This window comes from Pseudomonas sp. MM213, assembly GCF_020423045.1.
Taxonomy (GTDB): domain Bacteria; phylum Pseudomonadota; class Gammaproteobacteria; order Pseudomonadales; family Pseudomonadaceae; genus Aquipseudomonas; species Aquipseudomonas migulae.
Genome location: NZ_CP081943.1, coordinates 5,730,252 through 5,786,637, shown reverse-complemented (window position 1 = coordinate 5,786,637; position 56,386 = coordinate 5,730,252). Strand labels below are relative to the sequence as shown.

The 56,386-nt window shown below is 59.4% G+C and carries 57 protein-coding genes (2 of these 57 only partly in view); 23 read left to right on the top strand and 34 right to left on the bottom strand.

Annotated features, from left to right (window positions below; translation table 11 throughout):
- Both fdhF and K5R88_RS26255 read left to right on the top strand, forming a co-directional pair.
- Positions 1–105 carry the 3' portion of a formate dehydrogenase subunit alpha gene (gene fdhF / locus K5R88_RS26260; protein ID WP_008036617.1) on the top strand. It extends 2,772 nt beyond the left edge of the window, so 105 of the gene's 2,877 nt are visible here — the last part of the coding sequence; its start codon lies off the left edge, out of view; it ends in the stop codon at positions 103–105.
- Complete coding sequence (locus K5R88_RS26255) at positions 102–323, top strand: formate dehydrogenase subunit delta (RefSeq protein WP_008025460.1); 222 nt, start codon at positions 102–104, stop codon at positions 321–323. Before fdhF ends, K5R88_RS26255 begins: the two co-directional genes overlap by 4 nt.
- 149 nt (positions 324–472) lie before the next feature.
- Here K5R88_RS26255 and K5R88_RS26250 read toward each other — a convergent pair whose 3' ends face one another.
- From K5R88_RS26250 to K5R88_RS26235, 4 genes are all read right to left on the bottom strand, one after another.
- Positions 473–814 carry a potassium channel family protein gene (locus K5R88_RS26250; protein WP_226298655.1) on the bottom strand — a complete coding sequence of 114 codons (342 nt, stop codon included), beginning with the start codon at positions 812–814 and terminating at the stop codon, positions 473–475.
- 91 nt (positions 815–905) lie between these two features.
- Complete coding sequence (locus K5R88_RS26245; protein WP_192227809.1) at positions 906–1,358, bottom strand: hypothetical protein; 453 nt, start codon at positions 1,356–1,358, stop codon at positions 906–908.
- A gap of 55 nt (positions 1,359–1,413) precedes the next feature.
- Positions 1,414–2,772 (bottom strand): ATP-binding protein, encoded by a 1,359-nt coding sequence (locus K5R88_RS26240; protein WP_226298654.1) that lies wholly within the window; start codon positions 2,770–2,772, stop codon positions 1,414–1,416.
- Positions 2,769–3,479 (bottom strand): response regulator, encoded by a 711-nt coding sequence (locus K5R88_RS26235; protein WP_226298653.1) that lies wholly within the window; start codon positions 3,477–3,479, stop codon positions 2,769–2,771. Before K5R88_RS26235 ends, K5R88_RS26240 begins: the two co-directional genes overlap by 4 nt.
- A gap of 166 nt (positions 3,480–3,645) precedes the next feature.
- Between K5R88_RS26235 and K5R88_RS26230 the strand changes: the two genes are divergently transcribed.
- Positions 3,646–4,437 carry an MlaA family lipoprotein gene (locus K5R88_RS26230; protein WP_226298652.1) on the top strand — a complete coding sequence of 264 codons (792 nt, stop codon included), beginning with the start codon at positions 3,646–3,648 and terminating at the stop codon, positions 4,435–4,437.
- Positions 4,438–4,652: 215 nt separating this feature from the next.
- Here K5R88_RS26230 and K5R88_RS26220 read toward each other — a convergent pair whose 3' ends face one another.
- A complete protein-coding gene (locus tag K5R88_RS26220; RefSeq protein ID WP_226298651.1) occupies positions 4,653–5,552 on the bottom strand; it encodes a LysR family transcriptional regulator in 900 nt (299 codons plus the stop codon).
- Positions 5,553–5,644: 92 nt separating this feature from the next.
- On the opposite strand from K5R88_RS26220, the gene K5R88_RS26215 reads away from it, so the two are divergent.
- The 4 genes from K5R88_RS26215 (at position 5,645) to K5R88_RS26200 (ending at position 9,219) form a co-directional block, all read left to right on the top strand.
- Positions 5,645–6,214: an NAD(P)H-dependent oxidoreductase gene (locus tag K5R88_RS26215; RefSeq protein ID WP_226298650.1), complete on the top strand. Its 570-nt coding sequence runs from the start codon at positions 5,645–5,647 to the stop codon at positions 6,212–6,214.
- A 35-nt stretch (positions 6,215–6,249) separates the two neighbouring features.
- Positions 6,250–6,633 carry a hypothetical protein gene (locus tag K5R88_RS26210; protein WP_226298649.1) on the top strand — a complete coding sequence of 128 codons (384 nt, stop codon included), beginning with the start codon at positions 6,250–6,252 and terminating at the stop codon, positions 6,631–6,633.
- A gap of 83 nt (positions 6,634–6,716) precedes the next feature.
- Entirely contained in the window at positions 6,717–8,639 is a 1,923-nt protein-coding gene (locus K5R88_RS26205) for an alkaline phosphatase D family protein (protein WP_226298648.1), read from the top strand.
- A 64-nt stretch (positions 8,640–8,703) separates the two neighbouring features.
- The gene (locus tag K5R88_RS26200) at positions 8,704–9,219 is read left to right on the top strand and encodes an adenylate kinase (RefSeq protein WP_226298647.1); all 516 of its coding nucleotides are present in this window, start codon (positions 8,704–8,706) and stop codon (positions 9,217–9,219) included.
- A gap of 87 nt (positions 9,220–9,306) precedes the next feature.
- Here the strand turns inward: K5R88_RS26200 and K5R88_RS26195 are convergent, their stop codons facing one another.
- Entirely contained in the window at positions 9,307–10,482 is a 1,176-nt protein-coding gene (locus K5R88_RS26195; protein WP_226298646.1) for an aspartate aminotransferase family protein, read from the bottom strand.
- Between the two features lie 102 nt (positions 10,483–10,584).
- Between K5R88_RS26195 and K5R88_RS26190 the strand changes: the two genes are divergently transcribed.
- Together K5R88_RS26190 and K5R88_RS26185 are read left to right on the top strand one after the other, a co-directional pair.
- Positions 10,585–11,490 carry a LysR family transcriptional regulator gene (locus tag K5R88_RS26190; RefSeq protein ID WP_223554792.1) on the top strand — a complete coding sequence of 302 codons (906 nt, stop codon included), beginning with the start codon at positions 10,585–10,587 and terminating at the stop codon, positions 11,488–11,490.
- A 65-nt stretch (positions 11,491–11,555) separates the two neighbouring features.
- Complete coding sequence (locus K5R88_RS26185) at positions 11,556–12,569, top strand: sensor domain-containing diguanylate cyclase (RefSeq protein ID WP_008025438.1); 1,014 nt, start codon at positions 11,556–11,558, stop codon at positions 12,567–12,569.
- A 16-nt stretch (positions 12,570–12,585) separates the two neighbouring features.
- Here K5R88_RS26185 and msrA read toward each other — a convergent pair whose 3' ends face one another.
- Genes msrA through msrB form a run of 3 tightly spaced genes read right to left on the bottom strand, consistent with a single transcriptional unit; the run spans position 12,586 to position 15,653 of the window.
- A complete protein-coding gene (msrA, locus tag K5R88_RS26180) occupies positions 12,586–13,293 on the bottom strand; it encodes a peptide-methionine (S)-S-oxide reductase MsrA (protein ID WP_226298645.1) in 708 nt (235 codons plus the stop codon).
- A 31-nt stretch (positions 13,294–13,324) separates the two neighbouring features.
- Positions 13,325–15,100 (bottom strand): cytochrome c biogenesis protein DipZ, encoded by a 1,776-nt coding sequence (locus K5R88_RS26175; RefSeq protein ID WP_226298644.1) that lies wholly within the window; start codon positions 15,098–15,100, stop codon positions 13,325–13,327.
- Between the two features lie 34 nt (positions 15,101–15,134).
- Complete coding sequence (msrB, locus tag K5R88_RS26170) at positions 15,135–15,653, bottom strand: peptide-methionine (R)-S-oxide reductase MsrB (protein ID WP_226298643.1); 519 nt, start codon at positions 15,651–15,653, stop codon at positions 15,135–15,137.
- A gap of 150 nt (positions 15,654–15,803) precedes the next feature.
- Here msrB and K5R88_RS26165 point away from each other — a divergent pair, with 150 nt between their 5' ends.
- The 3 genes from K5R88_RS26165 to K5R88_RS26155 are packed head-to-tail and all read left to right on the top strand — an operon-like array spanning position 15,804 to position 18,587.
- A complete protein-coding gene (locus K5R88_RS26165; RefSeq protein ID WP_226298642.1) occupies positions 15,804–16,520 on the top strand; it encodes a response regulator transcription factor in 717 nt (238 codons plus the stop codon).
- Complete coding sequence (locus K5R88_RS26160) at positions 16,517–18,034, top strand: sensor histidine kinase (protein ID WP_226298641.1); 1,518 nt, start codon at positions 16,517–16,519, stop codon at positions 18,032–18,034. The genes K5R88_RS26165 and K5R88_RS26160 overlap by 4 nt, the downstream gene beginning before the upstream one ends.
- Before the next feature lie 52 nt (positions 18,035–18,086).
- On the top strand, positions 18,087–18,587 hold the full coding sequence (locus tag K5R88_RS26155) for a hypothetical protein (RefSeq protein WP_226298640.1): 501 nt from the start codon (positions 18,087–18,089) through the stop codon (positions 18,585–18,587).
- A 28-nt stretch (positions 18,588–18,615) separates the two neighbouring features.
- Here K5R88_RS26155 and K5R88_RS26150 read toward each other — a convergent pair whose 3' ends face one another.
- On the bottom strand, positions 18,616–18,810 hold the full coding sequence (locus tag K5R88_RS26150) for a hypothetical protein (protein ID WP_157214346.1): 195 nt from the start codon (positions 18,808–18,810) through the stop codon (positions 18,616–18,618).
- On the opposite strand from K5R88_RS26150, the gene K5R88_RS26145 reads away from it, so the two are divergent.
- Positions 18,810–19,514, top strand: coding sequence for a hypothetical protein (locus K5R88_RS26145; RefSeq protein ID WP_008025424.1), 705 nt, complete (start codon positions 18,810–18,812; stop codon positions 19,512–19,514). The genes K5R88_RS26150 and K5R88_RS26145 overlap by 1 nt on opposite strands.
- 221 nt (positions 19,515–19,735) lie before the next feature.
- A complete protein-coding gene (locus tag K5R88_RS26140; RefSeq protein WP_226298639.1) occupies positions 19,736–21,166 on the top strand; it encodes an aminotransferase-like domain-containing protein in 1,431 nt (476 codons plus the stop codon).
- A 110-nt stretch (positions 21,167–21,276) separates the two neighbouring features.
- Here K5R88_RS26140 and K5R88_RS26135 read toward each other — a convergent pair whose 3' ends face one another.
- The 10 genes from K5R88_RS26135 to K5R88_RS26090 all read right to left on the bottom strand — a co-directional run bounded on the left by K5R88_RS26135 (position 21,277) and on the right by K5R88_RS26090 (position 30,539).
- Positions 21,277–22,077 (bottom strand): N-acyl homoserine lactonase family protein, encoded by an 801-nt coding sequence (locus tag K5R88_RS26135; RefSeq protein WP_226298638.1) that lies wholly within the window; start codon positions 22,075–22,077, stop codon positions 21,277–21,279.
- Between the two features lie 13 nt (positions 22,078–22,090).
- Complete coding sequence (locus K5R88_RS26130; RefSeq protein ID WP_192420442.1) at positions 22,091–23,050, bottom strand: diiron oxygenase; 960 nt, start codon at positions 23,048–23,050, stop codon at positions 22,091–22,093.
- Between the two features lie 67 nt (positions 23,051–23,117).
- A complete protein-coding gene (locus K5R88_RS26125) occupies positions 23,118–23,876 on the bottom strand; it encodes a TauD/TfdA family dioxygenase (protein ID WP_008025417.1) in 759 nt (252 codons plus the stop codon).
- A 21-nt stretch (positions 23,877–23,897) separates the two neighbouring features.
- Positions 23,898–24,770, bottom strand: coding sequence for a branched-chain amino acid aminotransferase (locus K5R88_RS26120; RefSeq protein ID WP_226298637.1), 873 nt, complete (start codon positions 24,768–24,770; stop codon positions 23,898–23,900).
- A 24-nt stretch (positions 24,771–24,794) separates the two neighbouring features.
- Positions 24,795–26,135, bottom strand: coding sequence for a KamA family radical SAM protein (locus K5R88_RS26115; RefSeq protein WP_226298636.1), 1,341 nt, complete (start codon positions 26,133–26,135; stop codon positions 24,795–24,797).
- Positions 26,136–26,166: 31 nt separating this feature from the next.
- Positions 26,167–26,811 carry a glutathione transferase gene (gene yfcF, locus K5R88_RS26110; RefSeq protein ID WP_223554796.1) on the bottom strand — a complete coding sequence of 215 codons (645 nt, stop codon included), beginning with the start codon at positions 26,809–26,811 and terminating at the stop codon, positions 26,167–26,169.
- Positions 26,812–27,018: 207 nt separating this feature from the next.
- Positions 27,019–27,486: a cupin domain-containing protein gene (locus tag K5R88_RS26105; RefSeq protein ID WP_226298635.1), complete on the bottom strand. Its 468-nt coding sequence runs from the start codon at positions 27,484–27,486 to the stop codon at positions 27,019–27,021.
- 82 nt (positions 27,487–27,568) lie between these two features.
- A complete protein-coding gene (locus tag K5R88_RS26100) occupies positions 27,569–28,066 on the bottom strand; it encodes a RidA family protein (RefSeq protein WP_008025407.1) in 498 nt (165 codons plus the stop codon).
- Positions 28,067–28,115: 49 nt separating this feature from the next.
- Entirely contained in the window at positions 28,116–29,396 is a 1,281-nt protein-coding gene (locus K5R88_RS26095) for a biotin carboxylase (RefSeq protein WP_223450797.1), read from the bottom strand.
- Between the two features lie 42 nt (positions 29,397–29,438).
- Positions 29,439–30,539, bottom strand: a complete 1,101-nt coding sequence (locus tag K5R88_RS26090; RefSeq protein ID WP_008043746.1) for a hypothetical protein — start codon at positions 30,537–30,539, stop codon at positions 29,439–29,441.
- A gap of 148 nt (positions 30,540–30,687) precedes the next feature.
- Here K5R88_RS26090 and K5R88_RS26085 point away from each other — a divergent pair, with 148 nt between their 5' ends.
- Positions 30,688–32,106, top strand: coding sequence for an aminotransferase-like domain-containing protein (locus K5R88_RS26085; RefSeq protein WP_226298634.1), 1,419 nt, complete (start codon positions 30,688–30,690; stop codon positions 32,104–32,106).
- 106 nt (positions 32,107–32,212) lie between these two features.
- Here K5R88_RS26085 and K5R88_RS26080 read toward each other — a convergent pair whose 3' ends face one another.
- From K5R88_RS26080 to K5R88_RS26015, 14 genes are all read right to left on the bottom strand, one after another.
- Positions 32,213–32,665, bottom strand: a complete 453-nt coding sequence (locus K5R88_RS26080; protein WP_226298633.1) for a hypothetical protein — start codon at positions 32,663–32,665, stop codon at positions 32,213–32,215.
- Positions 32,649–33,287 carry a DUF6036 family nucleotidyltransferase gene (locus K5R88_RS26075; RefSeq protein ID WP_226298632.1) on the bottom strand — a complete coding sequence of 213 codons (639 nt, stop codon included), beginning with the start codon at positions 33,285–33,287 and terminating at the stop codon, positions 32,649–32,651. The genes K5R88_RS26080 and K5R88_RS26075 overlap by 17 nt, the downstream gene beginning before the upstream one ends.
- 346 nt (positions 33,288–33,633) lie before the next feature.
- On the bottom strand, positions 33,634–34,521 hold the full coding sequence (gene cyoE, locus K5R88_RS26070) for a heme o synthase (RefSeq protein ID WP_008025400.1): 888 nt from the start codon (positions 34,519–34,521) through the stop codon (positions 33,634–33,636).
- Positions 34,522–34,532: 11 nt separating this feature from the next.
- On the bottom strand, positions 34,533–34,868 hold the full coding sequence (cyoD, locus tag K5R88_RS26065) for a cytochrome o ubiquinol oxidase subunit IV (protein ID WP_008025399.1): 336 nt from the start codon (positions 34,866–34,868) through the stop codon (positions 34,533–34,535).
- Positions 34,869–35,495, bottom strand: a complete 627-nt coding sequence (locus K5R88_RS26060; RefSeq protein ID WP_008044529.1) for a cytochrome o ubiquinol oxidase subunit III — start codon at positions 35,493–35,495, stop codon at positions 34,869–34,871.
- 3 nt (positions 35,496–35,498) lie between these two features.
- A complete protein-coding gene (gene cyoB, locus K5R88_RS26055) occupies positions 35,499–37,529 on the bottom strand; it encodes a cytochrome o ubiquinol oxidase subunit I (protein ID WP_008025397.1) in 2,031 nt (676 codons plus the stop codon).
- Positions 37,530–37,532: 3 nt separating this feature from the next.
- A complete protein-coding gene (gene cyoA, locus K5R88_RS26050; RefSeq protein ID WP_008025394.1) occupies positions 37,533–38,477 on the bottom strand; it encodes a ubiquinol oxidase subunit II in 945 nt (314 codons plus the stop codon).
- A gap of 828 nt (positions 38,478–39,305) precedes the next feature.
- Positions 39,306–39,815 carry a disulfide bond formation protein B gene (locus K5R88_RS26045; protein WP_032828589.1) on the bottom strand — a complete coding sequence of 170 codons (510 nt, stop codon included), beginning with the start codon at positions 39,813–39,815 and terminating at the stop codon, positions 39,306–39,308.
- Between the two features lie 235 nt (positions 39,816–40,050).
- Positions 40,051–40,827, bottom strand: a complete 777-nt coding sequence (locus K5R88_RS26040; protein ID WP_008044528.1) for an ABC transporter substrate-binding protein — start codon at positions 40,825–40,827, stop codon at positions 40,051–40,053.
- A gap of 311 nt (positions 40,828–41,138) precedes the next feature.
- Positions 41,139–41,591, bottom strand: coding sequence for a molybdopterin synthase catalytic subunit MoaE (gene moaE, locus K5R88_RS26035; RefSeq protein WP_226298631.1), 453 nt, complete (start codon positions 41,589–41,591; stop codon positions 41,139–41,141).
- Positions 41,592–41,594: 3 nt separating this feature from the next.
- Positions 41,595–41,837, bottom strand: a complete 243-nt coding sequence (gene moaD, locus K5R88_RS26030) for a molybdopterin converting factor subunit 1 (protein ID WP_008025385.1) — start codon at positions 41,835–41,837, stop codon at positions 41,595–41,597.
- Entirely contained in the window at positions 41,834–42,307 is a 474-nt protein-coding gene (gene moaC / locus K5R88_RS26025) for a cyclic pyranopterin monophosphate synthase MoaC (protein WP_008044525.1), read from the bottom strand. Before moaC ends, moaD begins: the two co-directional genes overlap by 4 nt.
- Positions 42,308–42,576: 269 nt before the next feature.
- Positions 42,577–43,971, bottom strand: a complete 1,395-nt coding sequence (locus tag K5R88_RS26020) for a PhoH family protein (protein ID WP_008025381.1) — start codon at positions 43,969–43,971, stop codon at positions 42,577–42,579.
- Positions 43,972–44,307: 336 nt separating this feature from the next.
- On the bottom strand, positions 44,308–45,432 hold the full coding sequence (locus tag K5R88_RS26015; protein WP_226298630.1) for a polysaccharide deacetylase family protein: 1,125 nt from the start codon (positions 45,430–45,432) through the stop codon (positions 44,308–44,310).
- Between the two features lie 265 nt (positions 45,433–45,697).
- Between K5R88_RS26015 and yaaA the strand changes: the two genes are divergently transcribed.
- The 8 genes from yaaA to K5R88_RS25975 form a co-directional block, all read left to right on the top strand.
- Positions 45,698–46,477: a peroxide stress protein YaaA gene (gene yaaA / locus K5R88_RS26010; protein WP_008025377.1), complete on the top strand. Its 780-nt coding sequence runs from the start codon at positions 45,698–45,700 to the stop codon at positions 46,475–46,477.
- Between the two features lie 823 nt (positions 46,478–47,300).
- Complete coding sequence (locus K5R88_RS26005; protein ID WP_008044520.1) at positions 47,301–48,617, top strand: nucleotide sugar dehydrogenase; 1,317 nt, start codon at positions 47,301–47,303, stop codon at positions 48,615–48,617.
- A 152-nt stretch (positions 48,618–48,769) separates the two neighbouring features.
- Positions 48,770–50,251 carry a mannuronan synthase gene (alg8, locus tag K5R88_RS26000; protein ID WP_412548042.1) on the top strand — a complete coding sequence of 494 codons (1,482 nt, stop codon included), beginning with the start codon at positions 48,770–48,772 and terminating at the stop codon, positions 50,249–50,251.
- A 36-nt stretch (positions 50,252–50,287) separates the two neighbouring features.
- Positions 50,288–51,457 carry an alginate biosynthesis protein Alg44 gene (locus K5R88_RS25995; RefSeq protein ID WP_226298629.1) on the top strand — a complete coding sequence of 390 codons (1,170 nt, stop codon included), beginning with the start codon at positions 50,288–50,290 and terminating at the stop codon, positions 51,455–51,457.
- 9 nt (positions 51,458–51,466) lie between these two features.
- Positions 51,467–52,972 carry an alginate biosynthesis TPR repeat lipoprotein AlgK gene (gene algK, locus K5R88_RS25990; protein ID WP_226298628.1) on the top strand — a complete coding sequence of 502 codons (1,506 nt, stop codon included), beginning with the start codon at positions 51,467–51,469 and terminating at the stop codon, positions 52,970–52,972.
- The gene (locus K5R88_RS25985) at positions 52,969–54,453 is read left to right on the top strand and encodes an alginate export family protein (RefSeq protein ID WP_192227784.1); all 1,485 of its coding nucleotides are present in this window, start codon (positions 52,969–52,971) and stop codon (positions 54,451–54,453) included. Before algK ends, K5R88_RS25985 begins: the two co-directional genes overlap by 4 nt.
- Positions 54,454–54,479: 26 nt before the next feature.
- Positions 54,480–56,066, top strand: coding sequence for a mannuronan 5-epimerase AlgG (gene algG, locus K5R88_RS25980; RefSeq protein ID WP_223554763.1), 1,587 nt, complete (start codon positions 54,480–54,482; stop codon positions 56,064–56,066).
- A 10-nt stretch (positions 56,067–56,076) separates the two neighbouring features.
- Positions 56,077–56,386: the 5' end (the start) of an alginate O-acetyltransferase gene (locus K5R88_RS25975; RefSeq protein WP_192227782.1), read on the top strand. The gene runs 1,139 nt beyond the window's last position; only the first 310 of its 1,449 coding nucleotides appear in the window; the start codon lies at positions 56,077–56,079; its stop codon lies off the right edge, out of view.

Below are 56,386 nucleotides of genomic sequence, written 5' to 3'. Positions count from 1 at the left end.
TACCACCCTTCGGAATGGCAAAAACGCTTCCAGGAATTCACTGACGAACAGCACCGTTTGCTCAAGGAACGCCGTCAAGGCGCTAAAGCGGAGGTGCGCCGATGAGCACTGCCAACCTGATCAAGATGGTCAACCAGATCGCCCAGTACTTCGCCACCGAACCGGACCGGAAACAGGCCGTGCTCGGTGTGCGTAATCATCTGCAGATGTACTGGACGCCGGGCATGCGCAAGGAGTTGCTGGCCTGGCAGACAGAGCATCAGGGGGCGGATTTGCATCCGTTGGCGCAAGAGGCGGTCAGCGGGGCGGGTTGGGAGGCGTAGATCTAGAAAACGACGAAAAAACCTGTGGGAGCGAGCCTGCTCGCGATGGACGTCAACGATAACGCGCGAGTCCTGGATAAGCGCGGCGTCCATGAGTCCATCGCGAGCAGGCTCGCTCCCACAGGGGTTGTGTGCAATGTTTGCCCGCCTTATTTATCGTCATCGGTCACCCGCACCGCGATCTCAATCGCCCGCACGCTGATCGCCGCAAAGATCGCCGTGAGCAGCACGCCGTTGAACCCGAGCAATATTGCCAATATCCGCGAAACCGGCAACTTCGGCACCAGCTCGCCATAGCCGATGGTCAAGCCGGTCACGAAGCCGAAATAGATGCCGTCGAAAGGATCCCAACCTTCCAGGTAGCTGATGATCAGGCCGCACGTGACGATGACGATCAGCATGGTGGAAAGGATGGGCCAGACAACTCGAAGGTAATAGCCGACAGCTTTGTAGAACTCTCGACGGATGTTCGACGTATTTGCAGGCTTCATGTCGTGGGTTTCCTGAGGGCGGCAGGCGGATTGACACTCATCAGCTTGGCACAAGTATTGGAAATCGATGCCGCGTCCCAGGATGTAAGGGCTACTCGATCTGAATCGGCCCCTTGGTCCCGGCATCGCTGTCGGTCCAGTAATCCTCATTCTGCAACCGCCGATCGCCCTGAATCGTGAAGGTGAGTTTGCCCTGGTGAAACTGCAGCGTGCCATCGGTGCGCTTGGCGTTTACCCGCTTGCCGTTGACCCAGACTTGCTCCTTGGCATCGATACGAATCGTGGCAACGGTCGCGCCGGCATCGCTCTTGGCGACCCACTGTCCGGCGTAGGGCGTCTGGGTATTTGTGCTGTCCGCCGCGGGGTTGGTGAATCCGGCCTTGGCGTTTTCCGCTTTGCTCTTGTGGATATCGCAGCCCTGAGTCTCGCTGACCTGGGTGCAACCGGATTGCTCAAGTTGTTTGCGGTACTTGTCGTTGATGGCATAGGCCGGGAGTTGCACCAACATCATGGCGGCCAGTGCCGGCAAGATGATCCGTTTCATAAGTCCTCTCCTCTGATCAGCGCCTTCCCCAGCGCCCGCGAACTGCATGGATCTTTCACTGTAGTCCGAATCCTGTCCCCGGATGCACCGGCAAAACCACCAACGCCGCCAACCCGCCCTTCGACCGATTGCGCAGCGTCAGCTCGCCGCCGTGCTCCAACACAATCGCCCGTGCCGCCGATAATCCCAACCCTACCCCGCCCGTGCTTTTATTCCGCGAGCCTTCCAGGCGAAAGAACGGCACAAACACTTGTTCAAGACTGGCCTGCGGAATTCCCGGGCCACGGTCCAGCACGTTGATCCGCACTTCCCCCGCATCAGGCATCAGCTCAATCGCGGGCTCGCTACCGTACTTGATCGCGTTATCCAGCAGATTGGTCATCACCCGCTTAAGCCCCAACGGCCGCCCGAAATACACCAGCCGTTGCGGCCCGCTGAAGGCGATCTCGACACCCTGATCCCGGTAATCATCCCGCAAGGTTTGCAGCAGTTCCGCCAGATCAAACTGGGTCGCCGGTTCAAGCCTCGCATCGTCCCGAAAGAACTCCAGCGCCGAATTGATCATCGCCTGCATTTCATCCACGTCACGAAACAACCGCTGCTGTTGCTCGGCATCCTCGATGAATTCGCCGCGCAAACGCATGCGCGTCAACGGTGCGCGCAGGTCGTGGGAGATGGCCGCGAGCATTTGCGTGCGGTCGCGGATGAAGTGTTGCAACTGGGCCTGCATGGCGTTGAAGGCGAGGATCGCCTGGCGGATTTCCTGCGGGCCGAGGGGTTCGATGGGCGGTGCGCGAAAATCGATGCCGAAGCGTCGGGCACCTTCAGCGAAACGTTGCAAGGGTGTGGCGAGACGGCGGGTGGCGATCAGGGCGACCAGCGCAGTGGAGATCAGCACCAGCAGGATGACGATCAGGTAACGCGGCGTTTCGTCGAGGCCCCAACTGCGTGAGGGCGCGGAGAACATCAGCCAGGACGAGTCGGGCAGCTCGATCAGCAGCGCGTAATGCGCGTCCGACGAGGGCTCCGTCCAGTCAGCCGGCTCGTAGGTCTGGATTCGACCTGCGAATTTAAGCAGCGGCTGCAAGAGGGTCGAGCCGATTTCGGAATCCAGATCCTCCACCGGCGGCAGGTTGAGCTCACGTCGATCAAGGTGCCAACTGACGGTAAAGCCTTCATCACTGACAGCTTGTGCCAACTGGCTGCGCAGGGGCACCGGGGCAGCCTTGATGACGCGGGTGATGGCGGCCATTTTTTCCAGCAGCCCGGTTTCAGTCAGCGGCGGCCGCGCCCAGACGCCGGCGAGCTGGATGAACAACCCGTTGAGCGCCAGCGAAATGAGCATGGCGAGGATGATGGTCAGGGCGATCCAGCGCGCCACCGTGTCCCGGCGAATCCGCTTCAGCCAGTTCATCGCCGCGTCACACTTGGAGTGAACAGGTAACCGCCGTTGCGCACGGTGCGAATCATCGCCGGGCGCTTGGTGTCGGATTCGAGTTTGCGTCGCAAGCGGCTGACTTGCACGTCGATGCTGCGGTCGAACGCGTCGTGGCAATGCCCACGTGCCAGGTCCAGCAACTGCTCGCGGGTGAGGATACGTTGCGGGTGTTCGACGAAGACCAGCAACAAATCAAACTCACCGGCCGATAGCGGGATCATCACGTTGTCCGGCGAGCGCAGTTCCCGGCGGGTGACGTCGAGGTGCCAGTCGGCGAAGTCGATCAGCGGCCGTGGACGTTCCTGCGCCAGCGGTCGACGGTCCTCCACGCGGCGCAACACGGCACGCACTCGGGCCAGCAATTCACGGGCATCGAAGGGTTTGGTCAGGTAATCGTCGGCGCCGAGTTCGAGGCCGACCACCCGATCACTGAGTTCACCCATGGCGGTGAGCATGATCACCGGGATCGCGTGGCGGATGCGCAGCTGCTGGCACAGGATCAGCCCGCTGTCGCCGGGCAACATCACGTCGAGAATGATCAGGTCTGGCGCCTGGCGCTCGATGGCCGACCACAACGACGCGCCGTCGGTGGCGACCTCGACGCTGTAGCCGTGCTGGACGAAGAATTTTTTCAGCAGATCGAGGACTTCAAGGTCGTCGTCGACAATTAAAAGGCTGTTCACCGAAGGTCACTTAAGGGTCGGATGGAACCGTCATCTAAAACCATTCACGGCAGCGCGTCATATATTTCAATCCTGCAATAAAACGACAGCGGCGCAATAAACCGGACATCTTTGCGCAAGGCTCGGGGCCCAGCATCGCCGCCAATTCCTCCCGAGACTCGCGTCCATGTTGCCTTTCAAATGTGCTCCCTGGCTGGCCCGCAACACCTCGATTGCCGTGCTGGCCGCAGGGTTGGCGGGCTGCAGCAGCCAGCCGTCGTCCAGCGCCGAAGTGAGCTGTGCCGACATCGCCTATTCGGTGTACGACCCGGCGGAACCGATCAATCGCGGGGTCTTCGCGTTTAACCGGGTGGTGGATGACTACGCCCTGGCGCCGGTCGCTCGCGGCTATCGCCACACGCCGGACTTTTTCCAGACGGGTGTGCATAACTTCGTGGCGAACTTCGGCGAGCCCGAGGTGTTTATCAACGACCTGCTGCAAGGCAACCCGATGCGTTCGGTCAATACGCTGGGGCGGTTCGCGCTGAATACCACGGTGGGCGTGGTGGGGTTGATCGACGTCTCCGGCATGGCCGGCATTCCACGTCATAAAGCCGACTTCGGCCAGACCTTCGGCGTGTGGGGCATCGGCGACGGGCCGATCGTCGAACTGCCGTTGCTCGGCACGTCCAACAGCCGCGATGCGGCCGGGCGTGTGCTGAGTTTCGTGGTCGATCCGTTCGGCGACAACAGCGATACCGTGGACACGCTCTCAACGATCAACACCGTCGGCGACATCGTCGATGGCCGAGCCGAAGTCTTGCCGCTGACCGACAGCCTGCAAAAACTGCCGGACTATTACAGCGCGTTGCGCAACGTGGTCGCCGAGCATCGCGCCGCTTTCGTGGTCGAGGGCAAACAAGGCTCGCCGAAGAACACTCAACCACAATGCACAGGAGCACCGGCCGATGGTTTCTGAAGGCCTGATTCTTCAACACCGCGTGACCCGCGACGACGAGGTGAATCTGCACTGCCGGGAAATTACCCTGCGCCTGTCCGCAGACTGTCGCCAACTGGTGCTCACCCGCTACACCGAACACTACGGCCCGGCGGTGGTGCGCTGGATCGAGCGCAGTCACACGGTGTCGGTGAGCGAGCTGTTTCGCTGGCTGGTCGCCAACGGTGAGGCGGATGTCAGTGAGCAGCGATCACTTCCTCCAACACCCGCGCTACGCACTGCACCGCCGCGTCCTCATCGCGGCGTTTATGCCAGGCCAGATGCACCGCAAATCCCTCAACCTCAATCGGCGGTTGCACGGCGTGCAGCGTCTTGGCCATCGGCATCGACAGGCATTGGCTGGGCAACATCGCAATCAGGTCCGAGCCCAGCAGCAGATCCGGAACCATGACAAAGCTCGGCACGACGATCCCGACCCGTCGCGCCAGCCCCCTCCCTTTCAACAATTCGTCGAGCGGGCCCCAGGTTGCGCCCCGGCCAGACACCAGCACGTGTGGATAACTCAGCCAGCGCTCGAGATTGAAGTCTGCAATTGCAGGATGCCCGGCGCGCATCGCCACCACGAAATGCTCGTGCAACAGCAGACGTCGGGTGTAGTCCGGTCCGAGGGGCGGGAAGACCGACATGGCCAGATCGCTTTGGCCGCGACTCAAACTTTCCTGAGCCGCTTCGCCGCCCTGCCAGGGTTGAATCACCAGGTCGATGCCCGGTGCCAACTCGGCCAGTCGCTGGTGCAACTGTTGCGCGACGATGATCGCCGGGAAGTCGGCCATGACGATGCGCACGGTTTGGCGCAGGGTGCTCAGGTCGGCACTGGCAGCGCCGACCAGCGTGCTGACCGAGCCCAGAATCTGCTTCAACGGACCGCGCAAGGCCTGCGCCTTGGGGGTGAGTTGCATGCCGCCCGGTACGCGTTCGAGCAGGTGATCCTGGAACAGATGCCGACAACGCTCCAGCGCATTGGAGGCTGCCGGTTGCGACAGGCCGACACGCTCGGCGGCGCGGGAGACGTGGGCTTCGTCGAGCAACGCATCGAGCACGGTCAACAGATTGAGATCCACCGAACGTAGATTCATTGAATCAATACCTAATTAGACAAACCATCCATTGGAGCAATTTATAGCACGCTGGCACGCTGTGGCTCCCTTCACTTGAACCGGGTAATCCCATGAACGACACCACGCTGATTATGAGTTTTCACCCGGATCTGGGACGTTCACACGCCAACCGCGCCTTGCTCGATACCGTGAAGGATCTGCCGGGCGTCTCCATCGTCGATCTGTATGGGCTTTACCCGACCGATGAAGTCGACACCGCCGTGGAGGTGCAGCGCTTGTTGTCGGCAAAGCGGCTGGTGCTGCAATTTCCGGTGCAGTGGTACTCGACCCCGGCGCTGCTGAAAAACTGGCAGGACCGCGTGCTGACGCAGATGTACTACATCGCTTATGAAGCGCAGGGTTCCAGGCTTGAAGGGTTGCCGATCATGATTGTGGCGACGGCGGGCAATACGCCCGAGGCCTACAGTGAAACCGGCGTTAACCTGTTTCCCCTTGAGCAATTGCTGCAACCATTGCGCGCGACTGCGCATCGCTGCCAATGGGCGTGGAGCGAGCCGTTTCTGGTGTATCGGGCCAACAAGCTGCCGGGCTCGAAGTTGCATGTCATCGCCACTGAATACCGGGCCAGGATCGAGCAGTTTCAACACAACCCACGACGCTCTTCAGCTCAAAGCCATTGATTTGATATCGTGCACGCCATCGTCTCTCCCGCCCCATGAACAAGGAAGAATCAATGGTACCCCTCGGCATTTTGGTGTTCCTCGCTGCATCAGCGGGGATATGGCATTGGATCGTGAGGAATCGTGGCAGCGTCAATCTGTGGCTGGCCAACCTGGCAGGTGTCCTGGCCAGTTTCCTTGTGGGTGTGGTCGTGCTGATCTTTATGGCACCCGAACAGGCTGGAACACGGGGCCCGGCGTATTTTCTTTATTCGTTGATGGCGTTCATCGGGGTGTTCATCGGGACGTGGCTCTTCGTCATCGCCCGATTCAAGGAAGGCGAACATCCGGTCGGCCGTCATTTTATCGCCGGGGCCTGCAGTGTGGTGGCGGCATTTTTCACGCTGTTGCTGTGGGTAACGACCTTTCCCGCCAAGTAAACGTTACCCCAGACAATTGATGAAGTTCAGGCAGAGGTCTGCGTTATCATCGCCGGCCTGTGCGCCAAGAGTCTTGAACCCGGATGTCCGAATCACTGCCACTGCCTGACAACTGCACCCCACTGCCACCGGTTCTGGTCGGGCCGCTGTTGCGGCGCCTGGAGCCTTCACGGCTGGTGCTGTGGCTCGTGGGCACGCGGGCGTTGTCGCTGACGTTGCGCCTGCAAGATGTTGGCGACATCCGCCTCGACGCCGGGCAATGCACGATCATTCCCGTCGGAACGCACGCCTTTATTCATTTGATCGATGTGCCGCTCGACAACGCCCTGCCCTGCGACACGCTGATCGAATACGACCTGTTGATTGATGACGCGATGACGGGCATCGCCGAATGGGCGCCGCATCTGTTGTATGGCGAAGCACGCTGCCCGAATTTTGTTTTGCGCTCGCGGATCGACCAACTGCTGCATGGCTCTTGCCGCAAACCTCACCATCCCGCCGCCGACGGCTTGCTCTGTGTCGATCATTTGCTGGCCTCGGAACACGAGGCCACTGAGCGCCCGGCGCTGCTGATGATGAGTGGTGACCAGGTGTACGCCGACGATGTCGCCGGACCGATGCTGCGGGCCATTCATGCCTTGATCGCACGGTTGGGATTGTTCGGCGAACACCTCGAAGGCGCCGTGGTCAGCGACAGCGCCAAGCTCTATGAGCATGCGGCCAGCTACTACCACCGTGCGGATTTGTTACCGGCGCTGCAAAGCAATGAAACCCTGCGCGAGCGATTTTTCGGCGGGGCGCGCAAGCCGATTTTCACCAGCAGCAGTGCCGACAATCACCTGGTGACATTCGCTGAAGTCATGGCCATGTACCTGCTGGTGTGGTCGCCGACACCCTGGACGCTGATCAAGCCAAAACCGCCGAAGTTGATTCCCGAACGGCGCGAGCGTTATGCGCTGGAGCAGACCCGCATCGATACCTTCAAGGCTGGCCTGGGTGGTGTCGCACGGGCCTTCGCGCATCTGCCGTGCCTGATGATCTTCGACGACCACGATATTACCGATGACTGGAATCTTTCCGCGCAATGGGAGGAAACGGCCTACGGCCACCCGTTCTCCAAGCGCATCATCGGCAACGCACTGATCGCTTACATGCTGTGCCAGGGCTGGGGCAACAACCCGGATGCGTTCGGCGCGGTGCTGGCGAAGACCGATGGTTTCAGCGCGACCGGGGAAGACGGCTATCTCGACAGCCCGGTGCAGGACGCCTTGATCGATGAGCTGCTGAAGTTTCAGCACTGGCATTACGTGTTGCCCTCCAGCCCGGCGATGGTAGTGCTCGACACCCGCACCCGGCGCTGGCGCAGCGAGATGACACTCAAGCAACCCTCGGGTCTATTGGACTGGGAAGCCCTCTGCGAACTGCAACAGGAACTGCTGGATCACCCGTCGGCGATCATCGTTTCGCCCGCGCCGGTGTTCGGTGTGAAGCTGATCGAAACCGTGCAACGGGTGTTCAGCTGGTTCGGTTATCCCCTGTTGGTGGATGCAGAAAACTGGATGGCCCATCGCGGCGCGGCGCAGGTGATCCTGAACATTTTCCGACACTCGCGTACACCGGGTAACTACGTGGTGCTGTCAGGCGATGTGCATTATTCCTTCGTCTACGAAGTGCTGATCCGACACCGCAAGGCGGGCCCCAGGATCTGGCAGATCACCAGCAGCGGCATCAAGAACGAATTTCCGCCGACGCTGCTGGAATGGTTCGACCGCCTCAACCGCTGGCTCTATTCGCCACGTTCACCGCTGAACTGGCTGACCAAACGCCGGCGCATGCGCATCGTGCCGCATGTCCCGGAGCATGCCGAGGCGGGTGAACGGTTGTGGAATTCGGCGGGGATCGGGCAGGTGTTCTTTAATGAAAAAGGACAGCCGCAGGCGATTTACCAGCACAACTCGGATGGCTCGCCGAAGACGCGGATGGTGGCGCCTGAGGCTGAAGACTGAAGGCGAGAGACCGAGTTGTCTGCATCGCGAGCAAGCTTGCTCCTACAGTAGATCGTGGTGATTTATGGATCTCATCCGAACCGTGATCATTGGCAATTCCGGCTCCGGCAAGAGCTGGCTGGCCAAGCGCCTGGCGGATCACTTGAAAGCGCCGTGGGTTGATCTGGACGCGATTCACTGGCTGTCCGACGAACACAGCATCACCCGCCCCCGCGCCGAAGCCCTGGGCATGGCGCGGATCGCAGCAGATGAAGAGCGCTGGGTGATCGAAGGTGTCTACGGCTGGATCGTAAGCGAACTTATCCACAGGGCCACGGCGTTGATCTGGCTGTGTGTTGGCGATGAGGAATGCGTTGCCAATGTTCGTCTGCGTGAGGCGAATCGGGATGAGCAGGACGAGAGGCTGATCGCCTTGCTCGACTGGGCCGGCAGTTATCGTGCTCGCGAGGGTTCCAGTGGGTTTGCCGCGCATCAGCAGTTGTTCGAAGGGTTCGCCGGTTCAAAACTGCGACTCATGAACCGCGCGGACATCACCGACTTCGCTGATTCCCGGCCGTATAAGAGCGAACCGCACCTGTAGGAGCCAGGCTTGCCGGCGAAAGCGTCCTCAAGCGCGCCTTCGCCGGCAAGCCTGGCTCCTACAAAAAGCGGTCAGCATTAAAGTAGCTCAGACCGTTTTCACCGCCCGACCAACCCCTCTGACAATCATCTCCACCTCGCGCTCATCAATCGTCAGCGGTGGCAGCAGGCGGATGGTCTTGCCCCGTGTCACGTTGATCAGCAAGGCGTGATCCCGGGCGGCGATCAGGGTCAGGTCGCGAATCGGTTGCTTGAGTTCGATGCCGATCATCAAACCCTGGCCGCGAATCGCCAGCACGTTCGGGTCATCGGCCAACTCGGTGCGCAATCTGGCGAGCAAGCGGTCGCCCTGTATTTTGGCGTTTTCCAGCAGGCCCTGTTCTTCGATGATGTCCAGCACGGTGCAACCCACGCGGCAGGCCAGTGGATTACCGCCGAACGTGCTGCCGTGACTGCCGGGGGTGAAGAGGTCGGCGGCTTTGCCCCGGGCCAGGCAGGCGCCGATGGGGACGCCGTTACCGAGGCCTTTGGCCAAGGTCATGACGTCCGGAACAATGCCTTCGTGCTGGAACGCAAACCACTGGCCGGTGCGGCCGATGCCGGTCTGGATTTCGTCGAGCATCATCAGCCAGCCACGCCGATTGCACAGGTCGCGCACGGCCTTGAGGTAACCGGGCGGGGCCAGTTGCACGCCGCTTTCACCCTGGATCGGCTCCATCAGGATTGCCACGATTCTTGCGCCGTGGGCCTGCTGGACCTTGTCCAGCGCCTTGAGGTCGCCGAACGGCACTTTGACGAAATCACCCGGCAGTTCATTGAACCCCAGGCGCACGGCCGGGCCATCGCTGGCGGACAGGGTGCCGAGCGTCCGGCCATGGAACGCGTTTTCCATGACGACCACCAAGGGCTGTTCGATGCCTTTGTGCCAGCCATGCAGCCGCGCCAGTTTCAGCGCGGTCTCGTTGGCTTCCGCGCCGGAGTTGTTGAAGAACGCCCGCTCCATGTCCGCCAAGCGCGTCAGTTTCTGCGCCAGCCGCTGTTGCCAGTCGATGCTGTAGAGGTTGGAGGTGTGCAGCAGCAGGCCGGCCTGTTCGCTGATCGCCGAGACGATTTTAGGATGAGAGTGCCCAACGTTGGTCACCGCCACGCCCGCTACCGCGTCCAGGTATTCACGACCGGCCTGATCCCACAGGCGCGTGCCCAGGCCTTTACTGAAACTCAGTGCCAGCGGTTGGTAAGTACTCATCAGGCAGGCGGCGGTCATGACATCAAGCTCCATCAATGGTCGGTGTTTTTGCAGTATGGTTAGCCACCTGAACTGGATAAACGCTGCAATACTTCAATCATTTTAAAGTAGGGCTTGATAATGGATTTGTTCCAGGCAATGACCGTGTACGTAAGGGTGGTGGAATCCGGCAGCATGACCGCCGCCGCTTTTCAGTGCGAAATGTCCACCACCATGGTGGGCAATCACCTGCGGGCACTGGAGCAGCGTCTGGGTGTGCGCTTGCTCAACCGTACGACCCGGCGCCAACGGTTGACGGAATTTGGCACCGCGTACTATCAACGCTGCCTGGAAGTGCTGGGACTGGTGGCCGAATCCGAACGCCTCGCCGAGCAGGCCCTCGACGAGCCGAGCGGCACCCTGCGCATTACCGCCCCGCTGACGTTCGGCACGGAAAAACTGGCACCGGCGCTCAGCGAATTCGCCCTACTGTGCCCACGCGTCAAACTGGACGTTGTCCTCACCAACCGCCGTCCGGACCTGCTTGAAAACGGCATCGACGTAGCGTTTCGCCTGGGCAACATGGAACAGACCAACCTGATCGCCCGTCCACTGGTGGACTACACCCTGACCATGTGCGCATCGCCGATCTACCTGGCGCGTCGCGGCAACCCGGAAAAACCTGATGACCTGCGACACCACGACTGCCTGTCCTTCGCCTACCCGGCCGGTGATGACTGGCAATCGGTGGAAAAGGAATGGCGTCTGAGCGGGGCCGAAGGCGAGGTAGCGGTGGCGGTCAGTGGACCGATGCTGATCAACAGCTCCGCCGGTTTGCATCAGGCGGCACGCACCGGCATGGGCATCGTGCTGTTACCCGACGCCTTGGTAGAACAAGACCTCAAGGACGGAACACTGGTGGCCTTGATGCCGAATTACCCGCCGCCGAGCCGGCCAATGAGCCTGATGTACGCTCAGGATCGCTACCGCTTGCCGAAATTACGCCGTTTCGTCGACTTCGCCATGGGGATGTGGGGCAAGCACTAGGCGGTTGAATGCACCATCGACTAATCTCCTCGACTGGCGGGTCGCTTTGGTCAGGGAGAGCAGTGATGGATGGGGCCTCGGATATTGAAGCGTTGAAGTTCAATCTGTCGGATTTGAACGAAGACATGCTGCACACCATTCTGGAACTGGTCAGTGATGGCATCTGGGACTGGAACGCCAATACCGGGTTCGTTTACCGCAACCGCGGCTGGTACGAAATGCTCGGCTATGCGCCTCATTCCCTCAACAACACGGTATTCACCTGGGAATCGGTGATGCATCCCGAGGATTACCCACGGGTCATGGCCCTGTTTGACGCCTACCTGAGCCAACAGGCTCCCGGCTATCAGGCCGAGTATCGCTGCCGCATGCAGGATGGTAGCTATACCTGGGTCGAAGACCGCGGCTACGTGCTCGCCCGCAACGCCGACGGTTCGGTGGCGCGCATGGTCGGTGCGCACCGCAGCATTGAAGACAAGAAGCGCTTGTTCGAAGAGCTTGAACGAAAGAACAAATCCCTCGAAGCCATCGTCGAAGAACGCACCCGCGAGTTATCCCGGGTCAACCAGCAACTGCAGATTCAGCTCGAAGAAAACCGCAAACTGGCGGAAACCGACGCACTGACCACAATCGCCAATCGCCATCGCCTGAGCAAGGACCTTCCTCAGGCATGTGATCGCGCCCAGCGCTTCCGACAGCCGCTGTCGCTGATTGCCATGGACATCGACGACTTCAAGAACATCAACGATCACTACGGTCATGCCTTGGGGGATGCCGCGTTGGTGCAGGTAGTCCAGAGCGTGAAACATTGCGTACGCGACGGCGATTTGCTGGCGCGCTGGGGCGGTGACGAGTTCATCATCATTCTTCCCGATACCCCGTTGGCCGACGCCAGAAGCCTCGCGGAGACAATCCGCCATAGCGTCGCCAGTTTGCTGCCAGTGGGAGACTTTCAAGTCACCATGAGTTTTGGCGTCGTACAACGCTTTGAAGAAGAACAACAGACCGGGCTGCTGGCCAGGGCTGATCAAGCGTTGTATCGGTCGAAAGTGGCGGGCAAGAATGTGATTTCGGGGTGAGCGTTTTTCTCTCCCCTCACATCCCCGCCTTCACCAACACTGGTTTCTCTTGATACCGCTCCGGAAACAACTTCTTCAACTGCGCCACTTTCGGTAGATCGTTGATAACGATGTACGGATAGGTGGGGTGTTCTGTCAGAAAGTCCTGATGTTCCTCTTCTGCCGGGTAGAAACCGTTATAGGTTTCGAGCTTGGTGACGATCGGTTTGTTGAACGATTTCGCAGCGTCGAGCTGGGCAATGTAGGCCTGGGCAACACGTTGCTGCTCGCTGTTTTCCGGAAAAATCGCCGAGCGATACTGCGTGCCGTGGTCAGGTCCCTGACGATTGAGTTCGGTCGGGTTGTGAGCCACCGAGAAGTAGATCTGCAACAAGGTGCCGTAGCTGACCTGAGTGGGGTCGAAGGTCACCTCGACCGATTCCGCGTGACCGGTATTTCCGCCGCTGACCCGCTCGTATTGAGCGGTGTCGGCCGCCCCGCCCGCGTAACCGGAGACGGCTTTCTTCACGCCTTTGACATGCTGAAACACACCTTGGACGCCCCAAAAGCAGCCGCCGGCGAACACGGCGGTTTCGCTGTGGGCCTGGGTGATTTCGTCGAGTGTGGGTGCGGGGATGATGACCGCGTCTTCGGTGGATCCGAAAGAGAACGCAGAGCATTGACCGATGACGCCAGCGGCGGCCAGTCCCAACAGGGTGCGACGCAAGTTGAACAGGGTTTTCATGAGGCGGACTCCTGAATCAGTGAAGTGGCGATCAACCGAACGTAAAGGCATATGCCGAGACACCCGGATCGAGAAATTCGATGCTGAACGTCCGATCCGTTACTGCGCCGGACTGGCGCACCAGTTGATACAAACGTTGTTCGGTGACGCTACCGCTGCCATCGGGCGCCACGTCCGTACCGTGGGCATCGCCGGGGGCTTTTCCGTCAATCAGCACTTTGAAACGCACCGGCCTGCCGTCTGCACCGGGGCCCAGTACCAGATGCAAATCACGTGCGTGGAAGCGGTAGACAATGCGACTGTCGGGCGCGCTTGAAGTGGCCCGCTCCGGACCGACCGTCCACTGACCACCCAGGCTCCAGTCATTCAGGGCCAGTTGCGGCGGAGGGTTGTAGGTCGTCAACTTGTCGGGAACCAGACTGGTTTCGGGGACGAAATGCTCCGAGCGCTGGTAGCCGACATAGGTTTCCGGCGACTGCACTTCGTTCATGTCCGGCGCGAGTTGAACACCCTCGGCATTGGCATTGATCAACCCGTCATCCACCTTGGCGGCACCCGCTTCACGCAGCAATTGCTGGATCACCCGCTCCGACTCGGCGTACTCGCCTTCGCCAAAGTGGTGATAACGAATGCGCCCCTGGGCGTCGGCAAAATAGTGGGCCGGCCAATACTCATTGTTGAAAGCTCGCCAGATCTTGAATTCGTTGTCGATGGCCACCGGGTAGTTGATACCCAGGTCCTTCATGGCTTTGGTGACGTTGCCTACGTTGCGCTCGAAGGCGAATTCGGGTGCATGGACGCCGATCACCACCAACCCCTGATCGCGGTATTTTTCAGCCCAGGCTTTTACATAGGGCAAGCTGCGCAGGCAGTTGATGCAGGAATAAGTCCAGAAATCCACCAGCACTACCTTGCCCTTCAACGCCTGGGCATCGAGTGGTGGCGAGTTGAGCCATTGCACGGCGCCATCCAGCGATGGAAGCTTACCTTCGATGGGCAGTGTGCCCGGCGCTTTGTCAGCCACGCTCATCGCACCATCAGCAGCCGGGGTTCTCGCCATCATCGCCCCGCTGCCGTTCGGTGTCTTACCGGCCAAACGGCCCACCAGCGCCTGCTCGATACCACCGGTAGATGCCGTGGAAAACCGCGCCAGAATCCCGGTATCAAGCCCCAACGCAATCGCCGCCACACCGGCCAGCATGGCCGCGCCCAAACCTCGACGGACCCACTCGCCAGCACCGATGGAACGCTTCATTGCGGCGAAAACCTTACCGCCCAGCAGCAGCGCAACCGCGAGGGAAGTGGCGGCACCAGCGGCGTAGGCCAGCAGCAACAGGGTGGTGGCGATGCTTGCCCCTTGCAGCGCGGCGCCGGTTAACAACAGGCCCAGAATTGGCCCGGCACACGGCGCCCAGAGCAGCCCCGTGGCAACACCGATCAAAAACGAAGCACCGGGACGCGGCCGGGCATCGGCGCCCGCCGCCTCCGACAACCGACTGCCAGCCGCCACCAACGGGCGCGTCAGACGTTCGGCCAACTGCGGCAGCAACAACGTCAGCCCGAACAGGGCGACAAACACCAGCGCGAGCCAGCGCCCGTACTGATTGAGTTGCACCACCCAACCGCCGCCTACTGCCGCCAATGAAGCGACCAGCGCGAAGGTCAGCGCCATGCCCGCCAGCAGCGGCAGGCTGCTCTTCATGAACGGCTGCCCGGTGCGAGCGAAGACAAACGGCAACACCGGCAGAATGCACGGGCTGACGATCGTCAGCACACCACCGAGATAAGCGAGGACCAGAAGCCACATAGCGTCGACCTGCAGGAAATGAGAAAAAAAGGAATCAAGCCGCCTGTGGCTTGAAGGTCATCGCCAGACCGTTCATGCAGTAGCGCAGACCGGTAGGTTTGGGCCCATCGTCGAAGACATGGCCCAGATGACCGCCGCAACGCCGGCAGTGAACCTCTTCGCGCAACACACCAAAGGACCGGTCCTGACGGGTCGCCACTGCCTTGTCCAGCGGTGCCCAGAAACTCGGCCAACCGGTGTGGCTGTCGAACTTGGTGGCAGAGGAAAACAGCGGCAGATCGCAACCGGCACAGGCAAAGGTCCCATCACGATGCTCATTGTTCAGCGCACTGCTGTAAGCCCGTTCAGTGCCCTCTTCCCGCAGGATTTCATACTGCTCGTCACTGAGCAGGGCACGCCATTCGCTGTCAGTGTGCGTCACCTCGAAAACCTCCGCCGCGCTGGCCTCGCTGACCAGCGCAGAGCTGGCAGCAAATTTTGGCAATACACCGACCGCCAGGGCTGCAACCCCCAGCCCGCCGCTCGCTACAAGAAATTGTCGCCGTGAAAACATGGCCGCCTCCAAAATCCAAAGTGCCTTTCATGGAACACAGCCTAGGCTTGGGTTGATCGCCAAATCCTCACGGGAAGTTAAACAATTCGTGATAACTCTGGCCCCGGAAAACCCGCACAATGCGCTCATTGCGCCGAAGGATTGAGCTTGATGGAACCGACCAAACGCGTCCTCGTGGTCGAGGACGACCTGCATATCGCCGACCTTATCTGCCTACATCTTCGTGATGAGCAGTTCGAGGTGGTGCACTGCGCCGATGGCGATGAAGGCATGCGAATGCTGCAGCAAGGAAGCTGGGATGCACTGATCCTCGACCTGATGCTGCCGGGCGTCGATGGCCTGGAAATCTGCCGGCGCGCCCGCGCCATGGCCCGCTACACACCGATCATCATCACCAGCGCGCGCTCAAGTGAAGTGCACCGGATTCTGGGGCTGGAACTCGGTGCCGACGATTACCTGGCCAAACCCTTTTCCATGCTCGAGCTGGTCGCCCGGGTCAAAGCGCTGTTGCGACGGGTCGACGCCATGGCCCGCAACCTGAAAATGGACGCCGGCAGCCTGATTGCGGACGGGCTCGCCATCGACCCGATCACCCGCGACGTGTCCCTTGACGGTCGCCGCCTCGATCTCACGCCACGGGAGTTCGACCTGTTGTATTTCTTCGCCCGCCAGCCTGGCAAGGTGTTCTCGCGCATGGACCTGCTCAATGCCGTGTGGGGTTACAGCCATGAAGGCTACGAGCACACGGTCAATACCCACATCAATCGCCTGCGCGCGAAAATCGAGGCCGACCCGGCACAACCGGCGCGCATCCTCACGGTGTGGGGCCGTGGCTACAAATTCGCGGCCAGGGAGGAACAGCCATGAGGCTGACCCTCACCCAGCGGCTGTCGCTGGTGTTCGCCGTGCTGTTGCTGGTGTGCTGCGGCACCTCGGCATGGATGCAGGTGCGTTCCAACCAGATGCATGAGCAGGAAGTGGTGCAAGGGCTGTCGCGGGATCTGGCCCAGCACATCGCCCGTGACACCGTGCTGATGGACACCCAGGGCCTGATGCCCAATGCCGTGCGTGACCTGTTCAGCAAACTGATGCTGGTCAATCCCAGTGTCGAGGTCTATCTGCTCGACACCGAGGGCAAGATTGTCGGCAGTGCTGCGCCCGAGGGCCGGATTCATCGACAGCAGATCGACCTCGCGCCGATCCAGCGCCTGCTCAAAGGCGATGCCCTGCCGATTCTTGGCGACGACCCGCGCAGCGCTGATGCGCGCAAGGTGTTCAGCGCCGCGCCGCTGAAAGTTGACGGCAAGCCGGCTGGTTATCTCTACGTGGTGCTGCTCGGTGAGGACCACGATCGCCTGGCTGAACGCGGCGCCACCAGTGCGGCGCTCAATACCGCCTTGTTATCGATCGGGTTGGTCGCATTGCTCTGCCTGATTGCCGGTCTCACCGCGTTTGCACTGATCACCCGCCCTTTACGCCGACTGACCGAAACCGTCAGCCAGTTCGACATCGATGGCGTCCCGGCCACGCCTCCTGAGTCAGCGCCGGTGGAAAAAACCGCCAGCCACGATGAAATTGCCATTCTCGACGCCACCTTCCGCCAGATGCAGGCGCGCCTCAGTGAACAATGGCGTTCGTTGACCCGCCAGGATCAGGAGCGCCGCGAATTGGTGGCGAACATTTCCCACGACTTGCGCACGCCGCTGGCCTCCCTGCACGGTTATCTGGAAACCCTGTCGCTCAAGGACGCCACGTTGTCCCCCGCCGACCGCCGTCGCTACCTCGGCATCGCCCTGGATCAAAGCCGCAAGGTCGGCGGTCTGGCGCAATCGCTGCTGGAACTGGTGCGCCTGGAACACGGTTTTGTGCAACCGGTGCTGGAGCGCTTCTCCCTGACCGACCTGGTGCAGGACATCTTCCAGAAATTCGAACTGACCGCCGAGGCGCGTCAGGTCGAACTGAAAGCCAACTTTGCCCCCAACGTTGCAGCCGCCTGCGCCGATCTGGGGCTGATTGAACGGGTGCTCACCAATCTGTTCGACAACGCTCTGCGCCACACCGCCCAAGGTGGGGAAGTCGAACTGAGCCTGCGCCCTCAAGGGTCTTTCGTCGAAGTCACCGTCAGCGACACCGGCCCCGGCATCGCGCCAGAGCTGCGCGAAGGGTTGTTCCTGCGCCCGTTCAACATTGGCGGGGCACGGCGCGATGGCGGACTCGGGCTGCGAATCGTGCATCGGATCCTGCAACTGCACGGTCGCGATATCCAGCTGATCGACGTGCCCGGGCGTGGTGCAACGTTCCGCTTCACATTGCCGGTTGATCAGCAAACCGCAGAGCAATGGGCGGTGCGGTCGATGAATCTGAATTCACCGGGGAAATAGTCGCCGCAACCGCTATGATCCCGACTTCACTTTTCGGCAAGGACGCTGCTCGATGCTCAACACCCTGGAAAATACCCCGCTGTGGGTTTATGCAATATTTCTGCTGCTCTGTTACTACGGCATCAAAGCCCTGTCCCCGACCCGTGAAAGCAAGTTTTCACTGCTGATCACACCGCCGATTTTGTTGGGCTGGTCGCTGTATTCGTTGAATCTGACACCCGACGTTTCACTCTCAATCAGTTGCTGGCTGGCTGCGGTGATCGTGGGCAGTGTCGTCGCACTGGTGATTTTTTCGCGCAAGGGTGTCGAGCTGGATCAAGCGCAAACCGGGCTGATCGTGCCGCGCACGACAAAAACCCTGGTGCTCTACCTGCTGTTTTTCGCTGTTAACTATTACTTTGGCTATCAGGCCGAGGTTGATCCGCAGCACTCGGCCACGCTGTCGATGGTGTTGCTCAAGGCCTGTGCATCAGGCTTTTCGAGCGGTTTGTTCTGCGGACGCTCATTCCGGTTTTATCAAACGTTCCGCTCCCTGAAGCCCGCCATCCTGTAGGAGCCGGCTTGCTGGCGAAGGCGGAGGGTCAGTCAATATTGGTATCGACTGACATGCCGCCATCGCCAGCAAGCCGGCTCCTACAAGGTGGTGGTAGCCAGTTCTTTTGCCCGCTCGCCTGTTCACCCGTGACAACGCCGCGCAGGTCCAATAGATTAGGCGGCCTGAAAAAGCCCTGTGCTTTTTCGCCCCAATTCAAGTTAAAGAAGTAGTGAAATTTCAATGTCCGATTCCAATACCGCTGAATCCGTAGTCACCTTGTCGTCCAAAGCGGAATACGAAAACTCCATCAATCTTTCACAGCACGTGCCCCAGGCCAAGACCATCGCCGAGATGGTGCTGGACGCTTTCCAGTCCACCCGGGAAAGCGACCAGATCCGCGAGCTGCGCGCCGCGATTCGCCAGGCCCACGACCGCTTCGACGACGATAAAGCCTATGAATTGATGGGCGAACTCAAGCAACTCAAGGACGCAGAGGCGGCCGATATCGCGGCCCTTGAAGACCTGAGCAGCAAATTCTCGATCAGCCGGATCCTTTCCAGCTTCAAGGACGATCCTGCGTTTCAGGAGATCGTCTACGGTCTGGCCCTGAAAGTACTGAACCAGACGCATCAGGCCATCAGCAACCCAACCAGTGGCAAGAGCAAAACGGCCCGCGCCAAGAAAGATGTCGAAGTGTTCACCATCAGCAAGGACGGCATCAGCGTCACGCTGCCGCTGCGCACTCCGCGCTCGCGTCTGAACGTTGACCGTGAGGCCCTGGAGTTCCTCGGCTTTACCTTTGTCGGCGAAGGCGATGAAGCAGAGCTGGAAAGCGAATCGTTCCTGGACAGTAGCGGAACTGAACACGCCGTTAACCGCAAAAACATCATCACCGCGCTTCAGCAGCAAACCGCGTTCGATGGCTACAGCATCGCCGCGCAGTAACACTTCCCGCTCAGCAGCGCCTCACGCGCCACTGACCTAAAAGCCCCGCCCTAGAGCGGGGCTTTTTATTGCCCGCGATTCCGGCAAAAGCGCGATTACTCTCTGTGTATCGACGCCAGAAAAAAACTTCCCTTAACCCTTGAGCACCACGGGTCCGCCTGCGGGGAACGTCAACTTTCTTTCCAGCCCAAGACCTCAGTGGTGCGATTGCTGAGGTCATCATGCACCCGACCCCCTTGTATCGTCAGTTAGCCAACCACTACCTCGACGCGATCCGCAGCGGCACCTTGAAAACCGGCGAACGCTTCCCCTCCATTCGGCTGATGATGGAAAAACACGCCGTCAGCCTGTCGACCGCGGTGCAGGTGTGCCGGGAGCTTGAGGACTATGGCGTCCTGGAAGCCCGTCCGCGTTCCGGCAACTACATTCGCCAGCCGGACACCTTGCCCAAACCGGTCGTGACCACAACGCCTGCGCCCCTTGATACCGAGGTCTATCTCGGCATTCACGAGCAAGTGTCATCGGTGCTCAAGGCCAGCCAACGCGCGACGGTCAAGGTCAATTTCGCCAGCGCCTACTGCGCGCCGGAACTCTATCCGTTGAAGATTCTGCAAGACCATATGAGCAAGGCATTGCGTCAGGATCAGAAACTGCTGGGTGCGACAGGCCCGACCTGCGGCAACATCGAGTTGCGCAACATCCTTGCCCGACGAGCGCTGACGGCAAAGGCCAACCTGAGCGCCGAAAAAATGGTGATCACCAACGGCGCGACCGAAGCGATCAACCTGGCCTTGCGTGCGGTGACCCACCCCGGCGACACCGTGGCCGTGGAATCCCCGACCTTTTACGGCCTGCTGCAAATTCTCGAAAGTTTGAACTTGCGAGTGCTCGAAGTCCCGGCAACGGCCCATTCGGGCATCAATCTGTTCGCGCTCGAACAGCTGTTGCAAGGCCCCGAACGGATTCGGGCGCTGATCGTCATTCCCAATCTGCAGAATCCGCTCGGCAGCATCATGCCCGACACCCACAAGGCGCGGCTGGTGCAATTGTGTGCCGAGCACGGCACCGTGCTGATCGAAGACGATACCTACGGCGACCTGGTGGACACCGAGCAGCCGTTATCCACGCTCAAACACTGGGACCGCACCGACAACGTCATCTACTGCGCGTCGCTGAACAAAACGCTGGCGCCGGGCATACGCCTGGGCTGGATCAGCGCCGGGCAATGGCACGACCGCGTGGAAATGCTCAAACACACGCAGTCCCGAGGTTGTGAAGCGTTGTCGCAACTGGCGGTCAGCGCGTTCATGAAGACGCCGTCCTACGAACGTTACCTGCGCCGCTTGAGGAAAACGCTGACACAGCAGCGCCAGCAGATGAGTGCGGCGATCACTCGCTATTTTCCACCGGGCACCCGCATCACCCATCCACAGGGCGGTACGTTGTTGTGGGTGGAACTGCCGGCTGAACAGGCGTCCATGGCGTTTTTTCATGCGGCGTTGAAGGTGGGCATCCAGATTTTGCCTGGGGATATCTTTTCCAATGCCCAGCGCTTCAGTCACTTTGTGCGGATCGGTTGTGGGGCGCCGTATTCGCCGAAGATTGATGAGGCGCTGGCGACCTTAGGCCAACTCCTCAAAAACCAGAGCTGACGTATTTCCTGTAGGAGCGAGCGGTGCGGCGTTCCGACTTGCCCGCGAAGAACGATAATGCGGTTCTCCTGAATGACCGCGTTATCGTTCTTCGCGGGCAAGCCTCGCTCCTACAAGGGATTGGCGTGCAGGCAGATGATGTGCGGGTCATCGTTCCAATGCGGGAAGCGCTCGGCGATCAACGGGTCATGGCCGGGAATGACGTGGTCTTCGCCGTCGGCCAAACGGTCGATTTCGATAAACGCTTCCAGCGTCTGAGCCAGATCATCAATGATCGGGAACGGACTGCGCTGACGAATGTTCGCCCACAAATGCGCCGCATCCGATGCCAGAACAATCCACCCGCGTGCGGTGTTCACCCGCACCACTTGGCTACCCGGCGTATGCCCGCCTACCGGGTGCAGCGTCACGCCGGGAACCACCTCGACCGTGCCGGTATGCAAGCGCAACCGGCCTTCGAACAACGGTGGCAACGCCGACATCACATCCTCGACCTCGTAGGTTTTGTTCACCGTGCGATGGGCCATTTTCGGACCGGTGCAGAAGCGCAGCTCCGCTTCCTGCAAATGCACCGTGGCTTTCGGAAACAACCCCAGGTTGCCGGCGTGGTCCCAGTGCAAATGGGTGAGGATCAGGTTCTCGACCTGCGCCGGATCGATGTCCAATTGACGTAGGGATTCTTCCGGCAGGCGATACATCTGACGGTTGCGCCGATCCGCTGTCGCGGGTTGAAAGCACGTGTCGACCACAATCACCTGCTGCTCATTACGAATGACCCAGAAGTAGTAATCCAGCGGCATCGACGCATTCGGATCACCGCAGCAGGAGTCGTAAAGAAAGTTCTCCCGGGCAGTGCGCTGGGCATTGGCGCCGACTCGGATGGCGAACACTTCGTACACAGGAACGGACATATTCACCTCCCGATCAGGCCACTGCAGCGGTTTTGAGGGTCGGACGGAAGTCGAAATCGATCTCGTCGCTAATCCCCAGATCCTGCGCCAGACGATGCAGGCCGCTGTAGTCGCGCATGATCGTGGCGTTCTTGTTGCTCTCCCGGGTGTCGGCAATGATCAGTGCCGCGTCCTCGACGCCGAGCTGCGTCAGAATCGCCTCCCACATCGAGTAGTCCTGAGCGACAAAGGCACTCAGCGCCACCGACAACGTCTGTGCGAAAAATGCCCGTTGAGGCGGCTGCATGTTGGCGTACATGACCTTCGCCACTTCCGCGAGAATCTTGCTGTGGGCATATTCGTCGCGGTTGTGCAGTTCTGCCACGCGGCGATTTTGCGGCTGAATGGTTTGATCGTCGGCCAGCAGATCCAGGTAAGCGTTGACGCTGATCTCGGCCACTACCGCGAAGGTGATCGCCGCCAGATCGCGCTGCCACTGCTCGGGCAATTCCTCACGCAGCGCGGCAAGACGCAGATAGGTCACCGACGGCGGCAGGTCCAGATCCTGATCAAGCGCTCGATCCTCTTTGGTCCGTTCGATGGCCCGCAGATGCATGAGCGTGTGGTAGTGCTCGTCGATCAACGTCTGCTGCATCGCTTCGCGAAAATGCCAGTCGTTTTTGCCCAGGTATTGATTGGCGATGACGCTCAGCGCAGGGTTCACCACATGCTCTTCGGCCGTGACCGTGCGCAGGTTGTAGCCGATCCAGCCCCAGGTCACCACGGTGCTTTTGAGCTCGTCGCTCAGGGCCTGGAATTTCGGGTGATGGAAAAACGGCACCATGCACTCCGGGTAATCCGGGCGCGCCGGGTCGAACGTTTCGCTGACCGAGGCCTTGTCCGGCGCACACACCGTGGCCCTTTTGGTCCAGGCCTGATTGAGCCGCACGACCAGTTGATGATCGACCTTGGCGATCTCGATTGCTGTTTGCATGACGCGATACCTGTAAGACGCGTACCCGCCGAGGGGTACGCCGATGGAATTGTGGGCGACGGATGAATCAGGCCAGCCAGTAGCGGGTCAGGTTTCGCGCCGGGTCAGTGTATCGACTGCGGGCGTGGATCATTCGCCAATTGTCCCAAATCAGCATGCAGCCGTCGGGAATCAGCACCGGTGTGTTGTGCTGGATGAAGTATTCCTCGCCGAGCATCGCGAACCTGGCCAGTGGCGATGAGCTGTTCGTCACCTTCGATTGCTGCAGATCCTCCTCGGAAGGGTTCACATCGCCGTAGTGAAACTGGTTGTAGCTGAAGCGGAAAATGTCCCCGTCCTCTGTAGGCGTCAGGATGTATTCCTTGACCCGCGTTTGCGCCACTTCACCCGGTTTGGCGGTGGCCACGAACTCCACGGGCGTGTCGTCGATCCATTCGCGCAGCTCGGGCTCCGTGCGTTCGAGGAATGCCAGAAACTCGATCCCGTCGACCAACCCGGTATGTCCGCCACCGCACGTGGCCTGATGATGACAATGCAGCGCCAGATAACGCGGCGGTGGGCCGTAGACCGGCGCTTCGGTGTGCGGGCCGATGCCGTTCATGCTCTGGGAGTACGGCAACGCTTCGTACCCCGGTTTGCGGGTAATGGCGAAGGCCGTCTGCCCGTTGAATTGCGGAATGATCTGACCGAACGCCTGCAATGTGCCGACGACATCGTAGGCAAATTCGGCCGGGGTCAGTACCGTCCAGCCGCGGGACGACAATTCGTCATGGCGGTGGCCCAGTGAAACGTAAGGTGTAGACGCAACAATCCCTTGATCTGACATGGTGAAGTTCCTGGCGGTTTATCAGGCGTTAACGGTTGAGGTGTAAGCGGCAATGAATTCGCGGCAGGCGTTGCCTGGTCGGTAGCGCTGCTCGTCGATGCTCTGTACGGGGGTGATTTCGGCGGCGGTCCCCGTCAGAAAACACTCATCGAAATCGCCAAGCTCTGTGGGAAGAATCGTGCGCTCGACCACCTGGTAATCCAGCTCCCCGGCCAACTCGATAACGGTCTGGCGGGTGATGCCATTGAGGAAGCAATCGGGTAGCGGCGTGTGCAGCGTCCGGTCCTTGACGAAGAACACGTTGGCGCTGGTGGCTTCGGCGACGTGGCCGCGCCAGTCGAGCATCAACGCGTCGTGAAAACCGTTGTTTTCCGCATCGTGTTTGCTGAGCGTGGCGATCTGGTAATGCCCGGACGCCTTGGCTTCGAACGGGCTGCTGCTGGGTGGCGGACGCCGCCATTGCGCGGTCTTCAAGCGAATGCCGCCCATGTGCCCCGCCGGGTCGAAGTAACTCGGCCATTGCCAGCAGGCGATCGCCACGTGCACGCGGTTGAAACGAGCCGAGGTCGAGATCATTTCACTGCCGCGCCACGCCACCGGCCGCAGATAGCCGTCCACGACGTTGTTGCGTTGCAGCAGTTCATGACTGGCCGCTTCCAGTTCGGCCAGCTCATAGGGAATCGCGAAATCCATCAACTGTGCCGAGCGATACAGCCGCTCGCTGTGTTCGCGCAGCTTGAAGATCTTGCCGTTGTAGACTCGCTCCCCTTCGTACACCGTACTCGCGTAATGCAGGCCGTGACTCAGCACATGCAGTCGCGCCTGGGACCACTCGACGAACTCGCCGTCGAGCCAGATAAAACCTTCTCGCTGATCAAACGGAATACTGCTCATATCCTTATCTCCTGATGAATCGTCCTACGCCGTTTCGAGCAGGACCGGTATCAATTCGGGCACTGCCGCAGGCTCTGGCTGAAAGAAGAACGCACGTTCGCCAAACGCTGGCCGCAACTCATCGAACCAGGTCGCGTTCGGATCAAAGCGCGCATAGAACGTGCGCAATACCCATTGCGGGTCCCGAGCCTGGAGAAACTGCAGCACGAAGACTTTCTCCCCGGCCACGGTCTCGATGCCGTTGATCAACACCTTGCCGTAGAAGGTGCTCATGGACGGCCCGCGCACGGTGCGCGCCAGCCCGGACACCGTGCGGTAGGCCGCCTGGAAGATCTCGAACGCCCGCGCCAGCGGCATCGCAAAATAGTGGCTGGGCCCGGTATCGCGCTCGACGAACATGTAATAAGGCACCGCTCCCAGCCGCACGCCTTCAGTCCACAATTCGGCCCAATCGCCGGGGTTCTCGTTGATGTGGCGGATCACCGGCGCCTGCATGCGCAACGTCGCGCCGGTGGAACGAATGCGTTCGACAGCCTGCCGAGCAATGTCCTGGCGAATCTCGACCGGGTGGTTGTAGTGCCCCATGACCGACAGGTTTTTCCCGGCAGCGACGATGCGCTTGAACAGATCCAGCAGCTGCGGCGCATCCTTGTCGCTGACAAACCTCTGTGGCCAATACGCCACGGACTTGGTGCCGATGCGGATGCTTTTGAGGTGCGGCAGCGCCAGCAGCGGCTCGATGTAACCGGCCAGCGAACGGGTGTTCATGATCATCGGATCGCCACCGGTGATCAGCACATCCGTCACTTCAGTGTGCACCCGCAAGTAATTCACCAGCTCCTGGGACTCACGCGCGTTGAACTTGAGCTCCTCTTCGCCGATGAACTGCGCCCAGCGAAAACAGAACGTGCAGTAGGCGTGACACGTCTGACCGGCACCGGGGAAAAACAGCACGGTCTCGCGGTACTTGTGCTGAATGCCCGGCAGGACTTTTCCGTCGAGGGTCGCGCCGTTGTGCGTCAGCTGACCGGCCGGATGCGGGTTCATGCGCAACCAGATCGCCTCGATCCGCCGCTTGATGGCGACGGCGTCATCCCGTTCGATCAGTTGCTTGAGCGACGCGTATTCGTCCGGCAGCAGCATGTCCTTGTGGGGAAAGGTCATGCGAAAAATCGGATCGTCCGGAATGTTGTTCCAGTCGATCAACGTGCCCAGCACATATTCATTGGTGCGAAACGGCATGACACGGGCCACCACGGTCATGGCTTCCTGCAACGCTGGCGTCAGCTTCTGCCAGTACAGCGTGTCGCGAATGGTGCGTGAGTTGTAGGGTTTGTATCTTTCCAGCTCCGACGGTCCCTGCATGGCAGCGCTCCTGGTGATTGCCTGGCGTTAGTTACTGGATGGCCGGCGCTGCGCGCTCTATGTCCATCCATGCCCGAACGCTGTCGCGATCCCACTGCCGACGCACATAGGCCGCGAGCCGCTGAGGAACGCGGTCGCCATTGGCGAGCAGTCGATTGAGCATGATTGCCAGGTCGGTGTCGGCAATGCTCCAGTCACCGAACAGGTGATCGGCCCCCTCCTCCAGCAACCGATCCGCGACGAAGAACAGCCTTGCGACAGCGGCCTGGGCGTCGTCCGACAACGGGGTTTCTTTCTTGCCGAAGTAGATGAGGTCCGCCGGGCGCTCTTTGCGAATCACCAACAAATCACTGCGCAACCAGGCCTGGAGTTGACGGGCGCGAGCGCGCTGCTTGATGTCGAGCGGGAACAGTTTTTTATGCCCCGGCGCTATCTCTTCCAGGTATTCGGCAATGGCCGAAGATTCCGACAGTGCAAAACCGTCATGAACCAGCGTGGGAATCTTGCAGGTCAGCGATACATCACGATAACTCGCCAGGTAGTTATCACGCGCCTTTAAATCAACCTTAACAAGTTCAAATGAAAGTTGCTTTTCTTTCAGCGCTACAAATGCCGACATTGCAAAAGCACTGACAAAATCTGCGCCAACATACAGTTTCAGCTTCGTACTATCCATAGAACGCTCCCTTGCACTAACCACAATAATCCGTTGCATTGGAATCGATCGTAGTTAGTTGCTCAGGTGCTGAACAGATACAGAAATTATCTGTTTCTACGGATACAGAAAGTCAAAACAGCCATGGCCTGCCTAGGTAGCAGAAATGAAAAAGGGAGCCTGCGCATGCGGACTCCCTGTGGGTGACGACGGTGAAGATCGAGCGTGTCAGACCGTGGCGTCTGCAGCATTGGAGAGCAACGCCATCTGGGGCATGTTGCTCATGTTCAGCATGGCCAGCGGCTCAGTGACGCTGGTGTTGACGAAGCCGTGCCGGGTCCAGGCCGGTACCAGCAACACGTCGCCGGGGCTGATGTTCACTGCATCGGCATCGCCCAGGGTCAAGGTGCCGCTGCCGGACTGAATGATGAACAGGTGCCACCACGAATGGGCATGACCGTTCAGTTCGGTGCCGGGGTTCAACCATTGCATCGACACCGCCATCCCTGGCGTCAACTTGCAACCTTCGCTGCTGTCATGGTGAGCCAGCGCGACAATATCGACCTCGCTGGCCGCAAGGCTCTGGCGCATATCGGTAAGTTCATCGCCCTTCCACACCCGTGCACTCACCGGTGGACGGGTTAAACTCTGGCGAAAGTCCTTATATGAGAAAAAACCACCTTGAATGTTATTCATCCGTAAACACCGAGTTATGAGCGACTTAAGTGACCAGACACTAGGCGAACAATTGATCACTGTAAAGCCACTGCACTAACACTCACAAAACCGAAGGTCGAAGCGCCACAATCATGTCAACTTCTACGGCGGCATTTTTCGGTAACTGATAAACGCCGACAGTGGTTCGAGTATGTTTGCCCGCATCGCCCAGCACATGACTGAAGACATCCGATGCACCGTTGGCAACTTCGCTGAGGTCAACAAAGTCCGCCGTGGACTTCACGTAAACCGTGATACGTATCAGCGACTTTATTTTGTCCAGCGAGCCGATGGCATCAACGATCAAGGCCAGCCCGCGCATGGCGCTGATACTGGCGGCTGCTTGTGCATCGGCCAGGCTGAGCTCCAGCCCTACCCTGCCGGGGTAGCGGATTTCGCCGGTCATGCGCGGTACCAGGCCGCTGAGATAGAGCTCATCGTGATGCCGAATCAGCGGCGCGTAATGACCACCCGCGGTGTTTTCGCCGTAGATGTCATAGTCCAGCTCTTTCGCCAGGGCTATAAAGCGCTCATCACAGGTCATTTTTTGCTCGATCATTGAAACAATCCTCTCAACTCAAAAATACCAAAACGCAGGTCCGGGAGACTCAACCCGCGGCTCTCGCCGGGGCCGCCAGGCTTGTGACCTCGACACGTGATTCGATCGCGTCAGCCAGGCGCAGCAGGTTGTCGCTGAGCTGTGCGTAGTCTTCGCTGAACAACACGATGTGGCCGATAAACGAAGTGTTGTCCTTCACCAGTGCGGTGACCGAATCACTGAGGCGTTTGGTGTAAACGGCTTCTACCAGCTCGATGTTCAGGTCCCGGGCCAGGGACTCGATGTCCGGCACGTAGCGCAGCAGTCCGCCGGCCGGTGCCCGGACTAGACGGATGCCGCAATAGCCCCGAGCGACGGGATCGCGCGGGTCGGTCTTGCCTTCCACCGCCCACCTGACCCAGCGCTCCCACGGATCGAAATCGACGAACGCCAGGCGGGCCAGGTCCCAGATGTGCATGCCGCCGGGGCGCATGTTGGTTTCCACCGCCGACGTCAGGCCGTCGCTGCGCAGGAACACCTCGTTGTGGTACGCGCCGTTAGCCTGCGAGACCAACCCGGACATGTGTCGACCGGCAGCCGCCAGTCGGGCTTGCACGTCTGCCGCCAGCGGTGCTGGCACCACTTGCTGGATTTCTGCGCGATAGGCGCCTTCCGTGGTGGTTTTCTCCGTGACCCACGTGCTGCCCGCAACGTAATCCCAGCTGTATTCCCGGGCGTTCTGAATCAGTTCTTCAAGGACGATGCCACCCTCGCGATACGGCTTGAGTGCCTGCCACGCCTCGTCGCATTCGGACGGATGATGGATGACCCGGCAGCCCCTGCTTGCGCCTTCGCAGGCAGGTTTGATGAAGGCTTTGCCGCCCAGTTCGACGACCCGCTGACGCAGCTCGGCAAGGGTTTCGATGCGCACGGAAAACACCGGACGATAATCTTCCGGCGAACGCTCGGCCGCCGCTTCCAGCTTGCGAAAGATTTGTTTGTCCAACCCCGCACGCGCCTCGGCCGGGGTGATGCCGGGCAAGCCGTAATGACTCGCCAGCGCCGCGCCGAGCAGCACGCCACGGTCGGAAAACGGCAGCACGCCGATCAGTTTCCAGTGATCGGCACTCAAGCAACCCGCCACCAGTTCCAGGGATTCGGTGACGTCTTCCGGCGCCAGCGACGTGCTGCAGACGTGATCGGCCACCTGGTCGTCATCGGGCTGAATCTTCTCGACCAGCAGGATCAACCGGGCGTTGTAGAGCGTTTTGCAGAGTTCGCGCAGTTTCTGGATGTCGTGAACCCGATTGCCGTTGTACCCGACCACCACTACGCATGACGTCGTATTCATGAAGCCTCCGACCTGTGGAGTAAAAAACGCAAACGCGGTGACTCAGTCGTGCAGCGACGCGTTGGATCTACGGTTGAGCCAGTACCAGGCGAGGATGCCTCCCGCGCCGATGGCAGCCAGTACCAGGGCGCTATAGGGCGGCGGCATGACCCGCATGATCAGCACCGTCAGGCCGGCACCGACGCCCAGGGACACTTCCTTGACGAACATGTTGTTTTGTTTGACGGAGAAGTAATCGAGGTAGCTGAACGCACACTCGGCGATGGACAGCAGCGCGACCCAGATCAACGCGCCCACGAGGGTTTCGACGTGGAATGCGCCCGGCGACGAGAGCACCGCGAAGCCGCCGATGATGATCCCGATGACAGCGACCACTTTGAAGCGCCCGGTGCGCTCGATCAGTTTCATCACCGGCACCTGGGCGAAGACCACCACGGCGCTGTTGAGGATCAGCATCAGCCCATACCAGGCCGGCAGTTCGCCGGTTTCGAGCAGGATTGCCTGGGGCAGGATCGAGAACACGCCGAACAGCTTGATGCCCATGATGATGCCGGCGATCACCCATGGCAGTTTGTTGCGCCAGCCGCTGCCGTCATGAGTGACCGGGCTGGCAACCACCGGTTGGGAGGTGAAGGTCGCGCCCATGGCGATGGGCAGGCACAGCAGGACGAAGCCCGCTGCGCCGAGGAAAAACAGGGTCGGGGTCAGCAGCGGCGAGAGCAGGATCAACCCCGCCACCAGACTGCCCATGTTCATGGCGACGCGGTTGTAGGCCGCGCCCTCCTTGGTCTGGGCGGCTTCGCTCTTGATCAGGTAACCGGCAATCGCGATACCGTAGGCGAACAGCGCGGCGGCGAACATCACCATGCCCTGGTTGCTGGTGACCGCCAGCAACACCAACCCGAGGGCGGCGCACAACAACGTGACGCTCAGGGAGCGACGGCCCAGCACCAATAACGTCAGCGGCAGCAGCAACAGCAACGCCCGATAACCGAGGGCGAGGATGCTGTTGGTGGCGGTGTCGAGCCAGACGTTGGCCTTGCCCAGCACGGCAAACAGCGACACGGCGGTGATGATCCGGATCGTGAACAGGCGAATATTGATCACCGGTTTAGCGACGGCGACCGTTGTTTGAACACTCATGCAACACCTCTGGAACCAGCGATTGTTCAGGCGTTCAGCGCGAACAATCAGGAAAGTCTGTAAGGTGATGGTAGAGAGAGTCGCTTGATTTCATCAGAGCAAGTTCGTATAGAATCAAACGAACTTTACTGCCGGAGAGACCAGTAAAATGCAGGTTCAGCGTGCAGTGATCGCCGCCATCGAGTTCCAGCCGGGTGTGCCGCTGGTCCAGCAGATTGTCGATCAATTGTCGGTAGCGATCAGCCAGGGCGGGCTGCCTCACGGCTCGCGGCTGCCGCCGATTCGCGAACTTTCCGAGTTGATGAACGTGGGCAAGTCCACCGTGGTGGATGCGCTGGACCGCTTGCGCGCCAAGGGTCTGGTGGTTTCACGCCAGGGGTCGGGGCATTACGTGCACCGCTCCAGCGCCACGCTCAAGACCGATGCCGGCCCGGACCTGCAACCTCAAGACACCCTCAGCGTGGTCCGCCGCGCGGTGCTGCAGGACAACGGCTCGCTGCGCCCCGGTGCCGGTTTTCTGCCTTCATCGTGGCTACCGGCGGACGAACTGCTCAAAGCCGTGCGCGGCACCCTGCGCGCAACGTCCCTGCGCATGGGCGAATACGGCGTAGCCGCCGGTTACCTGCCGCTGCGCGAAGCGTTGCGGGTCAAACTGGCGACCCTGGGCATCGAAGTGCCGGTGGACCAGATCATCACCACCGCCAACACCGTGCAGGCCATCGACATGCTGATGCGCCTGCTGGTCAAACCCGGCGACACGGTGCTGCTCGACGATCCGTGTTACTTCACCATGCACACCAACCTGGCCCTGCATGGCGCCCGGGTCATCACCATCCCCCGTGGCGCGGACGGCATGGACCTGGACGCCTTCGAGCAATTGCTGATTGTCCATCGGCCCGTGCTCTACATGACCAATAACACCCTGCACAATCCGACCGGACACTCATTCTCCCCGGCGCAGGTCTATCGCTTGCTGGAGTTGAGCCACCGTTACGGTTTTCACATCCTCGAAGACGATTTGTATTGCGACATGCAGCAACGAACGACCCCGCGCCTGGCAGCGGGCGGGCTGGACAATGTCAGTTACGTCTCCGGTTTCTCCAAGACCCTGACGGCGAACAGTCGGGTCAGCTATGCGGTGCTTTCGCCGCAACTGGCGGCACGGATGGTCACCCTGAAAATGGCATGCGGTGGCATGACGTCGGAACTGGCGGAGCAGATTATCTGCACGATGCTCAGCGACGGCAGCTACGCCAAACACACCCGGCGCACGGTGGATCGGCTTTACGAGGCGAGCAGTCGGGTAAGCAGTTGGCTGATGGAAGCCGGTTGCTCGGTGTCATCGCTGCCCCATGAAGGGTTGTTTATCTGGACGCGATTGCCCGAAGGGCATCATGCCGAAACGCTGGCGAGGAAAGGCCTGGACATCGACCTGGTGCTGGCGCCCGGCACCTTGCTCAGCAAAGCAGCGGATGCCAGCCACTTCCTGCGTTTCAACGTGGCGCACAGCGACAACGTTCAGGTGCGGGAGCGGTTTTTTCGGTTGCTCGACACACCAAGTGAATAACTGACCACCACCGTCCTGTAGGAGCGAGCGGTTATGTGTTGTGGCCGAGCTCGTGTCCGGCATAATTTTCTTGCGGCATGACATCCCCAGCGACCGCTCTCATGGATCAACTCCTAGTCGCACGCTGCTCGGCCTCATAATGCCGAGTCTGGAAAGGCATGAGCGTTTGAGCCTTCAACCCAAGCCCTTCACTCAACCCCCACGAGACGGCTAGCTCATCCCGACGAAGGCGAAGTGGTAGAACAGCCATCGGCATAACCGCCTGCCTGGATGTCGAATGCGTAAAAAGCTCGAGGGCACTGAGGGCTTCCGACACGCGGCATTCGGAAACGCAGGCAAAGCGAGTGAATCGCTCAAGCAAGTAGCCTGCTCGACGAACTTCCACATCATCCGTGTGGCAACTCAAAAAGGCCGTGACTTCACTTTTCAGATTCGAGTTTGAGTACCAGACCTCTTTCGCGGCACTCACCAGCGCAGTGTCATCGGCTTGATTTAATGGGCTCTTGACCAGTGTGTCCAAGGCCGATGAGAGGACGTGGCCATCAAACGAACTCTTCATCCGTATTCTCCAGGTAGTCTTCCAGAATTTGAGTTAAAACGGAGGTTGGAGGCTCTTTATTCCCAACATATACATCAATTGCCTGCAATGCCAGCCGATGGAAATCGGCACTCAGTATGAAGCCGCTCCGCAGAAGCGCCCTGATATCGCTGACGTCCTGCTCGGTCGCTCTGCCCAGTTTTGATATCGCAATATCGACCGGTGCCGCTATGTGCACGTACAGAGGCGATTCAATTGGAAACTCCGTGAGCGGAAGGCTCCGCTCCCAATAATCCTCGTGAATTGGGCCGAAACTGGTGTTGTACTGGAGGTCATAGTTCAGCTCCATTAACCGACCTGACTGCTCATCCACAAACTGCTCGGGTATCTGCGCAAGCATGGTTTGAAGGTGAAGAGCTTCAGGGACATTTGCCTCGTAAATCTCGGCATCGACGTCTGTCGAAAAACGATGATTTGTATACAGATGAACTGCACAACCACCAAACACGATAATTTTGACTGCCCCCGACTCTGCTCCCTCAAGTACCAGTTCCGCTTCGAGGGATTTGAACATCGAAATCAGAGCTTGGCCCAATGCCTTACTCGTATTGACGCTCGGGGTAATTGCGTCCTGCACTGCCATTGTCGATCCTCTAGTACTCTCGGAGCGTGGCGCGGCGCGCGAATACCTCTGCCGCTAATTGCGCACGTCCCGAAGTTAGAGAGGCGACTTCCGACCGACAACCTGAAAGCTGTGTGGGAAGTTTCTGCAGTTTTACCGATCAATCGTTGTCGTCTGTCAGACCGCCATCGCGAGCAAGCTTGCTCCTACAGGGGTCTGTGTCGTGCTCAAGATGTGGAGCAACGCCGATCCATTGCAGGAGCAAGCTTGCTCGCGATGCAGGCAACTCGGTCCACCAGAATACGGGCAATAAAAAACCCCGCTCCTTCTCTCAAAGGGCGGGGTTTTTCTTTACAGCATCCAACGCTTAAGGCGCGTACGTCAGCAACAGCTCGGTCGGCACTTTGAAGTCCAGGGACATCATCACGCTCAACGCGGTAATGGTGAAGATCGAGAACACGAACAGCTTGCGTGCCCAGACCGTGTCATCCACTGCCTTGTAGCCGGTCCAGGCCATGTACAACCAGTACATGCCCATGGCCGCGGCGACGGCGAGGTAGCTCATGCCGGCGTAACCGCTGAAGGTCAGCATCAAGGTCGCCACGAGGAAGGCCAGGATGTAGATCAGGATGTGCTTCTTGGCCACTTGAATCCCGCGCTTCACTGGCAGCACCGGAATCGATGCGGCCAGGTAATCGTTGAAGCGGAAGATCGCGATGGCATAGGAATGCGGCATCTGCCACAGGCTGAACATCACCAGCAGCGTCAGTGCAGCCATGTCGAAGGTGTTGCTCACCGCGACATAGCCGATCACCGGCGGCATCGCGCCCGACAGACTGCCCACCAGCGTGCCGTGAACCGACTTGCGCTTGAGGTACAGGCTGTAGAAGCCGACGTAGATGACGAAACCGATCACGGCGAACAGCGCAGCCAACGGATTGGCCACCTTGTACAGCAACGCAACGCCGGCAACACCCAGGACGGTCGCGAAGGCCAGGGCCAGTTTCAGGGAGACAAAGCCCTGAACCAGCGCCCGGTTCTTGGTGCGTTCCATCTTGATGTCGATGTCGCGGTCGATGCAGTTGTTGAACACGCAACCGGATGCCACCACCAGGGAAGTGCCGATCATGGCGGCCAGGAAGATGGCCAGATCGACATGCCCTTTCGAGGCCAGGAAAAATCCGCCTGCCACTGAAAGCACGTTACCGAAAATGATCCCCGGTTTGGTGATTTGGATAAAGTGCTTCAAGGACATCCGGATTTACCTCAGTGCGCCATCATGTTGGTGTGGATGCTGAACATGATCCACAGCGACAGGCCAACCAGCAGGACGATCACGATCGCGGCGAACACAAACGCAATCACGTTGTTACGCTGCGCGGCCGAACGGTCCAGGTGGAGGAAGTACACCAGGTGCACCAGCACCTGGATCACTGCGAAGGCCAGTACGATCCACAGGGTCAAGGCTTTCGGCAGCGATGGGTACATCACCAGACCGAAAGGAATGACTGTCAGGATGACCGAGAGGATGAAACCGATAGCGTAGGACTTGACGCTGCCGTGGCCGGCGTCGTGGCTATCGTGGGAATGAGCGTTAGCCATTTACATAGTCCCCATCAGATAAACAACGGTGAATACGCAGATCCACACCACGTCCAGGAAGTGCCAGAACAGGCTCAGGCAGCTCAGACGGGTCTTGTTGGTCGCCGTCAGGCCGTTTTTCTGCACCTGGTACATCATGATCGCCATCCAGATCAGACCGCTGGTCACGTGCAGACCGTGGGTGCCGACCAGGGTGAAGAACCCGGACAGGAAGCCGCTGCGGCTAGGACCGAAGCCCTCGGAGATCAACACGTGGAACTCGTTGATTTCCATGCCGATGAAGCCGGCGCCGAACAGGAAGGTCATGGCCAGCCAGCCCAGGACCTGGTTCTTCTTGCCCTTGAACAACGCCAGCATGGCGAAGCCGTAGGTGATCGAACTGAACAGCAGCAGAGCGGTTTCGCCCAGTACGTAAGGCAGTTCGAAGATGTCGTGGCCCGACGGGCCACCCGCTACGTTGTTAACCAGTACCGCGTACGCCGCGAAGATCGATGCAAACAGGATGCAGTCGGTCATCAGGTAGAGCCAGAAACCGAATACGGTCATCTCGCCCGAGTCGTGGTGATGGTCATCGTGCCCATGTCCATCGACATGGGTGTGTCCAGCATTGGTCACTAAGTTCGACATGGTTTAAGCCTGTTCCAACGAGGTTTCAACACGGGTGGCGGTGGCTGGAACTTTCCCGGCCGCTACCAGACGCTTGTGCTGCTCGGCTTCGATGCGCTCGATCACGTCGACCGGCACCATATAGCCTTGATCATCACGTGCAGCGTGGATCACGAAGTACACCACGGTGCCGATCAGGCCGAATGCAGCCAACCACCAGATGTGCCAGATCATCGCGAAACCGAACACGGTCAACAGAGCACCCATGACCACACCGGTCGCGGTGTTGTTTGGCATGTGGATCGGCTCGTACTTGGCCGGAGCCTTGTACGCAGTACCGTTTTCCTTGGCTTCGGTGAACGGATCGATGGTTTCTGCTTTTGGCAGGACCGCGAAGTTGTAGAACGGTGGTGGCGACGAGGTCGACCATTCCAGGGTGTGTGCATTCCACGGGTCGCCGTGTTCGCACATGTTTTCTGGCTTGTTGCGATCACGCACGCTGACGTACAGCTGAATCAGCTGGCAAGCGATGCCGACGGCGATCATCACCGCACCGAACATGGCGACGTACAGGTACGGCACCCACTCAGGGTTGGTGGTGGCGTTCAGACGACGGGTCATGCCCATGAAGCCCAGTACATAGAGCGGCATGAACGCGACGAAGAAGCCGGTGATCCAGAACCAGAACGCTGCCTTGCCCCAACCTTCGTGCAGCTTGAAGCCGAACGCTTTAGGGAAGTAGAAGCCGAAGCCTGCGATGTAACCGAATACCGCGCCGCCGATGATCACGTTGTGGAAGTGCGCGATCACGAACAGGCTGTTGTGCAGAACGAAGTCGGCACCCGGAATGGCCAGCAGTACGCCGGTCATGCCGCCGATGGCGAAGGTCACCATGAAGCCCAGGGTCCACAGAACCTGGCTGGTGAAACGCAGACGGCCCTGGTAGATGGTGAACAGCCAGTTGAATAGCTTCACCCCCGTCGGGATCGAAATCAGCATCGTCGCCAGACCGAAGAAGGCGTTGACGCTGGCACCCGAACCCATGGTGAAGAAGTGGTGCAGCCAGACCATGAAGCCCAGGATCGAGATCGCGCCCGAGGCGTAGATCATCGAGTGGTGGCCGAACAGACGCTTGCCGGAGAAGGTCGAGATGACTTCGGAGAAGATCCCGAACGCCGGCAGAATCAGGATGTAAACCTCGGGGTGACCCCAGGCCCAGAACAGGTTGACGTACATCATCGGATTGCCACCAAGTTCATTGGTGAAAATGTGGAAATCCATGTAACGGTCAAGCGTCAGCAGTGCCAGGGTAGCGGTCAGGATCGGGAACGAAGCCACGATCAGGACGTTGGCCCAGGTGCAGGTCCAGGTGAAGATCGGCATGTCCATCAGCTTCATGCCAGGGGTACGCATTTTCAGCACGGTCGCCAGGAAGTTAACCCCGGTCAGCGTCGTACCCAGACCCGATAGCTGTAGCGCCCAGATGTAGTAATCCATCCCCACGCCAGGGCTGTATTGCAGGCCCGACAGCGGTGGATAGGCAACCCAGCCGGTCTTGGCGAATTCGCCGACGCCCAGGGACAGGTTGATCAGCACTACGCCGGATACCAGCAACCAGAAGCTCAGGGAGTTCAGGAACGGGTAGGCAACGTCACGCGCGCCGATCTGCAGCGGCACTGCAAGGTTCATCAGGCCGGTGAAGAATGGCATCGCCATGAAGATGATCATGATCACACCGTGAGCGGTGAAGATCTGGTCATAGTGTTCAGGTGGCAGGTAGCCAGGCGAACCCTCGGTGGCCATGGCCAGCTGGGTACGCATCATGATGGCGTCGGCAAAGCCGCGCAGCAGCATGACCATGGCGACGATGATGTACATCACGCCGATTTTCTTGTGGTCGACCGACGTCAGCCACTCGGTCCACAAGTAAGTCCACTTCTTGAAGTAGGTGATTGCAGCGAACAGCGCCAGACCACCGAGCGCGATCATGGCGATGGTCACCATCACGATCGGCTCGTGGAACGGGACCGCTTCCCAACTTAATTTACCAAACATCGTTTACTCCTCTGCCCCGGCAGCTGAATGCGAACTCATGTCCATCCCTTCCATGGCGGCCACTTCGTGCTCTTTCTTCTCGTGGTGCATCGGCTTGCCTGGTTTCATGCCTTCGTACTTGTCGACGATGATCTGGAACAGGTTCGGCGTGACCGAGGAGTAGAGCTCGACTGGGTTGTTCTGGCTTGGCTTGGAAAGGGCTTCGTATTCAGCTTTTTCAAGCTGTTTAGGTGCCTTTTTGACTTCGCTGACCCAGGCGTCGAAATCTTCCTGGGAAGTGGCGATAGCTTTGAACTTCATGCCGGTGAAACCCGCGCCGCTGTAGTTGGCGGAGATACCGTCCATTTCAGCGTTCTGGTTGGCGATCAGGTGCAGTTTGGTCTGCATGCCGGCCATCGCGTAGATCTGGCCGCCCAGCGCCGGGATGAAGAACGAGTTCATCACGGAGTCCGAAGTCACCTTGAAGTTGATCGGCGTGTGCGCCGGGAACACGATCTTGTTGACGGTGGCGATGCCTTGCTCCGGATAGATGAACATCCACTTCCAGTCCAGCGCGACCACTTCAATGGTGATTGGCTTGACGTCGGAGACCAGCGGCTTGTAAGGGTCCAGTGCGTGGGTCGACTTGTAAGTGACATAACCCAGGGCAATGATGATCAGCACTGGAACAGCCCACACCGCGATTTCGATCTTGGTGGAGTGCGACCATTTCGGCGTGTACACGGCGTCGGTGTTGGACGCGCGGTATTTCCAGGCGAACAGGAAGGTCATGACGATGACCGGAACCACGACCAACAGCATCAGCAGCGTTGCGGTGATGATCAGGTTTCGCTCGTCCAGGCCAACCTGGCCCTTGGGATCGAGCAAGGTCATGTTGCAGCCTGACAGCAACAACGTGCCGATCAGCGGCAATAAGCCTAGTAGTCTGGGGTACCTGTTTTTACTCATCTCACGACCTCTAAAGCAGCTTGCGCAATGCAGTTGGGTTTTGATCGCCAACACTTCACCCTGCCAAGGGTTGGCATTTTCTTGGATTGAATAAGGGCCGCCCGTCGCGCGTCAGACGCTGCTCGACAATTCCTGGGCAAGCGGTGAGTTCTTATTCGAATTCGTGGTCAAAGGCCTTGTTACAGACCAATTCCATTTGGTGCGGATAGTTGGAAGGCACCGACACCAGAGGAGTCGCATGAAGCCATCCGGCCCCTCGACGTCCTATTGCTGCTCAAGCACCTGAAGCAGGGTGAGCAGTGCCGGGAATTCAGTGCGGGCGATTGTAGATATGTAACGATTCATAAACCATGTCTCATCCCGAAATAATTTTTATCCATTCCAGCAACAATCATTAACGGTTTTCGCAAAAGTGCGGCATCTTATCGAAATTCATTCTCAACAAAAACACCAAAATAAGTAGGGCTACCACGCGCAGTTCAGACAGTATCGAAAGCTCTGCCTCTGCCCTCTACCCTGCCTAAGCCCCCATGTGACAAGGGCTCTGGCAATTTGCCAAGGCCTGTTAAAACTGCCTGTTCCAGGTTGAGAGCGCTAAAGCCTGTTGCGAAATCAGAAGACCATTTTCATTGCGTCTACGCATACCAATCCGACACGCTGAAACGCCTTGCGACACTCGCGCTGTGACAACATGTCGCACATGCGCCGCACCCGTTCTTGTCGCGCATCAAGGTCTTTTTACCCGAGCCCTGAATGGCAAAACGCCCCGGCTCTCTCAACGAGGGCCGGGGCGTTTTCATGTGTTGCACAGCGATACCGCGAATGACCTCAGCGCAGTGCCTTGCGGTTGCGCGAAGTGAGCAATGGCACCAGCACCACCACCAGGACAAAGGCGATCAACGCCCACTGTGCCAGTGACAGACCGAGGATCGGCGGGTACGGCGTGGAGCAGAAACCATCGACCTGGAACCCCAGCGGGAAGATCTTCGCCAGCGGCAGACCATCGACAATCGGTTGCAACACATCGATGCCGCAGCTGACCGCCGGATAGAACTGGGTATAGACGTGATGCCCGGCTACGCCGACGCCTGCCAGGGCGCAGATCACCACCAGGGTTTCAAACACCGTGATGCTGCGGCGGGTGCGCATTGCCGCGCCGATGAACGCGAAGATCGCGATCAGCAACAAGGCATAACGTTGCAGGATGCACAGCGGGCACGGCGCCTCGCCCAGCACGATCTGCATGTACAGCGCGCCGCCAATCAGCGCCAGACAGATGATGCCCAGCAACACCAGGTAGCGCCGCTCACGGCCCAACCGCATCGTTTCCTCGCTCATTGCGTTTCCCTTCTAGATATCGATTGACCGGAAGTCTACACGCTGGCCCGGACCTTGGAGAGCCCGGGGCGTGTGGAATAGATGTCGGGGAATAAACGATAAGGTGGTTAAGAAGGGATTAAATTCGATCAGTTTCCAGAGATTTGCATGATCCCACGACCGCATCGCCAGCAGGCTGGCTCCCACAGTTGAATGCATTCCAAAGTGGGAGCCAGCCTGCTGGCGATGCGGCTGCTCAGTCGCCGTAGATATCAGACTTGAAGTACTTCTCGGAAATCTTCTGGTACTCGCCGCTGGCGCGAATACCGTCGATGGCCGTGTTCAGTTGGCTGACCAATTCGGTGTTGCCCTTGCGCACGGCAATCCCGGCGCCCTCGCCCACGTATTTCGGATCCTTGAGCTCTGGCCCGACGAAGGCGTAACCCTTGCCGCGCGGCATCGACAGGAAGTCATTCAGCGGGATGGTGTCGGCGAAAATGGCGTCGAGGCGACCGGCTGCCAGATCCATGTAGATCTCTTCGTTGTTGCCGTAACGCTTGACAGTGATGCCCTTGGGTTCAAACACCTCGGTGGCATAACGGTCCGTGGTGGTCGCACGTTGCACGCCGACGGTCTTGCCTTTGAGGCTGGCGTACTGATCATCCACCACCGCGCCTTCCTTCATTACCAGGCGCGATGAGGTGAAGTAGTACTTGTGGGTGAAGTCCACCGACTTCTTGCGGTCTTCGTTGATGGTCATGGACGACAGCGCCATGTCGATTTTCTTCACTTTCAGGGAAGGAATCAGACCGTCGAACTCACCTTCGACCCAGACGCACTTGACCTGCATCTGCGCGCAGAGGGCATTGCCGATGTCGTAGTCGAAACCGACGATTTCACCTTTGTCGGTTTTCGACGCGAACGGTGGGTAAGCCGCCTCGATGCCGATGCGCAGGGTTTTCTCGGCGGCAAACAGAGTGCTGCACGCCAACAGGCTCAGGGCCAGACCGGTGATGAGGGGGAATTTCTTCATGTTCGTTCTCTCGCGGGTTGTTGTTGGTTTGGCAAGACAGAAGAAAGAGCAGAAACGGGGGCACGCCTTTTTTGTACTTATAATTCCATACTGGACTTTTATGTATGAGCCGTCAATTGGGGGGAACGCGGATGTGCCGTCCGGTGGTCGGGCGGTGAGTCAGGAAGGTACTGGGTGATGCAGATGGCCTCTTCGCGGGCAAGCCTCGCTCCTACAGGGATTGGTAATGTCTGAACGACACGATCCTGTAGGAGCGAGCGGTGCGACGATTCGACTTGCCCGCGAAGGCGTACTTGAATGCGCCGCAGGGGTTACTGCTTCCAGCGATCCGCCGCTGCATGATCACTGTCACGCCCTTCCACCCAACGCGCGCCTTCACGGGTGTTCTCTTTCTTCCAGAACGGTGCGCGGGTTTTCAGGTAGTCCATGACAAAAGCGCAGGCATCGAACGCGGCCTGGCGGTGGGCGCTGGCGGCGCCGACGAAGACGATCGGCTCACCCGGCTCCAGGGCGCCGATGCGGTGCAGCACTTCCAGCTTGAGCAACGGCCAGCGTTGTTCGGCCTCGATGGCAATCTTGCCGAGGGCCTTTTCGGTCATGCCCGGATAGTGCTCCAGGAACATCCCGGCCACGTCGAGCCCGTCATTGAAGTCGCGCACGTAACCGACAAAACTCACCACCGCACCGACGCCGACATTGGCGGCGTGCATGGCGTTGACTTCCACCCCCGGATCAAACGCCGTGGACTGCACGCGAATCGCCATGGTTCAGCCCCCGGTCACGGTCGGAAAGAACGCCACTTCATCGCCATCACTTACCGGCTCGTCGAGTTGGCAGAGGTCTTCGTTGCGGGCGCACATCAGGTTCTGCTCGCTCAACACATCGGCGCCGTCACGCTTGGCCAGCAGTGCGCGAACGTCATCGACGGTGGCGAAATCACCTTCAACTTTCACTGAGTCGACGCCCAGTGCTTCTCTATAACGAGCGAAAAACTTCACGGTGAGGTTCATGACTGATCCGCCTGGTAATGACCGCTCTTGCCCCCGAGTTTCTCCAGCAACCGCACGCTCTCGATGGTCATGCCACGATCTACGGCCTTGCACATGTCATAAATCGTCAGCGCCGCGACACTGGCTGCGGTCAGCGCTTCCATTTCGACACCGGTCTGCCCGGACAACTTGCAGCTCGCGACGATGCGCACGGTGTCGTCGCCTTCGGCACTCAGTTCGACCTTGACGCCGGTGAGCAGCAACGGATGGCACAGAGGAATCAGATCGCTGGTTTTCTTCGCCGCCTGAATGCCGGCGATGCGCGCCACGGCGAACACATCACCCTTGGGGTGACCGCCGCTGACGATCATTTGCAGGGTTTCGGGCAGCATGCGCACCCGCGCTTGAGCGGTGGCTTCACGGAACGTTACGTCTTTTTCAGTGACGTCGACCATGTTGGCGCGACCTTGGGAATCGAGATGAGTCAGCACAGGGTTACTCCTGATCAAGAGCCTCGATTGTAAACCCGTGGGTCAATCTTCCGCACGTTTGATTATGGAATCACGACAATCCCTTGTAGGAGCGAGCGGTGCGACGATTCGACTTGCCCGCGAAAAACGATAACGCGGTGTGCCTGACAGACTTCGTCGTACCCTTCGCGGGCAAGTCGAATCGTCGCACCGCTCGCTCCTACAGGGGGTTTTGTGTGGGGCATAAAAAACCGGGCGACCCACGAGGGCCGCCCGGTTTGGGTGAAGGGTTACAGATGCGATTCGGCGTATTCGGCCAGAATCGAACGAGGCACCCCTTGCAGGGTGATGTGCACGCCGTTGGGGAAATCCTTGAAACGTTCAGTCAGGTAGGTCAGCCCGGAGCTGGTCGCGGACAGGTAAGGGGTGTCGATCTGCGCCAGGTTACCCAGGCACACCACTTTGGAACCGGCGCCGGCACGGGTGATGATGGTTTTCATCTGGTGCGGCGTGAGGTTCTGGCATTCGTCGATCAAAATCAGGCTCTGCTGGAAGCTGCGACCCCGGATGTAGTTGAGGGATTTGAACTGCAACGGCACTTTGCTGAGGATGTAATCGACGCTGCCATGGGTGTTTTCGTCATCCATGTGCAAGGCTTCGAGGTTGTCGGTGATGGCGCCCAGCCACGGCTCCATTTTTTCCGCTTCGGTGCCGGGCAGGAAACCGATCTCCTGGTCCAGGCCCTGAACGCTGCGCGTCGCGATGATCCGGCGATAGCGCTTGCTGACCATGGTCTGCTCGATTGCCGCCGCCAGTGCCAGGATGGTTTTGCCGGAACCGGCCGCACCCGACAGGTTGACCAGGTGAATATCCGGATCAAGCAAGGCGTACAGCGCCAGGCTCTGATAGATGTCACGCGGTTTCAGGCCCCAGGCTTCCTGGTGCAACAGGGGTTCCTGATGCAGGTCGAGAATCAGCAGCTTGTCTTCGTCGATCTCCTTGATCCAGCCGACAAAGCCCTGCTCGTCAATGATGAACTCGTTGATGTGAACGGCCGGCAGGTTGTCGGTCAGCTTCACCTGGTGCCAGGTGCGGCCATGGTCCTGACGGGTTTCGACATTACTCACGCGATCCCAGAAGGAGCCGTCCATGTTGTGATAACCGTTGGGCAACAGCGAAACGTCGTCAACCAGTTGGTCAGTGCTGTAGTCCTCGGCCGCGATCCCGCAGGCACGGGCCTTGAGGCGCATGTTGATGTCTTTGGTGACCAACACCACGGGCAGCTTTGGCGCGCGCGCGTGCAGGTCGATCAACTGATTGATGATGATGTTGTCGTTCAGGTGCTCGGGAAGAATGATGTTCGGTTCGGCACGTTTGCTCATCAAAATTGACAGCAAACCCTTGGGCCCACTTTTGCCACGCTGGATCGGCACCCCCAGCTCAACGTCTTCAGGGCTGGCTTCGCCCAGGGTCTTGTCGATCAGGCGAATCGCCTGACGGCATTCCGCAGCCACGCTGTGATGCCCGCTCTTGAGCTTGTCCAGCTCCTCAAGCACGGTCATCGGAATCGCGACGTGGTGTTCTTCGAAGTTCAGCAGGGCGTTTGGATCGTGAATCAATACGTTGGTATCGAGTACATAAAGGATTGGCTGGTTGGAGGAAGAACTACGTCCGTGATCATCCATACTCGGTCACCTTTGTGGGAGCCATTCGACGCAATACCTTGGCGGTGCTGCGCCTCGAAGTGACTGCCGAATTCACCTGCGGGGACTCAAGTGAACTGCATCCATAGCTGGGTCTTGGGAGACGCCACCTGTGTTGCAGGTTTCGGCGGTCTGTCTTCGTAATACTCCAAAACATGTGACAGAAAAAAGCACTTTGACGCTTTTTTGAAGTTTATTTTTCAGAGTGACGAATAGCCCTTGGCCTGCAGGCAATGTGCCGTTAAAGTCGGAAGTCCGCCTGCACTGAATTTCCCTCCAAAATCGCCTTAGCCCCAATATTTACGGGCTTTCCCGCTTTCAGCGAAACGCATCCTGACAATCTTCCCAACCGATCCCGCTGAGCGCCGTTTGCGTCACAAGCCAGGGCATCGCCGTTTTCACGCCATCCTGTTTAATGTTGAAATTGATCACCCCATGCCGCCACAACAGCATCAGGGTCAACACGCGCTGCGCGCTCTGACTGGCCTTGAGTTTGCCGGCGCCGTCCTGGGCATCGATGTCCCACAGCGCCACTTGCAGGCCCTGGGATCTGAAGAAGCCTTGCGCGTCTGAACGGCGCTGACCATCGGGCGGACGAAACAACGGCACGTAGTTCTCCGGCAATTTGCTTTTGACCAGTTCGGCGCTGCGCCGCACCGAGTCCTGCCAATCCTGCCAATGGCTGTGGGAGCGGAACTCCCAGCCTTGCACGCCGATGCACTGCGCCGAGTAAGTGGCCTGCAGGTTGGCGACGGAACGATCGCTCAGACGCGCCTGAATGTCCTTGCCAAGGACGAAAAACGTGCCCGTCATGTTGGCCTTGCGCAGGTACTCGGTGACCCACGCCGTGTTGTCCGGCGCAGCATTGGCGGCGCTGTCGAAGGTCAAGAGGAACAGCCGGTCATGCATCTGCTCGCCGTTGCGCTCGTAGTCGCCAAAACGATCGATTTCGCTGCTGGTTTGCGGAAACAGCGCAGCCTTGCGCAATTGCTCGTCGAGGTACTGTGCATGGAACAGTCGGCTCGGCTCGGACCATTTGATGTAGTAGCTGTCGGCGCTGACCTGAAACTTGGCGGCTTGCTCACGCAAGGTGGCCATGTCCTCCACCAGATAACACCAGGAAGCGTCCTGATCGCAGCTCTGTTGAGCGAAGTTGTAGTTGGTCAGCAACTGTTGCCACATGCGCTGCCGCAGGCGGTTGACCGAGTCCAGGTTGATGGTACGCAGGCCCAGGCGCTGGGCCAGGCTCGCGTCATCCAGCGATTCGCTGGCCAGCAGCACGCGCGCGAACATCAGTATCTCTGCCCGCGAGGCGACATCGAACAGCGTCGGGTTGCTGAGCTGTTCAGGCCAGGTGCTGCGATCGAGCGTCGCCACATCGCCCGGCGCCGCCAGGGCACCGAAACTCAACAGCCACGCCGAAAAAAGAAAAACGATACGCAATGGGATGTCTCCATAACAAAACCCGCGCGGCACTATAGCTGATCCGGCCCCTATTCCCGCAGCGCCGCCAAACACCTGTAGGAGCGAGGCTTGCCCGCGAAGGCGGTGTGTCAGTCGGCATCATCGGTAACTGATACACCGCTTTCGCGGGCAAGCCTCGCTCCTACAGGGGATCGTGGCCACCGATCATCACCTATGGACTTGATAGCTGGAGTCAACACGGACAACCCCCTAGAATCGCCCCACGATTAAAGGAGACGACTTCATGCTGATGGTGATTTCCCCCGCCAAGACCCTCGATTACGAAACACCGCCGGCCACCCAGCGTTTCACCCAGCCGCAATACCTCGACCATTCCCAGGAGCTGATCCTGCAATTGCGCGACCTGACGCCGGCGCAGATCAGCGAGCTGATGCATGTCTCCGACAAGATCGGCGGGCTCAACGCCGCGCGTTTCGGCAGCTGGACGCCGGCGTTCACGCCTGAAAACGCCAAACAGGCCCTGCTGGCGTTCAAGGGTGACGTTTATACCGGTCTCAACGCACAAACCTTCAGCGAAGCCGATTTCGATTACGCCCAGCAGCATCTGCGCATGCTGTCCGGCCTGTATGGCCTGTTGCGTCCACTGGACCTGATGCAACCGTACCGTCTGGAAATGGGCACCAAATTGCCCAATGCCCGTGGCAAGGACCTGTATGCCTTCTGGGGCACGCGCATCAGCGAATGGTTGAACGAAGCCCTGGCCGATCAGGGCGATGACGTGCTGCTGAACCTGGCGTCCAACGAGTATTTCTCGGCGGTCAAACGCAGCGCCCTGAATGCCCGCATCATCAATACCGAGTTCAAGGACCTGAAAAACGGTCAGTACAAGATCATCAGCTTCTACGCGAAAAAGGCCCGGGGCATGATGAGCCGATTCGTCATCGAAGAACGCATCAACGACCCCGCCGCACTCAAGCAGTTTGACGTTCAGGGCTATCGGTACAGTGCCGAGCAGTCTAAACCGGACAACCTGGTGTTCCTGCGCGATCACGCCCCCGAGTAAATGCACCCGGTCGGTGCACGACCGCAAAAGCGTCGTGCACCGCCTTCAAATCTCCAAACAATCCCCCGCCTTTTCCGTCAGTTATTTGGCGCCATTTTTCAAGCAATCAAAATCCTAACTTTAGTTTCACTCGACTTTCGTGATTTTTTTCAGTAGTGGCACTAAAAAAAATTATCAGTAGTGGCATAAAACTATCTAATCCAACGACGACCCTATGTATCAAGGGTGAAACAGCCGTTGCTATCAATATGAAAGCAGTGCCATCTTTTTCAATATTTCAAGAAATTTCAGAATTCGCGATGGGTGGACTGGAACTATGTCCAAATGCGTAGCTCATACCACCGGTAACCATTATCTCTGAACATGTACGAGATAACTTACGCAGAGAAGAGATTCACGTAGCGAAGTTGTCACAATAACTTCGGCTACATAATCCCTGATTTGGGCAACATCTGAAGGAAAGGAGATAACGCATCACTACTATCCCCTACACGGCCAAGGCAGCGCCCCTATAAACGTGCTCACCTGAGCACCAAACCGCTTGATTTACGGGCTTTCGGCCTGGCATTGAGCGCGCAAGACCTTTGCACGAAGGACCTCGACCAGAGGACTCGGCTGCATAACAGGGCAAGTCATAATAATAAGGCCTGGTTACGCACACCTTGAGTGCACTTATTTAGACACTCGGAACTTAGTATGCCTGTACACGGCATTGTGGCGCCTGACTGCCGCACTTCCGAGCGCACTACAACTGCTGAACACACTTAATTCCGGCCATGTAATGGCTTGTTGAACACAGTCTTGTTAACGAGAGGTAAATGCGATGCGCATCAGCATATTTGGTTTGGGTTACGTCGGTGCAGTATGTGCCGGTTGCCTGTCTGCACGGGGCCATGACGTCGTTGGCGTCGATGTCGCCAAAGACAAGATCGATATGATCAACGCCGGTAAATCACCGATTGTTGAACCAGGTTTGGGCGAACTGCTGGCCAAGGGTATCGAGACCGGTCGACTGCGCGGTACGACCAACTTCGCGGAAGCGATTCGCGACACCGACCTGTCGATGATCTGCGTCGGCACGCCGAGCAAGAAGAACGGCGACCTGGAACTGAACTACATCGAAGCCGTGTGCCGCGAGATCGGTTTTGTCCTGCGCGACAAGACCACCCGCCACACCATCGTAGTTCGCAGCACCGTTTTGCCGGGCACTGTCGCAAACGTTGTCATCCCGATTCTCGAAGACTGCTCCGGCAAGAAAGCCGGTGTTGATTTCGGTGTGGCGGTGAACCCTGAGTTCCTGCGCGAAAGCACCGCGATCGCCGACTACGACCTGCCACCGATGACCGTCATCGGCGAATTCGACAAGGCGTCCGGCGACGTTCTGCAATCGCTGTACGAAGAACTCGACGCGCCGATCATCCGCAAGGACATCGCCGTTGCCGAGATGATCAAGTACACCTGCAACGTGTGGCACGCCACCAAGGTGACCTTCGCCAACGAGATCGGCAACATCGCCAAGGCGTGCGGCGTCGATGGTCGTGAAGTGATGGAAGTGGTCTGCCAGGACAAGACACTGAACCTGTCCCAGTACTACATGCGCCCTGGTTTCGCCTTCGGCGGTTCGTGCCTGCCCAAAGACGTGCGCGCCCTGACCTACCGCGCCGGCGCCCTGGACGTGGAATCGCCGCTGCTGAACTCGCTGATGCGCAGCAACGAATCCCAGGTGCAGAACGCCTTCGACATCGTTTCCAGCCACGACAAACGCAAAGTCGCCCTGCTGGGCCTGAGCTTCAAGGCCGGCACCGACGACCTTCGCGAAAGCCCGCTGGTTGATCTGGCAGAAATGCTGATCGGCAAAGGCTACGACCTGAGCATCTACGACGCCAACGTCGAATACGCCCGCGTTCACGGTGCGAACAAGGACTACATCGAGTCGAAGATTCCTCACGTCTCGTCCTTGCTCAACTCCGACTTCGACGAAGTGATCAACAACTCCGACGTGATCATCCTCGGCAACCGTGACGAGAAATTCCGCGCCCTGGCGCAGAACGCTCCGCACGGCAAGCAAGTGATCGACCTGGTCGGCTTCATGTCGAAAGCCACCAGCGTGAGTGGCCGCACCGAAGGCATCTGCTGGTAACACGCCGCGCTCTGTAGGAGCCAGGCTTGCCGGCGAACCAGGCGCCCCGGTGTGTCAGGCAGGCAGCCTTCGCGGGCAAGCCTCGCTCCTACAGTTTTTACGCCTGCCTTAACCCATTCGGGCCTCGCCCGAGATCGAGACGGATGCAGATTATGCACAGGCTAAAGCACGGCCTACTTCAGGCCGCCGGTTGGCTGTTTTACTTAAGTATTTTGATGGGCATCGCCATGGCGTTGCCTGTGTCCACGTTCGACTCCGAGTCGAAGGACTTCATTTTCCTGATCGGTATCGTCGGTATCTGGCGCTACTCGATGGGTGCCACGCACTTTCTGCGCGGCATGCTGTTTCTGTACGTGGTCTACCCGCACCTGCGGCGCAAAGTGCGCAAGCTGGGTAAAGCGGCAGACCCGTCCCATGTGTTTTTGATGGTCACCAGTTTCCGTATCGACGCGCTGACCACCGCCCAGGTCTACGCCTCGGTGATCCGTGAAGCGATCGACTGCGGCCTGCCGACCACCATGGTCTGCTCCATCGTGGAAATGTCCGATGAGAAGCTGGTGAAAAGCCTGTGGACCAAGATGAATCCACCGGAGCGCGTCAAGCTCGACTTCGTGCGCATTCCCGGCACCGGCAAGCGTGATGGCCTGGCCTACGGTTTCCGCGCCATCTCCCGTCACCTGCCGGACGACCGCGCCGTGGTGGCCGTGATCGATGGCGACACCGTGCTCGCCGAAGGCGTCGTGCTCAAGACCGTGCCGTGGTTCCAGCTGTTCGGCAATGTCGGCGGCCTGACCACCAACGAATTCTGCGAAGTGCGCGGCGGCTACATCATGAGCGAGTGGCACAAACTGCGTTTCGCCCAGCGCCACATCAACATGTGCTCGATGGCCTTGTCCAAGCGCGTGCTGACCATGACCGGCCGCATGTCGGTGTTCCGCGCCACCGTGGTCACCAACCCGGACTTCATCGCCGATGTGGAAAGCGACTCGCTGCAACACTGGCGCCTGGGCCGCTTCAAGTTCCTCACCGGTGACGACAAGTCGAGCTGGTTCAGCCTGATGCGCCTGGGCTACGACACGTTCTACGTGCCGGACGCCGCGATCCACACCGTGGAACACCCGCCGGAAAAAAGCTTCATCAAGGCCAGCCGCAAGCTGATGTTCCGCTGGTACGGCAACAACCTGCGCCAGAACGCCCGCGCCCTGGGCCTGGGGGTTAAACGCCTCGGCCTGTTCACCTCGGTGGTGCTGTTCGATCAGCGCGTGTCGATGTGGACCTCGCTGCTGGGCTTGACGGTCGCGCTGATCGCCAGCTTCAAGTACGGCACCGCGTTCATCCTCGTGTACCTGCTGTGGATCGGCATTACCCGCCTGATCCTGACCGTGCTGCTGTCGTTGTCCGGTCACCGGATCGGCCCGGCCTACCCGGCGATTCTCTATTACAACCAGATCGTCGGTGCGCTGGTGAAGATCTACGTGTTCTTCCGCCTCGACCAACAGTCCTGGACTCGCCAGCCCACTTCCCTGACCCGTGATCTCGCCAGCTTTCAACGTTGGTTCAACACCTGGTCGTCTCGGACCATGACCTTCTCCGCCGGCAGCATCTTTGTTGCCGTGCTGCTGATGATGGTCTGACCGCCCCCTTATTGAATTAACCAGGAAATCGCCCCTATGAATACCGCCGTCAACGCCAACGTAGTGCATGAATCCGAAGCCCAGCGCCAACACGCCCGAGTGAAAATCCCGGCCAAGCTGCGCTTCTTCGGTCCGGACCGGACCCCGATGGAAGCTCGAGTGATCGACCTCTCCGCCGGCGGCCTGGCCTTCAACGCCGGTCAACTGCCGCTGAAAATCGGCGACGTGTACAAGGCTCGCCTGCAATTCGTCATCGATAACCTCGGCCTGGCCATGGACGTAGAGATGCAAGTGCGCTCCTTCGACCGCCAGACCGGCCGTGCCGGTTGCCAGTTCCAGAACCTGGAACCCCAAGACATCTCGACCCTGCGCCACCTGATCACCTCGCACCTGGCCGGCGACATTGTCAGCATGGGTGAAGTGCTGGCCACCCTGCAGCGAGACAACTTCACCAAGGCGCGCAAGATGAAGGACGGCGGCCACGGCATGAGCGCGTTCGGTCGTCTGCGTGCAGTGACCTTCAGCCTGGGGATTTTCCTCGTCGGTCTGACGGCGTTCGGTTTCATTTTCAAATCGGTGTACGGCATGTATTTCGTCAGCCACGCGCAGGCCGGCCTGGTCAGCGTGCCCGGCATGAACATCACCATGCCGCGTGACGGCACCGTGCAAAGCCTGATCAAGGCCGACGGCGTTGCCGCCAAAGGCGCGCCACTGGCGACGTTCAGCACCAGCATGCTCGACGTGCTCAAGGGCCATCTTGACGACAATCAACTGCAACCGGCCAAGGTTGAAGAACTGTTCGGCAAGCAAATGACCGGCACCCTGACCTCGCCATGCGATTGCACCGTGGCCCAGCAACTGGTCGCCGACGGTCAGTACGCCAGCAAGGGCGACGTGATCTTCCAACTGGTGCCGCGTAACAGCGAAGCCAACGTTGAAGCGCGCTTCTCCTATCGCCAGTTCGGCGACGTGCGTCCAGGCACCAACGTCAACTTCCAGATTGCCGGCGAAGACAAGACCCGCACCGGCAAGATCGTCAGCAGCACCAGCCTGAAAAGCGCCGACCTGTCGTCCGACATCCGCGTGCTGATCCAGCCGGACGAGCCGCTGGACAGCAAGTTCGCCGGTCGCCCGGTTGAAGTGAACAGTGACCGTGGCCCGAACCTGAACTGGCTGATCGATAAAGCCATGGCTTCCGGTCTTTAAGTCGAGGACATGCCTGTGACGACTCCTACCTTGAACACACCGCAGACCCTGTGGGAGCGAGCCTGCTCGCGATGGGATCAACGCGGTTCAACTGATGCACCGCGCTGCCTGAATCGCCAGCAGGCTGGCTCCCACATTGGAACAGTGTGTGCCTTGGCATTGGCAGTCAGCCTGGCTGGTTGCGCCGGTCTGCCGGATCAGCGTCTGGCCAATGAAGCGCTCAAGCGCGGCGACACCGCGCTGGCTCAGCAGAACTACAAGCAACTCGCCGAGCTGGGCTACAGCGAGGCTCAAGTAGGCCTCGCCGATATCCAGGTCGACAGCCGCGACCCGGCGCAGGTCAAGCAGGCCGAGGCGACTTACCGCGCGGCGGCCGACGTTTCGCCGCGAGCGCAGGCTCGCCTGGGTCGCTTGCTGGTGGCCAAACCCGGTTCCACCGAAGCCGAACAGCACGAAGCTGAAGCCCTGTTGAAAAAGGCTTCGGCCAATGGCGAAGGCAACACGCTGATCCCGCTGGCGATGCTGTACCTGCAATACCCGCACAGTTTCCCCAACGTCAACGCACAACAGCAGATCAGCCAATGGCGCGCCGAAGGCAAACCGGAAGCCGGCCTGGCCCAGGTGCTGCTCTATCGCACCCAAGGCACTTACGACCAGCACCTGGACGAAGTCGCAACGATCTGCAAAGCGGCGTTGAACACCACCGACATCTGCTACGTCGAGCTGGCCACGGTTTACCAGAAACAAGGCAAACCGGAACAGCAAGCCGAGCTGATCAAGCAGATGCAAGCGGCACATACCCGTGGCACCGTTTCCGCTCAGCGCGTGGACAGCGTCGCTCGTGTGCTCGGTGATGCAAGCCTGGGCAAGACCGACGAAAAAACCGCTCAGGCACTGCTCGAAGACATCGCCCCCGCCTACCCCGCTTCGTGGGTCAGCCTGGCGCAATTGCTCTACGACTTCCCGGAACTCGGCGACGTCGACATGATGATGAAGTACCTGGACAACGGCCGCGCCGCTGACCAGCCGCGCGCCGAACTGTTGCTCGGCAAGCTCTACTACGAAGGCAAATGGGTGCCGGCGGACGCGAAAGTCGCCGAAGCACATTTCCAGAAAGCCGTCGGCAAGGAAGTCGCCGCCGATTACTACCTCGGCCAGATCTACCGTCGTGGTTACCTGGGCAAGGTCTATTCGCAGAAGGCACTGGACCACTTGCTGACCGCTGCGCGCAACGGCCAGAACAGCGCCGACTTCGCCATCGCCCAACTGTTTTCCCAAGGCAAGGGCACCAAGCCCGACCCGCTTAACGCTTATGTCTTCAGCCAATTGGCCAAGGCCCAGAACACCCCGCAGGCCACCGAGCTTGCGCAAACTCTCGAAGCCCAACTGCCGCCTGCCCAGCTGGCCGAGGCCCAACGCCTGTTGAAACAAGAACAGGCCGTTCGTGGCGCCTTGAGCCAGAACACGCTGGAACTGCATGCCCTGCAAGAAGAAGACGGCGAGGAATCCCTATGAAGTTGAATCCATTCATGAAGGCCGGTATCGGCCTGACGTTTGCGCTGATCTGGTCTTGCCCGACCCTGGCGGCAATCACCGAAACCAAGAATTTCGGTCTGGACGTAAAAATCACCGGCCAGTCCGAAGACGACCGTGACCTCGGCACCGCCAGCGGCGGCGACGTCAATGGCGTCGGTCTCGACCTGCGTCCCTGGGTCTACGGCGAAAGCGGCGCGTGGAGCGCCTACGCCATGGGTCAGGCCGTGACGTCCACCGACATCATCGAAACCGACACCTTGCAGCAGTCCGACAGCGACGGCACCCAGACCACCGACAACGGTGATCGCAAGACCAAGAAAAACTACCTGGCGATGCGAGAATTCTGGGTCGGCTACAGCGGCCTGACGCCGTATCCGGGCGAGCAGTTGAAGCTCGGTCGTCAACGCCTGCGCAACGACGACGGCCAATGGCGCGACACCAACATCGAAGCCCTGAACTGGACCTTCGACACCACACTGTTGCGCGCCAACGTCGGCGTCGCCGAACGCTTCAGCGAATACCGCACCGACCTCAAAGAGTTGGCGCCGAAAGACAAGGATCGCCTGCACGTATACGCCGACACGGCGTATCAGTGGACACCGGGCAACTGGGTCGGCATTCGCGGTCATCACACCCACGACGACGGCAAGCTCGACTACCCGGAACCGGGTGTGCCCGGCGACTCGCTGGACAAGAAACAGAACGGCGACATCAGCTGGCTCGGCCTCACCGCTGACAGCGATGCGTACAACTACCGCAACACCAACACCGTCAATTACTGGGGCAGCATCACCGGCATGAGCGGCGACACCGACACGGTGAATCAGCTCAACGCCGACGGCACTCGCCCGACGGAAGCCAAGCGCGGTGAAGACCTCAACGGCTGGGCCACCGATATCGGCGTGCGCCTGCGCCTCGATCCGCAATGGCAAGTGGGTGCAGCCTATGCCCGCGCCAGTGCCGATTACGAACAGAACGGCCTGGAAAGCAACCGCTCGAACTACACCGGTACGCGCTCGCGGGTTCACCGTTTCGGCGAAGCGTTCCGTGGCGAAATGAACAACATGCAGACCGCTACGTTGTTCGGTTCGTGGATGCTCAACGACGAGTACGACGCCAGCGTGATCTACCACAAGTTCTGGCGCGTCGACGGCAACAAGCCGGTCGGCAGCAACGGCATCAACGCCGTCGAGAACGACACCGACCCAACCGGCGCGATTCTCTCCAGCACGTCCCTGCCGCTGGAAGATGGCAACAAAGACCTCGGCCAGGAAATGGACCTTGTGGTCACCAAGTACTTCAAGCAAGGCCTGTTGCCTGCCGCGCTGAGCCAGTCTATCGACGAACCGTCGGCCCTGGTGCGCTTGCGTGGCGGCGTGTTCAAGCCGGGCGATGCCTATGGCAAAGAAGTCGACTCGTACATGCACCGCGCGTTCATCGACGTGATCTGGCGCTTCTGATGCGAACCGCTAAGGGAGTTCCTGACATGAACAGTCCGAAGAGAGGCTCGTTGACCTTGCTGGCCGGCGCGATGCTGCTGGCAAGCTCGGCTTGCTTCGCCAACGTGGAACCGGCGGCTCCTAACCCGTTGAAGCCGGTAACCATGGCCAAGGAACTGCAACAGGCCAAGACCTACACCGTCAGCAGCGCCCCGACCGCGCCGCTGGAACTGGAAAAGCCGACACTGCCAGACACCGCCGGCTACACCGCCGACGCCATCGCCGCGAAAATCGTGCGCACCAAGGCCGGCAAAATCAGTGTGCGTCGGATGATGCAAGAGAACGCGCTGAAGGACTTCATCGGCGGCGATAACAAGATGGCCGAGTGGGTGGTGCGTCAGCACGGTATCCCGCAGGCGATCTTCATCGACGACGGCTACATGAACCTCAAGGACCTGGCGAAGAAGCTGCCCAAGCAGTACTTCAGCGAAACCTCGCCGGGCGTGTTCCTGGCGAAATTGCCGATTGTGGTCGGTGAGAAAGGCATCCTCGAAATCGACAAGCAGACCCAGGAATTGCGCCTGTCCCAAGAGGCCGGTTCATTCCTGGTCAACGACGGCCAGCTGTTTGTGCGCGACACCAAAATCACTGGCTGGCGCGAGAAGGACAACGGCCCGGCGACGTTCAAGTCGCCGAAGGAATTCCGTCCGTTCCTGCTGGCCTGGGGCGGCACCCAGACCTACATCGCCAACAGCAAGATGGCCAGTTTCGGCTACGCCAACAGTAAGTCGTATGGCGTGAGTATTTCCCAGTACACGCCGAACATGGCCAAGGTGCTCAAGCGTCCTGAACCGACCGGCTGGATCGTCGGCTCCGAGTTCTCGGACATGTGGTACGGCTTCTACTGCTACGAAACCCGCGACTTCGTGGTCAAGGGCAACACCTACAAAGACAACATCGTCTACGGCATCGACCCGCATGACCGTTCGCACGGTCTGATCATCGCCGACAACACCGTTTACGGGACCAAGAAGAAGCACGGGATCATCATTTCCCGTGAGGTCAACGACAGCTTCATCTTCAACAACCGCAGCTACGACAACAAGTTGTCGGGCCTGGTGATCGACCGGAACAGCGTCAACAACATCATCGCCTACAACGAGATCTACAAGAACCACACCGACGGCATCACCCTCTACGAGAGTGCCGACAACCTGCTGTGGGCGAACAAGGTGATCAGCAACCGTCGCCACGGCATCCGTATTCGTAACAGCGTGAACATTCGCCTGTACGAAAACCTGTCCATGGCCAACGGCCTGACCGGCGTCTACGGCCACATCAAGGACCTGAGCGACACCGACCGGGACATCAAGCTCGACCCGTTCGATGCCCAGGTGTCGCTGATCGTTGTCGGCGGTGAACTGGCCGGCAACGGCAGTGGCCCGCTGTCCATCGACTCGCCGCTGAGCGTCGAGCTGTATCGCGTGTCCATGCTTGCCCCGACCAAATCCAGCGGCATCAGCTTCAGCGGGATTCTCGGCGAGCGTCAGGATGAAATTCTCGACCTGCTGGTACGCCAGCAGAAAGCCGTGCTGATCGACCCTGTCGAACGCCAGACCGAAATGCGGGACTGAGGATAATTTTATGCACCCACACTTGATCAAATTACTCAGCCTGTCGGCCCTGACCGCCGGCATTCTCGCGGCCAGCGGCGGCGTTCGTGCAGATGAAGCCAAAGCGCCGACCTTCAGCGCCGAACCGTGCTGCAACCTGTGCCCCGAAGCCCACGACGCGAAGAACTACACCACGCGTTATCAGCAGAACTTCACCACGCTGGTGCAGGCTCAGGGCGACTGGCTGTTCCGTACGCAAGAAGACTTGCGCACCGAATTCGACACCACCCCCGCCGGCTACAAACGCATGAAAGAACTGCACGATGCGTTCAAGAGCAAAG

Excerpts from the sequence above, each read along its gene's own strand:
- K5R88_RS26255 (WP_008025460.1), top strand. The coding sequence starts at position 102 with ATGAGCACTGCCAACCTGATCAAGATGGTCAACCAGATCGCCCAGTAC.
- K5R88_RS26250 (WP_226298655.1), bottom strand. The coding sequence starts at position 814 with ATGAAGCCTGCAAATACGTCGAACATCCGTCGAGAGTTCTACAAAGCT.
- K5R88_RS26245 (WP_192227809.1), bottom strand. The coding sequence starts at position 1,358 with ATGAAACGGATCATCTTGCCGGCACTGGCCGCCATGATGTTGGTGCAA.
- K5R88_RS26240 (WP_226298654.1), bottom strand. The coding sequence starts at position 2,772 with ATGAACTGGCTGAAGCGGATTCGCCGGGACACGGTGGCGCGCTGGATC.
- K5R88_RS26230 (WP_226298652.1), top strand. The coding sequence starts at position 3,646 with ATGTTGCCTTTCAAATGTGCTCCCTGGCTGGCCCGCAACACCTCGATT.
- K5R88_RS26220 (WP_226298651.1), bottom strand. The coding sequence starts at position 5,552 with ATGAATCTACGTTCGGTGGATCTCAATCTGTTGACCGTGCTCGATGCG.
- K5R88_RS26215 (WP_226298650.1), top strand. The coding sequence starts at position 5,645 with ATGAACGACACCACGCTGATTATGAGTTTTCACCCGGATCTGGGACGT.
- K5R88_RS26210 (WP_226298649.1), top strand. The coding sequence starts at position 6,250 with ATGAACAAGGAAGAATCAATGGTACCCCTCGGCATTTTGGTGTTCCTC.
- K5R88_RS26205 (WP_226298648.1), top strand. The coding sequence starts at position 6,717 with ATGTCCGAATCACTGCCACTGCCTGACAACTGCACCCCACTGCCACCG.
- K5R88_RS26200 (WP_226298647.1), top strand. The coding sequence starts at position 8,704 with ATGGATCTCATCCGAACCGTGATCATTGGCAATTCCGGCTCCGGCAAG.
- K5R88_RS26195 (WP_226298646.1), bottom strand. The coding sequence starts at position 10,482 with ATGACCGCCGCCTGCCTGATGAGTACTTACCAACCGCTGGCACTGAGT.
- K5R88_RS26190 (WP_223554792.1), top strand. The coding sequence starts at position 10,585 with ATGGATTTGTTCCAGGCAATGACCGTGTACGTAAGGGTGGTGGAATCC.
- K5R88_RS26185 (WP_008025438.1), top strand. The coding sequence starts at position 11,556 with ATGGATGGGGCCTCGGATATTGAAGCGTTGAAGTTCAATCTGTCGGAT.
- msrA (WP_226298645.1), bottom strand. The coding sequence starts at position 13,293 with ATGAAAACCCTGTTCAACTTGCGTCGCACCCTGTTGGGACTGGCCGCC.
- K5R88_RS26175 (WP_226298644.1), bottom strand. The coding sequence starts at position 15,100 with ATGTGGCTTCTGGTCCTCGCTTATCTCGGTGGTGTGCTGACGATCGTC.
- msrB (WP_226298643.1), bottom strand. The coding sequence starts at position 15,653 with ATGTTTTCACGGCGACAATTTCTTGTAGCGAGCGGCGGGCTGGGGGTT.
- K5R88_RS26165 (WP_226298642.1), top strand. The coding sequence starts at position 15,804 with ATGGAACCGACCAAACGCGTCCTCGTGGTCGAGGACGACCTGCATATC.
- K5R88_RS26160 (WP_226298641.1), top strand. The coding sequence starts at position 16,517 with ATGAGGCTGACCCTCACCCAGCGGCTGTCGCTGGTGTTCGCCGTGCTG.
- K5R88_RS26155 (WP_226298640.1), top strand. The coding sequence starts at position 18,087 with ATGCTCAACACCCTGGAAAATACCCCGCTGTGGGTTTATGCAATATTT.
- K5R88_RS26145 (WP_008025424.1), top strand. The coding sequence starts at position 18,810 with ATGTCCGATTCCAATACCGCTGAATCCGTAGTCACCTTGTCGTCCAAA.
- K5R88_RS26140 (WP_226298639.1), top strand. The coding sequence starts at position 19,736 with ATGCACCCGACCCCCTTGTATCGTCAGTTAGCCAACCACTACCTCGAC.
- K5R88_RS26135 (WP_226298638.1), bottom strand. The coding sequence starts at position 22,077 with ATGTCCGTTCCTGTGTACGAAGTGTTCGCCATCCGAGTCGGCGCCAAT.
- K5R88_RS26130 (WP_192420442.1), bottom strand. The coding sequence starts at position 23,050 with ATGCAAACAGCAATCGAGATCGCCAAGGTCGATCATCAACTGGTCGTG.
- K5R88_RS26125 (WP_008025417.1), bottom strand. The coding sequence starts at position 23,876 with ATGTCAGATCAAGGGATTGTTGCGTCTACACCTTACGTTTCACTGGGC.
- K5R88_RS26120 (WP_226298637.1), bottom strand. The coding sequence starts at position 24,770 with ATGAGCAGTATTCCGTTTGATCAGCGAGAAGGTTTTATCTGGCTCGAC.
- K5R88_RS26115 (WP_226298636.1), bottom strand. The coding sequence starts at position 26,135 with ATGCAGGGACCGTCGGAGCTGGAAAGATACAAACCCTACAACTCACGC.
- yfcF (WP_223554796.1), bottom strand. The coding sequence starts at position 26,811 with ATGGATAGTACGAAGCTGAAACTGTATGTTGGCGCAGATTTTGTCAGT.
- K5R88_RS26105 (WP_226298635.1), bottom strand. The coding sequence starts at position 27,486 with ATGAATAACATTCAAGGTGGTTTTTTCTCATATAAGGACTTTCGCCAG.
- K5R88_RS26100 (WP_008025407.1), bottom strand. The coding sequence starts at position 28,066 with ATGATCGAGCAAAAAATGACCTGTGATGAGCGCTTTATAGCCCTGGCG.
- K5R88_RS26095 (WP_223450797.1), bottom strand. The coding sequence starts at position 29,396 with ATGAATACGACGTCATGCGTAGTGGTGGTCGGGTACAACGGCAATCGG.
- K5R88_RS26090 (WP_008043746.1), bottom strand. The coding sequence starts at position 30,539 with ATGAGTGTTCAAACAACGGTCGCCGTCGCTAAACCGGTGATCAATATT.
- K5R88_RS26085 (WP_226298634.1), top strand. The coding sequence starts at position 30,688 with ATGCAGGTTCAGCGTGCAGTGATCGCCGCCATCGAGTTCCAGCCGGGT.
- K5R88_RS26080 (WP_226298633.1), bottom strand. The coding sequence starts at position 32,665 with ATGAAGAGTTCGTTTGATGGCCACGTCCTCTCATCGGCCTTGGACACA.
- K5R88_RS26075 (WP_226298632.1), bottom strand. The coding sequence starts at position 33,287 with ATGGCAGTGCAGGACGCAATTACCCCGAGCGTCAATACGAGTAAGGCA.
- cyoE (WP_008025400.1), bottom strand. The coding sequence starts at position 34,521 with ATGTCCTTGAAGCACTTTATCCAAATCACCAAACCGGGGATCATTTTC.
- cyoD (WP_008025399.1), bottom strand. The coding sequence starts at position 34,868 with ATGGCTAACGCTCATTCCCACGATAGCCACGACGCCGGCCACGGCAGC.
- K5R88_RS26060 (WP_008044529.1), bottom strand. The coding sequence starts at position 35,495 with ATGTCGAACTTAGTGACCAATGCTGGACACACCCATGTCGATGGACAT.
- cyoB (WP_008025397.1), bottom strand. The coding sequence starts at position 37,529 with ATGTTTGGTAAATTAAGTTGGGAAGCGGTCCCGTTCCACGAGCCGATC.
- cyoA (WP_008025394.1), bottom strand. The coding sequence starts at position 38,477 with ATGAGTAAAAACAGGTACCCCAGACTACTAGGCTTATTGCCGCTGATC.
- K5R88_RS26045 (WP_032828589.1), bottom strand. The coding sequence starts at position 39,815 with ATGAGCGAGGAAACGATGCGGTTGGGCCGTGAGCGGCGCTACCTGGTG.
- K5R88_RS26040 (WP_008044528.1), bottom strand. The coding sequence starts at position 40,827 with ATGAAGAAATTCCCCCTCATCACCGGTCTGGCCCTGAGCCTGTTGGCG.
- moaE (WP_226298631.1), bottom strand. The coding sequence starts at position 41,591 with ATGGCGATTCGCGTGCAGTCCACGGCGTTTGATCCGGGGGTGGAAGTC.
- moaD (WP_008025385.1), bottom strand. The coding sequence starts at position 41,837 with ATGAACCTCACCGTGAAGTTTTTCGCTCGTTATAGAGAAGCACTGGGC.
- K5R88_RS26020 (WP_008025381.1), bottom strand. The coding sequence starts at position 43,971 with ATGGATGATCACGGACGTAGTTCTTCCTCCAACCAGCCAATCCTTTAT.
- yaaA (WP_008025377.1), top strand. The coding sequence starts at position 45,698 with ATGCTGATGGTGATTTCCCCCGCCAAGACCCTCGATTACGAAACACCG.
- K5R88_RS26005 (WP_008044520.1), top strand. The coding sequence starts at position 47,301 with ATGCGCATCAGCATATTTGGTTTGGGTTACGTCGGTGCAGTATGTGCC.
- alg8 (WP_412548042.1), top strand. The coding sequence starts at position 48,770 with ATGCACAGGCTAAAGCACGGCCTACTTCAGGCCGCCGGTTGGCTGTTT.
- K5R88_RS25995 (WP_226298629.1), top strand. The coding sequence starts at position 50,288 with ATGAATACCGCCGTCAACGCCAACGTAGTGCATGAATCCGAAGCCCAG.
- algK (WP_226298628.1), top strand. The coding sequence starts at position 51,467 with ATGCCTGTGACGACTCCTACCTTGAACACACCGCAGACCCTGTGGGAG.
- K5R88_RS25985 (WP_192227784.1), top strand. The coding sequence starts at position 52,969 with ATGAAGTTGAATCCATTCATGAAGGCCGGTATCGGCCTGACGTTTGCG.
- algG (WP_223554763.1), top strand. The coding sequence starts at position 54,480 with ATGAACAGTCCGAAGAGAGGCTCGTTGACCTTGCTGGCCGGCGCGATG.